Annotated in this window: 47 protein-coding genes, 3 pseudogenes and 1 other annotated feature (1 of these 51 running past the window's edge); of the genes and pseudogenes, 15 read left to right on the top strand and 35 right to left on the bottom strand. The window is 35.1% G+C overall.

Features of this window, described 5'->3' with window-relative positions; genetic code table 11:
- Together ABE34_RS04595 and metK are read right to left on the bottom strand one after the other, a co-directional pair.
- Positions 1-1,266 carry the 5' portion of an aminotransferase class I/II-fold pyridoxal phosphate-dependent enzyme gene (locus ABE34_RS04595; protein WP_197140791.1) on the bottom strand. 231 nt of this gene lie to the left of the window's left edge, so only the first 1,266 of its 1,497 coding nucleotides appear in the window; it begins with the start codon at positions 1,264-1,266; the stop codon falls past the left edge of the window.
- Positions 1,266-2,441: a methionine adenosyltransferase gene (metK, locus tag ABE34_RS04590; RefSeq protein WP_197140790.1), complete on the bottom strand. Its 1,176-nt coding sequence runs from the start codon at positions 2,439-2,441 to the stop codon at positions 1,266-1,268. The genes ABE34_RS04595 and metK overlap by 1 nt, the downstream gene beginning before the upstream one ends.
- Positions 2,442-3,413: 972 nt before the next feature.
- Here metK and ABE34_RS04585 point away from each other — a divergent pair.
- Positions 3,414-4,097: a GntR family transcriptional regulator gene (locus ABE34_RS04585; protein WP_197140789.1), complete on the top strand. Its 684-nt coding sequence runs from the start codon at positions 3,414-3,416 to the stop codon at positions 4,095-4,097.
- A 21-nt stretch (positions 4,098-4,118) separates the two neighbouring features.
- Positions 4,119-4,736 (top strand): sterol desaturase family protein, encoded by a 618-nt coding sequence (locus tag ABE34_RS04580; protein WP_197140788.1) that lies wholly within the window; start codon positions 4,119-4,121, stop codon positions 4,734-4,736.
- A gap of 1,160 nt (positions 4,737-5,896) precedes the next feature.
- On the opposite strand, the gene ABE34_RS04575 is transcribed toward ABE34_RS04580, so the two are convergent.
- The 3 genes from ABE34_RS04575 to ABE34_RS04560 form a co-directional block, all read right to left on the bottom strand.
- Positions 5,897-6,478, bottom strand: coding sequence for a hypothetical protein (locus ABE34_RS04575; protein WP_241747005.1), 582 nt, complete (start codon positions 6,476-6,478; stop codon positions 5,897-5,899).
- 984 nt (positions 6,479-7,462) lie between these two features.
- Positions 7,463-7,660 carry a hypothetical protein gene (locus ABE34_RS04565; protein WP_197140785.1) on the bottom strand — a complete coding sequence of 66 codons (198 nt, stop codon included), beginning with the start codon at positions 7,658-7,660 and terminating at the stop codon, positions 7,463-7,465.
- A 130-nt stretch (positions 7,661-7,790) separates the two neighbouring features.
- Entirely contained in the window at positions 7,791-8,666 is an 876-nt protein-coding gene (locus tag ABE34_RS04560) for a tyrosine-type recombinase/integrase (RefSeq protein ID WP_197140784.1), read from the bottom strand.
- 368 nt (positions 8,667-9,034) lie between these two features.
- Here ABE34_RS04560 and ABE34_RS04555 point away from each other — a divergent pair, with 368 nt between their 5' ends.
- Positions 9,035-9,829, top strand: coding sequence for an enoyl-CoA hydratase/isomerase family protein (locus tag ABE34_RS04555; RefSeq protein WP_197140783.1), 795 nt, complete (start codon positions 9,035-9,037; stop codon positions 9,827-9,829).
- A gap of 45 nt (positions 9,830-9,874) precedes the next feature.
- Here ABE34_RS04555 and ABE34_RS04550 read toward each other — a convergent pair whose 3' ends face one another.
- Positions 9,875-10,690 carry a hypothetical protein gene (locus tag ABE34_RS04550; protein WP_197140781.1) on the bottom strand — a complete coding sequence of 272 codons (816 nt, stop codon included), beginning with the start codon at positions 10,688-10,690 and terminating at the stop codon, positions 9,875-9,877.
- Positions 10,691-10,911: 221 nt separating this feature from the next.
- On the opposite strand from ABE34_RS04550, the gene ABE34_RS04545 reads away from it, so the two are divergent.
- The gene (locus ABE34_RS04545; protein ID WP_197140780.1) at positions 10,912-12,087 is read left to right on the top strand and encodes an aminotransferase class I/II-fold pyridoxal phosphate-dependent enzyme; all 1,176 of its coding nucleotides are present in this window, start codon (positions 10,912-10,914) and stop codon (positions 12,085-12,087) included.
- Between the two features lie 25 nt (positions 12,088-12,112).
- Here the strand turns inward: ABE34_RS04545 and ABE34_RS04540 are convergent.
- Positions 12,113-12,558, bottom strand: a pseudogene (locus ABE34_RS04540) (NUDIX hydrolase).
- A gap of 27 nt (positions 12,559-12,585) precedes the next feature.
- Positions 12,586-12,966, bottom strand: coding sequence for a hypothetical protein (locus ABE34_RS04535; RefSeq protein ID WP_197140779.1), 381 nt, complete (start codon positions 12,964-12,966; stop codon positions 12,586-12,588).
- 147 nt (positions 12,967-13,113) lie between these two features.
- Here ABE34_RS04535 and ABE34_RS04530 point away from each other — a divergent pair, with 147 nt between their 5' ends.
- Both ABE34_RS04530 and ABE34_RS04520 read left to right on the top strand, forming a co-directional pair.
- Positions 13,114-13,470, top strand: coding sequence for a hypothetical protein (locus ABE34_RS04530; protein ID WP_197140777.1), 357 nt, complete (start codon positions 13,114-13,116; stop codon positions 13,468-13,470).
- 469 nt (positions 13,471-13,939) lie between these two features.
- Entirely contained in the window at positions 13,940-14,416 is a 477-nt protein-coding gene (locus ABE34_RS04520) for a hypothetical protein (RefSeq protein ID WP_197140775.1), read from the top strand.
- Between the two features lie 615 nt (positions 14,417-15,031).
- On the opposite strand, the gene ABE34_RS04515 is transcribed toward ABE34_RS04520, so the two are convergent.
- From ABE34_RS04515 to ABE34_RS04500, 4 genes are all read right to left on the bottom strand, one after another.
- Positions 15,032-16,228 (bottom strand): MFS transporter, encoded by a 1,197-nt coding sequence (locus ABE34_RS04515; RefSeq protein WP_197140773.1) that lies wholly within the window; start codon positions 16,226-16,228, stop codon positions 15,032-15,034.
- 72 nt (positions 16,229-16,300) lie between these two features.
- Positions 16,301-16,828, bottom strand: coding sequence for a TetR/AcrR family transcriptional regulator (locus ABE34_RS04510; protein WP_197140772.1), 528 nt, complete (start codon positions 16,826-16,828; stop codon positions 16,301-16,303).
- Between the two features lie 288 nt (positions 16,829-17,116).
- Entirely contained in the window at positions 17,117-18,316 is a 1,200-nt protein-coding gene (locus ABE34_RS04505; protein ID WP_197140771.1) for an AI-2E family transporter, read from the bottom strand.
- Positions 18,317-18,380: 64 nt separating this feature from the next.
- The gene (locus ABE34_RS04500; protein ID WP_197140769.1) at positions 18,381-19,331 is read right to left on the bottom strand and encodes an LCP family protein; all 951 of its coding nucleotides are present in this window, start codon (positions 19,329-19,331) and stop codon (positions 18,381-18,383) included.
- Between the two features lie 175 nt (positions 19,332-19,506).
- On the opposite strand from ABE34_RS04500, the gene msrA reads away from it, so the two are divergent.
- Positions 19,507-20,028, top strand: coding sequence for a peptide-methionine (S)-S-oxide reductase MsrA (gene msrA, locus ABE34_RS04495; protein ID WP_197140768.1), 522 nt, complete (start codon positions 19,507-19,509; stop codon positions 20,026-20,028).
- Positions 20,029-20,976: 948 nt separating this feature from the next.
- Positions 20,977-21,324 carry a VOC family protein gene (locus ABE34_RS04490; RefSeq protein WP_197140766.1) on the top strand — a complete coding sequence of 116 codons (348 nt, stop codon included), beginning with the start codon at positions 20,977-20,979 and terminating at the stop codon, positions 21,322-21,324.
- 72 nt (positions 21,325-21,396) lie between these two features.
- Here ABE34_RS04490 and recQ read toward each other — a convergent pair whose 3' ends face one another.
- From recQ to ABE34_RS04430, 12 genes and pseudogenes are all read right to left on the bottom strand, one after another.
- Positions 21,397-23,166 carry a DNA helicase RecQ gene (gene recQ, locus ABE34_RS04485; protein ID WP_197140765.1) on the bottom strand — a complete coding sequence of 590 codons (1,770 nt, stop codon included), beginning with the start codon at positions 23,164-23,166 and terminating at the stop codon, positions 21,397-21,399.
- 8 nt (positions 23,167-23,174) lie between these two features.
- Positions 23,175-24,302, bottom strand: a complete 1,128-nt coding sequence (locus ABE34_RS04480) for a TcaA NTF2-like domain-containing protein (protein ID WP_241747004.1) — start codon at positions 24,300-24,302, stop codon at positions 23,175-23,177.
- Positions 24,303-24,854: 552 nt separating this feature from the next.
- Entirely contained in the window at positions 24,855-25,421 is a 567-nt protein-coding gene (locus ABE34_RS04475) for a DUF6434 domain-containing protein (RefSeq protein ID WP_197140762.1), read from the bottom strand.
- 116 nt (positions 25,422-25,537) lie between these two features.
- Positions 25,538-26,710, bottom strand: a complete 1,173-nt coding sequence (locus ABE34_RS04470) for a CynX/NimT family MFS transporter (protein WP_197140761.1) — start codon at positions 26,708-26,710, stop codon at positions 25,538-25,540.
- Positions 26,711-26,869: 159 nt separating this feature from the next.
- Positions 26,870-28,549 (bottom strand): annotated as a pseudogene (gene argS, locus ABE34_RS04465) (arginine--tRNA ligase).
- A 112-nt stretch (positions 28,550-28,661) separates the two neighbouring features.
- Positions 28,662-28,880, bottom strand: a binding site (T-box leader).
- A gap of 156 nt (positions 28,881-29,036) precedes the next feature.
- Positions 29,037-30,920 (bottom strand): FAD-dependent oxidoreductase, encoded by a 1,884-nt coding sequence (locus tag ABE34_RS04460; protein WP_197140759.1) that lies wholly within the window; start codon positions 30,918-30,920, stop codon positions 29,037-29,039.
- Positions 30,921-31,620: 700 nt separating this feature from the next.
- Positions 31,621-32,574, bottom strand: coding sequence for a DUF2971 domain-containing protein (locus ABE34_RS04455; RefSeq protein ID WP_197140758.1), 954 nt, complete (start codon positions 32,572-32,574; stop codon positions 31,621-31,623).
- 32 nt (positions 32,575-32,606) lie between these two features.
- Entirely contained in the window at positions 32,607-32,747 is a 141-nt protein-coding gene (locus ABE34_RS04450; RefSeq protein ID WP_197140757.1) for a hypothetical protein, read from the bottom strand.
- A 36-nt stretch (positions 32,748-32,783) separates the two neighbouring features.
- Complete coding sequence (locus ABE34_RS04445) at positions 32,784-33,488, bottom strand: DUF5677 domain-containing protein (RefSeq protein ID WP_197140755.1); 705 nt, start codon at positions 33,486-33,488, stop codon at positions 32,784-32,786.
- 188 nt (positions 33,489-33,676) lie between these two features.
- Positions 33,677-34,030, bottom strand: coding sequence for a hypothetical protein (locus tag ABE34_RS04440; RefSeq protein WP_197140754.1), 354 nt, complete (start codon positions 34,028-34,030; stop codon positions 33,677-33,679).
- Between the two features lie 800 nt (positions 34,031-34,830).
- A complete protein-coding gene (locus tag ABE34_RS04435) occupies positions 34,831-35,586 on the bottom strand; it encodes a tyrosine-type recombinase/integrase (RefSeq protein WP_197140753.1) in 756 nt (251 codons plus the stop codon).
- Positions 35,531-35,821, bottom strand: coding sequence for a hypothetical protein (locus ABE34_RS04430; RefSeq protein ID WP_197140751.1), 291 nt, complete (start codon positions 35,819-35,821; stop codon positions 35,531-35,533). The genes ABE34_RS04435 and ABE34_RS04430 overlap by 56 nt, the downstream gene beginning before the upstream one ends.
- A gap of 263 nt (positions 35,822-36,084) precedes the next feature.
- Between ABE34_RS04430 and ABE34_RS04425 the strand changes: the two genes are divergently transcribed.
- The gene (locus ABE34_RS04425; protein ID WP_197140750.1) at positions 36,085-37,689 is read left to right on the top strand and encodes an ABC-F family ATP-binding cassette domain-containing protein; all 1,605 of its coding nucleotides are present in this window, start codon (positions 36,085-36,087) and stop codon (positions 37,687-37,689) included.
- A gap of 92 nt (positions 37,690-37,781) precedes the next feature.
- Here the strand turns inward: ABE34_RS04425 and ABE34_RS04420 are convergent, their stop codons facing one another.
- Together ABE34_RS04420 and ABE34_RS04415 are read right to left on the bottom strand one after the other, a co-directional pair.
- A complete protein-coding gene (locus ABE34_RS04420) occupies positions 37,782-39,125 on the bottom strand; it encodes an MFS transporter (RefSeq protein WP_197140749.1) in 1,344 nt (447 codons plus the stop codon).
- A 42-nt stretch (positions 39,126-39,167) separates the two neighbouring features.
- Positions 39,168-40,727 carry an AMP-binding protein gene (locus ABE34_RS04415; protein ID WP_197140747.1) on the bottom strand — a complete coding sequence of 520 codons (1,560 nt, stop codon included), beginning with the start codon at positions 40,725-40,727 and terminating at the stop codon, positions 39,168-39,170.
- A 169-nt stretch (positions 40,728-40,896) separates the two neighbouring features.
- On the opposite strand from ABE34_RS04415, the gene ABE34_RS04410 reads away from it, so the two are divergent.
- Positions 40,897-41,502 carry a TetR/AcrR family transcriptional regulator gene (locus ABE34_RS04410; protein ID WP_197140746.1) on the top strand — a complete coding sequence of 202 codons (606 nt, stop codon included), beginning with the start codon at positions 40,897-40,899 and terminating at the stop codon, positions 41,500-41,502.
- A gap of 157 nt (positions 41,503-41,659) precedes the next feature.
- On the opposite strand, the gene ABE34_RS04405 is transcribed toward ABE34_RS04410, so the two are convergent.
- A complete protein-coding gene (locus ABE34_RS04405) occupies positions 41,660-42,133 on the bottom strand; it encodes a DinB family protein (RefSeq protein WP_197140745.1) in 474 nt (157 codons plus the stop codon).
- A 451-nt stretch (positions 42,134-42,584) separates the two neighbouring features.
- On the opposite strand from ABE34_RS04405, the gene ABE34_RS04400 reads away from it, so the two are divergent.
- Positions 42,585-43,391 (top strand): S1C family serine protease, encoded by an 807-nt coding sequence (locus ABE34_RS04400; protein ID WP_197140743.1) that lies wholly within the window; start codon positions 42,585-42,587, stop codon positions 43,389-43,391.
- Between the two features lie 120 nt (positions 43,392-43,511).
- On the opposite strand, the pseudogene ABE34_RS04395 reads toward ABE34_RS04400, so the two are convergent.
- The 4 genes and pseudogenes from ABE34_RS04395 to aepX form a co-directional block, all read right to left on the bottom strand.
- A pseudogene (locus ABE34_RS04395) lies at positions 43,512-43,888 on the bottom strand (SDR family NAD(P)-dependent oxidoreductase); the annotation flags it as partial.
- A gap of 45 nt (positions 43,889-43,933) precedes the next feature.
- Positions 43,934-45,037 carry a 2-aminoethylphosphonate aminotransferase gene (locus tag ABE34_RS04390; protein WP_197140742.1) on the bottom strand — a complete coding sequence of 368 codons (1,104 nt, stop codon included), beginning with the start codon at positions 45,035-45,037 and terminating at the stop codon, positions 43,934-43,936.
- A 108-nt stretch (positions 45,038-45,145) separates the two neighbouring features.
- Positions 45,146-46,273, bottom strand: coding sequence for a phosphonopyruvate decarboxylase (gene aepY, locus ABE34_RS04385; RefSeq protein WP_197140740.1), 1,128 nt, complete (start codon positions 46,271-46,273; stop codon positions 45,146-45,148).
- A gap of 4 nt (positions 46,274-46,277) precedes the next feature.
- Positions 46,278-47,180 (bottom strand): phosphoenolpyruvate mutase, encoded by a 903-nt coding sequence (aepX, locus tag ABE34_RS04380; protein WP_197140739.1) that lies wholly within the window; start codon positions 47,178-47,180, stop codon positions 46,278-46,280.
- A 316-nt stretch (positions 47,181-47,496) separates the two neighbouring features.
- Between aepX and ABE34_RS04375 the strand changes: the two genes are divergently transcribed.
- Complete coding sequence (locus tag ABE34_RS04375) at positions 47,497-48,261, top strand: YheC/YheD family protein (protein WP_197140738.1); 765 nt, start codon at positions 47,497-47,499, stop codon at positions 48,259-48,261.
- Between the two features lie 1,264 nt (positions 48,262-49,525).
- Here the strand turns inward: ABE34_RS04375 and ABE34_RS04370 are convergent.
- Both ABE34_RS04370 and ABE34_RS04365 read right to left on the bottom strand, forming a co-directional pair.
- Entirely contained in the window at positions 49,526-49,726 is a 201-nt protein-coding gene (locus tag ABE34_RS04370) for a cold-shock protein (protein WP_049665398.1), read from the bottom strand.
- A gap of 224 nt (positions 49,727-49,950) precedes the next feature.
- Positions 49,951-50,232, bottom strand: a complete 282-nt coding sequence (locus tag ABE34_RS04365) for a DUF1033 family protein (protein WP_197140736.1) — start codon at positions 50,230-50,232, stop codon at positions 49,951-49,953.
- A 127-nt stretch (positions 50,233-50,359) separates the two neighbouring features.
- Here ABE34_RS04365 and ABE34_RS04360 point away from each other — a divergent pair, with 127 nt between their 5' ends.
- The 3 genes from ABE34_RS04360 (at position 50,360) to ABE34_RS04350 (ending at position 53,584) form a co-directional block, all read left to right on the top strand.
- Positions 50,360-52,087: a globin-coupled sensor protein gene (locus ABE34_RS04360; protein WP_197140735.1), complete on the top strand. Its 1,728-nt coding sequence runs from the start codon at positions 50,360-50,362 to the stop codon at positions 52,085-52,087.
- A 41-nt stretch (positions 52,088-52,128) separates the two neighbouring features.
- Positions 52,129-52,410 carry an acylphosphatase gene (locus tag ABE34_RS04355; protein WP_197140733.1) on the top strand — a complete coding sequence of 94 codons (282 nt, stop codon included), beginning with the start codon at positions 52,129-52,131 and terminating at the stop codon, positions 52,408-52,410.
- 460 nt (positions 52,411-52,870) lie between these two features.
- Positions 52,871-53,584 carry a hypothetical protein gene (locus ABE34_RS04350; protein WP_197140732.1) on the top strand — a complete coding sequence of 238 codons (714 nt, stop codon included), beginning with the start codon at positions 52,871-52,873 and terminating at the stop codon, positions 53,582-53,584.
- A gap of 482 nt (positions 53,585-54,066) precedes the next feature.
- Here the strand turns inward: ABE34_RS04350 and ABE34_RS04345 are convergent, their stop codons facing one another.
- Positions 54,067-54,366, bottom strand: coding sequence for a hypothetical protein (locus ABE34_RS04345; protein ID WP_197140730.1), 300 nt, complete (start codon positions 54,364-54,366; stop codon positions 54,067-54,069).
- Positions 54,367-55,103: 737 nt separating this feature from the next.
- Positions 55,104-56,876: a group II intron reverse transcriptase/maturase gene (gene ltrA / locus ABE34_RS04340; protein WP_197139928.1), complete on the bottom strand. Its 1,773-nt coding sequence runs from the start codon at positions 56,874-56,876 to the stop codon at positions 55,104-55,106.
- Positions 56,877-57,671 lie beyond the last annotated feature (795 nt).

Genomic DNA, 57,671 nt, shown 5'->3' with positions numbered 1-57,671 from the left:
TTGCGGTGTCATTGCTAATTTATTAATTTGATTCGCTGTCACATAAGCTGACTGAATCGCATCTTTTTTTGCGTGATTACGTTCAATATCTTTTAACGCATGTACTAATTTACCGATTGTTTCATTCGTATCAACATGACTAATAACTGCCATAATGACATATCCTTCAGCAAGTTCTAATTGAATGCCATACTGTTGTTTCAATATTGTGTAAACTTCGAAACCAGTTAAACCGAGATCGTTCACACGAATTACAAGTTTCGTCCAATCATAGGATTGATTGAAATTTTGTTGTACATATTCAGCTTTTAGCACTTCATAGCGTGAATTATGTTCAATTTCTTTAATTGCAGCATCAACAATTGACTTTAATTGGCTATAACGTTGTTGTCCAAACAAAGCTAATTCCCTTCGTGCTACATCTAAAGAACTCATTAATAAATAATTTGCACTCGTCGTTTGAAGCATATTTAGTACTTTTTGCAAATGCTTCGAATCGATTCGTTTTTCTTGTAGCAATAGAAGCGAACTTTGTGTTAATGAACCCCCAGTTTTATGCATACTGACTGTTACTGCATCTGCCCCAGCACTAATCGCGTCGTTAGCATCAGGTAAAAATGTTAAATGCGCTCCGTGTGCACTATCAACAATAACTGTTACATTTTGTTCATGTGCGAGCTGACAAATTTCTTGCAGTTCATTCATCGAACCAAAATATGTTGGATACGTTACTAGTAAAGCTTTCGCTTGTGGATTTTCTGCAAGTGCCGCTTTTACATTTTCAACTGAAATTCCGTGTGCAATACCAAAATGTTGATCAACTTCAGGTTGAATAAATACTGGTTTTGCTCCGCTTAATATAATGCCGTTCATAACTGATTTATGGCAGTTACGAGGTACGATCAATGTATCGCCCTGTTTACATGTCGCTAAAATCATCGCCAAAATACCTACAGTAGTTCCATTTACTAAAAAGTAAGTGTAGTCTACATTAAATGCTTGTGCAGCTAATTGTTGAGCTTCTTTAATAACCGATTCCGGGTGACTTAATAAATCAAGCTCCTTCATCGAGTTTACGTCCATTCTTAATGTCATTTCTCCAAGCGTCCATTTTAATGGGTTTTCATGTAGCCCCATTTTATGACCAGGTACATCAAACGGCGTAACATCTTGTTTAGTATAATTGACTAAAGCTTCAAATAATGGCATGCGGTCTTGAGTGGCTAAAAATTCCTCAGTAGCCACTCGATTTTGCACGCATTGCATTATTGTCCCATAGCAACTGTTAAAAGTTGCTCTAATTCTGAAACTTTGTCTGTTTTTTCCCAAGTTACATTTACATCACTACGTCCAAAGTGACCGTAAGCTGCAACTTGTTGATATTGTGGTTTACGTAGATTAAGCATGTTAATAATGCCATTTGGTGTTAAGTCGAATAATTGACGAATCGCTTTTAAAATTTCTTGTTTTGCTACTTTTTCTGTACCAAATGTTTCTAAAGCGATACTAATTGGTTCACTTACACCAATTGCATATGATAATTGGATTTCACATTTATCTGCCAAGCCTGCTGCAACAATATTTTTTGCAACGTATCGCGCTGCGTAAGCCGCTGAACGGTCAACTTTTGTACAGTCTTTACCAGAGAATGCGCCACCACCATGACGAGCTGCGCCGCCATAAGTATCAACAATAATCTTACGTCCTGTTAAACCTGCATCTCCGTGTGGTCCGCCTACTACGAAACGACCAGTAGGATTAATTAAAATGCGGAAGTCTTCATTCATACCAAATTGCTTCGCAACAGCTTTAATTACATTTTCTGTAACGTAATCAATGAATGCTACTTGGTCAAAATCATCATCATGTTGTATTGACATTAAAACAGTATCAATTTTAGGTTGCATACTATCCGTATAGTCAATTGTTACTTGTGATTTCATATCAGGACGAGCCCATTTGAATTGACCATTTTTACGTAATTCAGTTGCACGTTTTACAAGCATATGTGCCATTTCAATTGCTAAAGGCATATAATTTTCAGTCTCATTCGTCGCAAAACCGAACATAATACCTTGGTCACCTGCACCCACTTCTTTTGTATCGCTTGAAGAATCAACACCCATTGCGATATCAGGAGATTGCGTGTGTACTAAAACTTGTACATTACAGTTGTGACCATCAATACCGAACTTATCATCTGTGTAACCAATGCCGATTAGGGTATTACGGGCAATTTTTTCGATATCTAGTTCTGCTTTTGTAGTGATCTCTCCACCAACAATTACTGTGTTTGTAGTTGTGAATACTTCACATGCCACACGTGATAGCGGATCTTGCGATAATGCTGCATCTAATACTGCATCTGAGATTTGGTCTGCAATTTTATCTGGATGTCCTTCCGATACAGACTCCGATGTGAATAATACTTTTTCTGACAATTTTAACTACCCCTAACAATTATAGATTTTTAGGGCATAAAAAAAAGCTCACCCAATTTTAAGGAAAGCTTCGAATACTATCAGCTGCTGTTCCTCTTATTGTTCACAAAAGTTAATTTTGTGCTCAGGTTCGGCCCACTGGATTCAATTCATGATGAACTAAATTGTTTGGCCACCGTATCTTCGACCCCTCGTCTCAACGGTTATTAATAAGAGCTATATTATTATGCTGAGACTCATATTAAGTCATAAACTTTTGAGTGTCAATTTATTTTTTAATATTTTTTTATAATTAATCGCTATGAAAATTATTTCATTTACCCTTTTAAACCAAAAAATACTAAGTGTAACATTTTGCAAACGATTAATATTTATTATAAAAAGTGAATAAAAATACATATAAAGGTTTTTTATATTAACAATAGAAGGAACTCCTATTAAATTTGTAAATAGATGTGTCAAATTAACATATTGTAAGCAATAATATTTTTAAATTACCAAAGAAAATATAGGTATTTTTAGCGTCTTTTATTTCATAGAAAACATTTAAATTTCTATAATTCAGACTATTATTTTCAGTCAGTTCTAAGAAGAACATGACGATTTTTTGGTTCAAACTTGGTATGTTGATTAACTAATTTTAACCATATCTATTAAAACTGCTAGGTTGATTTTGTCTACGGATACTTCTCACATATCTTTCCTTATCTTTAAAACCATTATGGACATTAAAGCTATGAAATGAGAGATTCATTTGTTTTAGCGAAGGCTTATTTAATGCTCTTTCCCCTTTGCTATTAATTATTTGATTCAAATAATTTAAATTTATAAATAAGTATTTTACTGGCTGGCTTTTTTTGATAATCGTATATATAAAAATTATCATTGACAGAAAATTCAGATTAAATATATAATTTTTGGTATTACCACTGTATTTAATTTGTATTACCACATAGCAAAGGGGACGAGGATTTGAAAGAAAAGGAACGCTCCTCAGATAAAATTGAGAATGAATTAATTAGATTAATACTGACTGGTGTTTATTCTGTAGGAAGTACTTTACCGCCTGAAAGAGAGCTTGCAAAAGAATTTGGTGTAGGTCGTCCAACTATTCGGGAAGTACTTCAACGTTTAGGAAGGGGTGGATGGATAACAGGGAGAAAAAGAATGCCTGCGATTGTTAATGATTATTGGCGCAATGGGAACTTAACGACACTTGTTAATATTGTTCAGAATCATCACGCCATAACAGATGAATTTATCATGTACTTATTAGAATTTAGAAGTTCTTTGGCTCCGACTTATATTCGTGATGCTATCACGTTCAATCAACCTAAAGTGGTTGCTCTCCTTGCCAATCTAGAGCAACTTGAAGATAGTGCAGAAAGCTATGCTGCATTTGATTGGGATTTGCAAAAAAGGTGTGCTGGCCTTGCAGTCAATCCGATCTTTCTACTCATTTTAAATAGCTTCGATTCTATTTATCTGGATATGGCAAAAAGATATTTTTCTGTAAAAGAACATCGTCTGTTGTCCATCGACTTTTACCATGGCTTATTAAAAGCTGCTTTAAAAGGAGATGCAATGGAAGCCGAAAGGTTATCTACGACAACAATGGCGAAAAGCTTAGCACTCTGGAAAGATAGAAAAAAATAAAGAATACTGGAGGCGTGATATATGAAATTGAAATATTTTAAAGAATATTTTTATTATCCTGATATATTAATCATGACCTGTCTATTCCTTATTAGTTTTGTATTTATGATTCTACATTTAACCTCTATCGGCATTTTGGGTGCTTTTATTTTGGGAATGATTATGTATTCCTTAGCTGAGTATGTTACACACCGGTTTCTTTTTCATCTGAAACCGCCAAAGAATGCATTTTTGTTAAAAATGCTTAAACGCTTACATTATGACCACCATACAAATCCGAATGAATTGCATTTATTATTTTTACCCTTATGGTATAGTGTGCCAAACATTGCAATTGCAGCAGCCATTTTTAATTTTTTTTCATCTAGCTTAGTAATGACAAACGCATTTATTGCAGGTATCATGCTCTTTTTATTATTTTATGAGTGGAAGCATTATATCGCCCATCGTCCCCTTCAGCCAATATCTCCATGGGGGCGTTGGATGAAAAAGGTTCATTTATGGCATCATTTCAAAAATGAAAATTACTGGTATGGCGTTACAAACCCAGCCTATGATTTTCTCATGGGTACTTTTAAAAACCAAAAGGATGTTGACCAAAGTAAAACTGTTAAAAATCTAGAGAAACGTGGCGACTAGAAAATAAAATTATAAAAAATATCCCTTGTAGGTTAAATATTCGGTCCTAATCTGTCAACATATTTATAGAGTTCAAATAAACATAAAAAAAGTCACAACCCATTTAGAGGTTTTTTAACCCCAGAAAGGAATAAATTTTTCTTAAGCTCTTTCTATGTAGTAATTTGCTTAGCTTATATTCTCGTTAAAATGTGAGCGCTACGTCATGATAAAGTTCTATGAAGATACATCCATCCTTATGGAGACCATGGATAGAATAAGGGCTGTCACAAAATTCACTTTTATGACACAGCCCTTTGTATATTTCTCATACACAATAAATAAAGTATTTGTTATTTAGAAACAACTTCTATGACTGTTGATTCAATTTTTCCCCAGCTTACATTTGATGTTTCTAGGGGCTCTTTTTATAATATTCCAATGTTTACATATTGAATGAAAAGCTGGAGTGAAGCTCAAGATCGTTCAAATTTATAATTCTATTTACGTAAAACAGCACCATCCACATGGAATGGTGCTTTCTCTGTTTTTCAAAAAAACTTTATTTACTTTTGATACTTTTCTCCATAATGAGTCCAAATGGGATTTTTATTTTTGATTGGACCAAATTTGGTCCAACAACTACAACCCCCTGAATACAAGTAGTAGTGGTTAGCCAAGAGTTGCGATTAGTTAAAAATATTTAGTCAAACCGGTGGATAGTCCTTTTGGGATGTTAGGGAAAATAACTGTTCTTGATGACTTCTGTGAAAAAAAACGCACTTATTTATGAGGTTCACCGTAACGTAACTAAATGAGGTTTTCGATCAAATGTACTCATACATTATTCTGGCCCAACGCATGTCAGCTATTCGCTATTAGTCGCTGCTTTACAAGCATCTAAAAAGAGAGCTAGCACAGAACAGCAGTTACGTTTCCTATAGGTAAAAACTATAGAATATTCATTCTATGAAAAAGGCGAATAAATATTTGCTCCCATTCTTTCAATGGTTAACATTACTGCCGAGTCTAAAAAACTAGAAATATGATATGGCCCAGACGTTATCCATCTGATTAAATAAAAAACTGATTCTTAACTATCTATAAGCTATGGGATCAATTCTCTTTTAATTTACGAAGATAATTATATTTTACTCCTTTTTAACTTTTCCAATGAAATGTTACTTTTCCTCTTGATCACCATTCTCACCTTTATTTATTGCACGACCGTCTCCACCAACCGCATGCTGCTGCTTCGTATTAGAACTTCCTATGGCTGAATTAGTTCCTCCCGTACTATCTAAACCGCTTCCGCTTGCTACCTGAGTAGCTGACGACTGTTTTTGCCCCTTATTTATCTGATTATTGATGATGATAACAATTTCTTCGTCACCATCACAGTCTTTATGTTGTTCGTGGGGTTCAGTCTGCTTCCCCTTCATACCACTGTTTCTAGCTACCCCTTGTGCTCCCACACTTTGCTGTTGATCGGTATTCGAGGAATCTATTGCAGCATTACTACCAGCTGCACTATTTCTTCCTGCCCCACTTGCAATTTGCGTGGTATTAGGTGCACTAGTGAACTGATTATTTATAACAATTACAACCTTTAACTTATCCGATACAGGAGCATCAGTCCTAATTTCTTCTCCATCTTTTTTTACAATAATCCTTACTTTTTCATTTTTACTTTCCACACCGCTTTGTAATTCCTTGGAATTAGACCCATCATTACTATCTTTATGATTTCGTTGATTTGACATTATACCACCTTCTTTTCAATTTAGAATAATATATCTTATTCGGAGAAGAAATTTAGGTTTAGTCAAATACATTAATTTAGATAAAGTATTTTTTGTATAATATCTTTGCGTATAGCATTCTACAAAAATCTCCCCATGGCGAGGTGTATGTCTAACCGCATTATCCAATAAATTGTTCACGTATCGCTCCAATAAGTGCGAATCATCAATGACATTTTGACTGAATTCTTTGGTTTAAATCAATTTTTTAGAAGCTTACTTTCCAGAGGAACTTCTATTCTCTGCTTTACCACTATTCTGTTCTCATAGTTTATTCTTTTTATACGGCCAAACAATAAAAAAACACTTATTCTACTATTTGGGGAGGTGCTGTACTATTTTTCAAAAAAATTATGATACGGTTCGCCGAAACTAATATGAATTTGTATGACCTATTTTCGCTCGTACGCCTATCTCTTTTGTTAAACGATAAAACAGACGTTTTTCTTCAATTAACTTGCGCTGTTAGTAAAAGAGCGATTGCACTAATTAGACAATCGCCCTCCCTTACTTTAAGTACATTTATCATTATCTAGATTAAGGAATGGATGAAATCGCATTTTATTAATTATGCCTCGGCATTATTTCTTTCCCAAAATAAAATACCGCCGTCATCTGCAATAACAAAATAATTGCCACTAAATGAAAACCCATAGCAATACAAAAAACCTCTATAAATACGAACACAATTTTTATTGTGTCCTTCCACCAAACAGTCCTCAAACGCAGGTTGATAAATTATATCTTCACAAGGGTACAGAGGAGATACTCTTTGTAAACAATCCCCGAATTTATTACTGACTGGTAGTATGCTCCCACCATATTTGCCTGCCAATTTAATTGATTTATCTTTTAAAACGTCGAAGCCTTCACAAATTAACAATGTTTCATCTAAAACAAAGTTATCTGTATAATCTCGGGATATTTTTTCTGCTCTTGCTAAATCTAGTATTCCCTACCATTACTTGATACGACAAGTAATAAATCGGATGATTCATCAAACCCGAAATATTCAAAGCCTCCAATACTAACATTACCCTTAAAAGTCCATCCAAGCGGACTTTTAGCAGAAGGTATTTGTTCTAATATGCTATATGTATTTTTTCTATGTTCCTCAAATGCCTTACTTTTAAAGTAATCCATGATAACCTCCATTATTGAACTATAAGAATATACTAAAATATTATTAATTTTTTAGAAGCGTGCACAAATTTTCCATTGTTATTTATACACGCTTAATCATAATCCAATACAGACGAAAAACGATCCATCTTTATTCAAAACGGTCCTGTCTTTCAGTAAGTACCCATTTTCGTACATAGCCCATTTTTTCCTGAATATTTTCGATTGTTTTTTCACTTTGAAATGCCTTTTGCATGACGGTATAGCGCAAATCCGTGGCTCTCACATTTGTGCCGATTTCCTTTGATATTGTTTGGAAAATTCGCTCAATTGTTTTTGTAGAGATGGATTTAGATTGACTAGCCTCACTTACCCAAACCCATTCTCCTAGCTTTTCTGCATGTAATTCTTCGGTTGCTTCCATATAGTGCGCCAGCATGTTCATTAAAATAGAAGTCAGCTTTATTTCTCTACGCCCATTTTGATTAGCAATGTAAATAACCGATGAGTCAAACTGAATATGAGACCATTTCATACGTATAAGCTCTGCTGGTTTACAACCTGTTTCCATAAGTAGTTGGACAATGCAGCCATTACGTCTTGCTAACCAAGCATGCTCCATTGTTTTAGCGTATTGAAAATAAGTTGGCCAGACATTCGCAATTTGGATTAATTGCTTTTTTGTCAACAATGTCAAAGCTTCTTTTTGTCTCTTTTTAGGCTGTAAAATAACCTCATAGTCAAATGGATCCACCCATTCTCTTAAAAAGACAAAGTCTATAAAGCCCCGCAACGTTGCAATTTTATGATTAAACGTATTGACATTTGCGTAACTCTCTTTTAAATAATTACTATATATATATAACAATTCTTTTAAATGATGATCTACATTCAAGTAGTTGTTCTCATGAGCAAACGCTAAAAATTGCTGTCCATCTATATTGTATTGTTTTTTCGTAGCACTACTTTTTTTCAATGAGTTTAAAAGTAAAAAATAGCTGTTCCATGCTTCCACTAAAGTGACCATCTTACGACCTCCTTACTAACTGTGCGTGTTTTATTTAATTTTACTATATTTTTGGGGCGTCAGTTGATAATTCATTTATATAAAACATAATGTCGGATAATCTGTAGTATACATACACGATTCCGCTTCCAGTGTTCAAATGCTCCTTTCAAAATGAAGAAACAAATGATCCTATAGCAGTGTCCCACATCTTTTGTTTTCTTACAATAGTAATTTTCCACACTTTGTTGTAATACAATTTCTTTACTATGCCTCTATTCTTGTATAACTAGGCTAATTTACATGAAAATTCGTATAATTTAGCGTTTATGTCCGTTTGTGTTATATAATAAGAGCAACAACTATAACATGTAGGGGGCTTTTCAAGTATGCAAGTAAAAACAACTCGACTTGAAGCAGAAGACGCAAAAATTATTTATCAAGAAACAGCTGGGCTAGCAATTATTACGATCCATCGCCCACAGGCTAAAAACGCGCTTACAGCAAATATGTGGGATCAATTAGCTAAAATTGCCTTACAAGTATTAGATAATCCGAAAAATAAAGTATTGATTTTACGCGGCTCTGGTGAAAACTTTACAGCTGGCTCAGATATTAAAGAATTCAACGCCATTTCTCTTGAAAAAGCCGAAGAAGCGTTTGTACATATGGAAAAAACGATTTCCACAATTGAGCGTTTACCAATTCCAACAATTGGCGTCATTAATGGTCCCGCAATGGGTGCTGGTTTAGAGCTTGCATTAGCCTGTGATATCCGCATCGGCTCTGAAAAAGCAAAGCTCGGTATTCCTGTCGGTAAATTAGGGATCACGTTAAATAACAAATTTGCACAACGCTTAGTTCAATTAGTAGGCCCTTCTACAACAAAAGATTTAGTATTTACGGGTCGCATGTTTAAAGCTGAAGAAGCCTTTAAGCTTGGCATGCTTAACTATTTAGTAGCTGAAAAAGACTTAAATAAATACATGATTCGCATGGGTAAGCTTGTTGCAGGCATGTCACCTGAATCTTTACTAGCTGTGAAACAATCTGTTCAAGAATGTGTAGACAGTGTACCTTCATTATGGCAAGGCTCAACACCGTTTGTCGGAAAGGATTTTGCAGAAGGTTGCCGTGCCTTTGTAGAAAAACGTCAGCCGCAATTTACACGTCAATCGAAATAGAAAACAGGTACTCCGCTCGCCCTCTTGCGAATGGAGTACCTGTTTTTAGGATTTTCGTTTTTGTACTACCGACTTAATTTGAAGATGAATCGCATCTAATTCATACCCAAAATGCTGGTGAAATTCCGCCTGTATCGATTTTTGTAATGCATACAATCGATCTGGTATGGAATAAGTAATAGGTAACTTTAGCTGTAAAGTAATCGTCGCTTGTACTAAATCGCCTAACACGAATTGTACGTGCTCAACTTTGTGCACGATATCTTGCTTTACACAGCAATACGTAAGTAGCTGCACATAAACATGCTTACCAATTTCAATATACTCTTGTTGAAAATCAGGACGAACAATCGTCGTCTCCCCTATTTTTTCACGCTTTGTAGAGAAAATCTCTTTCCCTTTTTGAACGAGTCGTTTAAAAAAATTTTGCTCGACTTGTCGGTACGGGATTGGCATCACATGCTTCCCTTGCGTCTGTCGAATAAAGCGAGCTTTTGCAATTTCTTTTTGAGAACGTACATCCTCAACATAGTAATATGTATTAATAGGACCTAGCCCAAGTTGACGAGCGATCGTTTTAGTCATTTTATCGGACGTACCAATTAACAAAATCGACTGTACCTTATATGTATCAAGTGCTTTTTTTACTTCATTACGATGTGTATCATCTGTAAAAATCGCTCGACGAACGGCTGTAATCGTATTTTTTTCAAATTTCGCGGAAATTCCAGCTACTTTCACACCATTTACAATTAGAAGACCATCATCAATAAGAGCCTCTACCCCGATTTTATGGGCGAAAACTAATGCGCTTGTACTTTTCCCTGTTCCACTTGGACCACTCAAAGAATAAACATCCATGACTGACAGCTCCCTTCCATTTTATGATAGCAGAAACGGTACATTTTTTCCGTCAAAATTATTATTTCTAGTATAAGTTAATTTATTCCCGCTAGTCTATGCATGTATCTTCTCCATTATAGAAATATATTCTTTTTTCAGAATAACTTTCCCTTTATATGCTTTAGTATGATAAAATGTGAACTACTATTCTGTTATACAACTATAAGGAGTGTACTAGTTTGAAAATCGTACCATCTAAAAAAATGTCTTTATTTACACCAGCAATTTTTGGAGATTTAAAAAATCATGCTAAGCAACAGGAAGCAAAAGGCATGAAAATGATTGATTTAAGCTTAGGTAGTCCTGACCTTCCTCCTCATGCTAAAATTCGCGAGCATTTAGCGTATAGAGCCGGTTTAGCAGAATCCTACGGCTATACATTAACAGGCACGCAACGTTTTTATGAAGCCGTTAGTCGCTACTATAAACGTCGTAGTAATGTAGATTTAGATCCCGCTTCTGAAATCATTCAAACAATCGGCTCTCAAGAGGGATTAGTGCATTTACCAATCGCCTTTTGTGATCCAGGCGATATCGTACTATCTACAGACCCAGCTTACGTAGCCTATGATGCAGGAATTCATCTAGCAGGCGCAACACCTTACTATATGCCTCAAACAGCTGACAACGATTATTTACCAGACTTAGATGCTGTTCCTGAAGAGATTGCGCAAAAAGCAAAACTATTAATTTTAAACTTACCAGGTAATCCTGTACCTGCAATGCCTTCAATCGCTTATTTTGAAAAAGTCATTGCCTTTGCGAAAAAATACAACATTATCGTTCTACATGATGCGGCATACTCTGAGTTCTACTTTACTGGTGATGGCCCAATTAGCTTCCTAGACACTCCTGGCGCAAAAGAAGTTGGGATGGAAATTAACTCATTATCGAAAAGCTTTAGCCTTGCTGGTACACGTATCGCTTATATCGCGGGTAACGCTGAAATGATTTCGATTTTAAAACAATTAAAATCAAATTTAGATTTCGGTATTTTCGAACCAATTCAAGATGCTGCGGTCGTAGCACTTGATAATGCAGAGGAAATTACTGCAGACCTACGCGCAACTTTCTCGGAGCGCCATAAAACATTAATGAATGGCTTACATACTTTAGGATGGGATGCCGCTCCTTCTGAAGGTGGCATGTTCGTCTGGGCAAAGTATCCGTACGATATTGACTGTACTGACCTAGCCTTTAAACTAATTGAACAAGCCGGCATCGTGACAGTTCCTGGTACAGTATTTGGCTCGGCTGGACAAGGCTATTTACGTTTAGCGTTAGTACAACCGAAAGAAATGTTACAAGAAGCTGTTGATCGCTTAGCACAAGTGCAACTAGCACCTCAAAAATAATGATCTAAACAATATGAAAACCCTTCTAACTTTTATCGTTGGAAGGGTTTTTATAGATTATTATGTAATCCTCAAGTATTGGTCTATCAGGAGGACTAATATTTTTAGGTAAATCATCTAAAGAGAAAAACTGTAGCATTGTTGCCTCAGCTTGATCATGAATAAGTTGGCCATTATTATAAACTTCATCACCATGCGGATATTGATAATAAAAATCTTGTCCAGAATACGTATTGATTAATGTTAGATTTTTAGCTTTTAGTCCTGTTTCCTCCAATAATTCTCGTTGGGCTACTTGCTCTAATGTTTCACCTATCTCCATTGAACCCCCCAATTAATCCCCAACACTCATTATCTATACGAAGCTGTAATAAAACCTGTTGATGATTATTAATGATCCAATACACAAGCACCGCACATAATTAACGGTTTAGTTCCAACTACTTTGCGCAAATCTTTTATATATCCCATAAAGCACTCCTTTATTTTAAAACGCTCTTATTCGTTAAAATCGGCAGGAATATCCACTAACACATAGTCTCCAGTCCACATTTGTGTCGTCACAATCAAACTTTTGCCATGTCTTTCAAAGAAGAGTCCACTACCATCCTTTTCTTTGAAAATCCAACCGTTTTGATTAAGCATTACTTTGATCATTTCATCAGCGGCGGATATATTTCCTTCCTTTATTACATACCATTCTTTGCCGTTTTCGTTTGGCAATTTAACCATTCGTGTTTCGGAATCATTTATTTTCTCTATAACTGTTTTTTTACTTATATTTTCTATTGGGAGTGGAGGAAGATAGAGTTTATTGTAAAATACGAACGTTCCAACGAGTAAAATAATGAGCCCGATTGATACTATCACCTTTTGCATAAAACACTCTCTCCTTTTAATATAATATATTACTAATTTTCAATTTTGATTTCCATATATTATAACACTAATGCCTAAAGGGAGGTAATTTACTTAGTTAATCAGACGTCTAAGTTAGCCAACGAAATAATGAAGGGATGAGATTTTTTGAAGTATACTATTTTTGGGTGTCTAGTGGCTGTAATAATAGTCTTGAGTGGCTGTTCAACAATTCTAGAAAATGATATTTCAGATATAGAACAAGAACAATCGTATGTACCTATGGTAAATTTAAATGGAACAATTTATGCCTCTTATGACTTAACAAAATATGAGAAATATTCAACGGGAGAAGTATTTGGTGAAATTAAGAAAAGGGTACCATCCTCTGATATCGAAAAGGAGAATTTAACTTCCAATTATTACGATGAAGGAACAGTCATTTACAATGTCAAAGAGGATAACAAAATATTTCTAATCGAAGAGTCACCAGATATTTATTCCATTCTAGAAAAATTAGAGTAATGTTTATATCATAGAAGTCCTTATAATTAAAATCATACGTTACGAAATAAGTACCCTATATGACAGACACTTAAAAAAGTCGCTCATATAGGGTACTTTTATTCATAATGAGCCTAACAATTAGATGGAGCTTATATTACTATATCCCAAGCATTGGAAGATGCTTTCGAGTCATTTATTTTTTGTATAACTGTTTTTTTACTAATATTTTCTATCGGGAGTGGAGATAGAGTTTGTTGTAAAATACGAGCGCTCCAACGAGTAAAATTATGAACCCGTTCGATACTATCACCTTTTTCATAAAACACTCTCCCTTCAATATAATACATTACCAATTTTTCACTTAGTTTTACATTGTATTTTCGGAAAGCATACTCTACTTACTAAATGGCGTTTATCCAACAAGGATTTATGCTTTTTTTGTTGAATTTTATTTACTAAAGGGACAGGTTTGTTTAGGAGGAGTAGTATGAGTTTTCTTTTTTTGCTAAGTGTTGTTATCTCGGGAATTGTAAGTATTGTCAGTTTTACACTCACTGCTATGACTACTACTTCATTCGACCCCACAGGTGAGAATTTTGTTGGAGGAAACGGAAACCCGGGCTTAATGTTTGTGATGTTTCCAATGTTAATTATTCTTTATTTTTTCTTTGCAATGATGTTTGTTTTTGAAAAGTTACATGAACGTTTTCCAGTGAAACGAAAACTATTTAAAGCCAGCTATTCAGGGGGGTTTGTGCTGATTTTTGGAATGTCGATTTACCGGATCGTTTCTTTTCGAAATGAAATCAACCCATATTTTGAATACGAAATATCCTTTTTAAATCCTTTTTCTAATCATTTATTTTTTAACTTCTGGACGTTTATAGCTTGCCTTTGTGTTTCAGGTTTTTGCTCATTTTATTTAGGATGTGGTAAATTCAAAAAAGCTGATTTACAACGATAAAAATAGACTAATGCTACTCAAAGGTTGCGACAATTGACTTTAAAAAAATGCATAAATTATGTGTATAGAAAAGCCACAAAACATTGAATTAACAACTTTTTTGGCTTTTCGGTAAGTTCCATAGCTTTCATTTCAGAACGTTATTAGGTTGCCTATTGTATATGAAATCTTTGAGACATTCAAACACTAGTTACTTTACTAACTAATTAATGTTTTATTTCTAATGCTTCTCATTTACTACTCATTATCTTGAATAGGTTTTATATTTGGAGGTAATAAACTACACACTTTTTCAAATGTCGAGAAATTTATATCCTCCGAAAAAATTCTCAATATAGTTCCTGCGCATGGTAGGTAATATACAGTAATGCCATCTTCAAGATTTACGAGTCCGGGAATGTCCGAAAACCAACCTTTTTGCTTCATAGTATCACCAATTAAAAAACAATTCTTTTTCGTTGACCATAACAACACTATATCATCCATACCACTAATTACTTGTAACAATGGAAATATGCCTGAAAATTCTTTGCTGTTTTGAACTTCTAAAATTTCTCATCTACGCCCCATTTTTATTGTGTATCATCATCTTTTCAACTATCAAACACCCGTAGTTCAATTACTTTTCTCTGTCGCATAATAAATCATCGCAATGGTCGGTAAAGCTATTCCAATCAATAATGCTGCTTTCCAGCCAAACATGGCGTATGCCCATCCTCCTGTCGCAGAACCTATTGCACCGCCACCAAAAAAAATGGCCATGTATAAACCATTAAGTCGGCTTCGAAACTCTGCTCCCAATGAGAAAATAGCGCGTTGACCAAGGACTAGATTAGCAGAAACCCCCATGTCTAAAAGAATGGCCGAAACTACCAATATTACTAAGGCTAATGTCGAGCCGCTTTGGATCATAAGGGGTAGAATGACAGAAATGATAACTAAAGCTAAAGCTAAACCTGTTGCTGGTCGAACCCAACCTTTATCAGCAAGACGGCCTGCCACAGGTGCTGCAACCGCGCCAGATACTCCTACCAATGCGAACAACGCAACTTCTTTTTGCGAAAAATTGAAAATCGGACTAGTTAATAACATAGGAACAGTTGTCCAGAACAAACTAAAAGTTCCGAACACACAAAAGTGATACATTGCTCTACGTTGTAGGACTGGTGTCGATTTGAGTAAATGCAACATAGATCTCAGCAGTGTTGGATATTGTGTTGTTGTCAATGGCTGCCTTGTAGGAAGTAACTTTATTAATACAAAAGCCAGAACAAAAATTATTACAGCGGAAAAGACGAATATAGCGCGCCAACCCATATACTCCGCCACAATACTTGATATGGGACGAGCGAGCATGATACCAAGTAACAAACCACTCATAACATTACCCACATTGCGACCGCGTGTGGCATCGGGTGAAAGATGAGCTGCATACGGTACTAGTACTTGAGCTGCTACTGAGCCTACCCCGATAAACAGTGAAGTTGCAAGAAATAGCGTAGCACTTTTAACAACCGCAGCAATCGCCAACACGACTGCAGTGAAGAGCAATAAAGTAACAACTAGTTTTCTATTTTCCAGTATATCTCCCAAAGGAACGATAAATAACAATCCGATTCCGTAACCAATTTGAGTCAGCGTGACGATGAGGCCAGCTGCCCCGGAAGATAATTCTAGTGTAGAACTGATAGGTCCTACTAAGGGTTGCGCATAATAGAGATTAGCAACAATCACGCCACAAGCTATGGCCAGAATGAGTATAATCCACGATGAAACAGGTTTCTCCATTTTTTGTTTTGCGATTAAACTCATCGAAAACTCTCCCTCACATTATAAAGTCATATTTATCGGAATGATCATTCCAGTAATATTAAAAAAAATTGTCTATAGCATCTCAATTACAGTATTCATCATGTCATAAATAATTTTTTTGTTGTTTTTCACCTTGGATACTACTTTGATACTGTGATTAAGGTTAAGCAGTAAATGTGATAAAGCCTTAATATCTTTCTGAGCGTCGATTTCTCCCGTCTGTTGACCTTTGCTTAATAGTTCATAGAAAGACTGTTCTAATTCCTCAAAACTGTCTCGTATTAATTTACTTAGTTGTTCATCCGGTGAATCCAAACCAATGCTTGCCTTTGTAATCAAACATCCTTTGGGCAAATCATCATCAAATGCAGAAGAAATATGCTGATCAAAATACTGCCGTATTCCAACTTTCGCTGACGGTGCATTTACCAAGAGATTGCGTTTATTCTGATTGAATTTTTTGTATTGCTGTATAGCCTCAATATAAAGTGTCTGTTTGTCCGTAAAGGTTTCGTATAAACTTGATCTGCTTAATGCCATAGCTTCTAACAAATCCGGTATACTCGTTGCATCGTATCCTTTTTCCCAAAATACTAACATTGCCTTATGTAGAACGTGCTCCTTATCAAACTCTTTTGAACGTCCGATGGTAAATTCCTCCTTTCAATAACAATAATATAATATTTCCGGAACGAATAGTCCAGTAATTTTTATTACAGGCAATATTTATTTTGCCACTTGCCTTACCGACAAATATATAGCGGGTCTCTAGCCTTAGTTCCAGCATTATTCGAAATTGTCGCTGCTCGTTTTGTTCTGTCGTGCTCATACGTATATATCTAGCCTTATAAAAAACAGCTACTGCAGATTCGCAGTAGCTGTCTATTCTTACACATCATATTTTTGATGCATATCATCCGTATAACGATTATAACGCTGTTTATATAGTTTAAATAAATGTGTTACTAGCACTTTTAAAATGGCATAGCCCGGAATCCCTAAAATGACACCTGGCACGCCAAATAGAGAACCAGCCGTTAATAACACGAAAATAATTGTAATTGGATGGATACTCAGTGATTTACCCATAATTTGAGGAGAAATAAATTTCCCTTCAATGAGCTGTACAACCGTCCATACAATGGCTAGTTTAATAAGCATGAATGGCGATGTAACAAGAGCGATAATGACCGCTGGCGTAATGGCGATGACAGGCCCTAAGTATGGAACCACGCTCGTAATCATAGCAAGGAAGCCAAGCAATAAGGCATATTTCATACCAATAATTAAAAATCCGATAGTCACCATTGCACCTATGCACATGGACACTAAAATTTGTCCTTGAATGTAGGAACTAATTTGCTTGTCCATGTCTTGTAAGATTTCTGTTACTTCTTTACGCATACGTGGCGGACAAATTTTTATGATAAAACTAGGTAGTTTTTTACCATCTTTAAGTAAGTAAAATAATATAAATGGAACCGTCACTAATGATAGAACAATTCCAGTTAACGCTGATACGAAGCCAGTAATTCCAGATGCTACACCTTGCGCTAAATTCGCAGCCGTATCTTTTACCGTGTCCACCATATCTGTAGTAAAATTCTCTATCATTGAATCATAATTTAAATTAACTTTATCTAAGTACTCGTTGAGTCGTGCATTATTGAGAAACTCAGCGATATTTTGTGTAAATGCCATAAAATATCCCGGGAATTCCTGTGCTAAATTAGTAAACTGGTCTCGTAAAAACGGATAGACAAGTACTACTAATAACGTAATGATGCCGATCAATATGATATATAGTAGAAAGATACCCCAAACCCTTGGGATCCGCCATCTTTCGAAAAGCCCCAATATCGGACGAAGTAAATAATACCCAATAATGGCTAATACCCCTGGTAGAATAACTACCTCAAATAAAACTTTTAACGGGGTAAATATAAAGGAAACTTTTTGGAACATAAAAATTACGCATGCTAATAATAATAAAACAATCAGTGTAAAAAATAAGTTTTTACCACCGATAAAGCGAATAAACTTCGTTGAAAAGAAATTTGAACGCTCATCTGATCTGTCTTTTTCCATCTAATCACCCCAATACCAATCCTATATCCTTATTTTACAAGATGATGTTGGATTTTGCGAAAAATCACTCTAAAGGAATTCCTAAAAATTTACGTAAAAATTCTTTATTTTTCTCCACATCCATAACAATTGAATCCCCGACACCTCTAAAGCTTTGGAAATTATAACTACCTTCAATTGGAACTGTTGCTTTTTCTATACTGACTTTACCTTTCGACACCATTTTCAGCACTTGTTGAACCTCTTCTGCTGATGAATAGTCCGTCGTTATATAACCTTGCGCTGCCCCAACGAATTTTGGTAAGTTCATCATATTTTGAGGTGATAAAACTTCATTTTTTAAGGCTTCGATCACCTTTTGCTGACGTGCTACTCGACCAAAATCCCCTTCAGCATCGTGACGGAATCGAGCAAATCCAAGTAATTCTTGACCGTTTAAGTTATGAACACCTTGTTTTAATGAAACCCCAATATTTTCGGACATATCTTTATCTACATCGATTTCAACACCATTTGGCGCTAAAATATCTACAAGTGATTCGAAATTTTTAAAATCTATAATGGCATAATGATGAATCGGTAGGCCAAACATATTGGTAATCGTATCTTTTAATAATTGAACACCGTCTAAATAGTACGCCGTGTTAAGCTTATAGGATTTATAACCAGGAATATCTGCATAAATATCTCGCATGAGTGACACGAGCTTCATATCATTTGTTTTCTTATTCCACGATAATACCATCATTGTATCTGTACGTGATTTTTCTTCACCACGAGTATCGACCCCTAATAGTAAATAGTTTTCCACATCGCCATTTACTGTATCGCCCTTGAAATCCTCTTGGGCTACCTTTGTATCACTTGCCAACTTCAGTCCACTTCTATATTGCATAACAGAATAACCTGCAATCACGATGACAAAAAGTAATAACAATGTGAAGATTGCTCGCCCTTTACGCAAACGCCGTTTTTGGGGACGCTGCGAGCGTCTTGAATAATCTTGCTCTTCCATAACTGTTAACTCCTCTAATTTTTATAGTAATGTAACGATTCCATCTAGAGAAAGGTTCATTTTATAGTATGTTGCGAATCCTTTCAATAACTATTTAAAGGTTATTTTACACCCTTTTTGCCAGGAATGAACCAAAAAATGCTATAATATTTTCACGACAGAAAGGATGATGAACATGATCGAGAAAGCTACGTTTGCTGGCGGTTGTTTTTGGTGCATGGTAAAGCCATTTGTTGAATGGGATGGTATACATAAGGTCACTTCTGGCTACATGGGTGGCCATATAGACAATCCTACTTATGAGGATGTCAAAAAAGGTACTTCTGGCCATTTAGAAGTTGTCGAAATTGAATTTGACTCTAGCGTTTTTAGTTATGAGCAACTCCTTGATATTTACTGGATGCAAATCGACCCTACAGATGCTTTTGGTCAATTCCATGACCGTGGCGAATCATATACGACAGCTATCTTTACTTATTCAGATGAACAAAAGCGCATTGCTGAAGCTTCCAAGGAAAAGCTAGCGAACAGTGGTCGCTTTGATAAACCTATTGTAACCACAATTCGAGATGCTAAGCACTTCTACCCTGCAGAAGATTATCATCAGGACTTTTATAAAAAAGAGTCGGAGCATTATCAGAAAGACCGAGCGCTTTCTGGCCGAGATCAGTTCATCACTGAGCATTGGGATAAATAACTTTATGAAATTCCATTTTGATAGACAAATTCCCTATTTAACTCAAGGTTTAGCCGTTTTAGAAATGGATTTTTCTTTTTTGTTTACGTGTATAAAAAATAATGAACGGTCTATACTATTAAAGATTTCACTTTCAAATCCAATGACAAGGAGGGTTAACCCGATGAGTGGGGCTGACCGGTAACTCAGAAGGACCATCAAAGCTGAATGAAGCTAAAGCACATAATGCGGAAGCGAGGCAGTGTGTCATGGAGCACTATAAGTAAGTGAACATCAAGCCCGGAATATTTATATTCCGGGTTATTTTTTGTTTTATCCCCTCTTTAGTTATTCTTCCTACGATAACAGCCTAACTGACAACATGTTGTTGCTGTCGCTTCGCTTTCGCACAGACAAAAACATGTTGTTGCTGTCGCTTCGCTTTCGCACAGACAAAACATGTTGTTGCTGTCGCTTTTCTTTCGCGCAAAAAACATCTACGGGCCTAAGGCGATTCAGGACGGAAAAGTATTGCCTTTAAATTTTTTCCTTTTAAAAACGTGTATAGAAAATGATGAACGGTCTATACTATTTAAGATTTCACTTTCAAATCCAATGACAAGGAGGGTTAACCCGATGAGTGGGATTGACCGGTAACTCAGAAGGACCATCAAAGCTGAATGAAGCTAAAGCACAGTTGTCTTAAGAATATTAAGATCAATGCGGAAGCGAGGCAGTGTGTCATGGAGCACTATAAGTAAGTGAGAATCAAGCCCGGAATATTAATATTCCGGGTTTTTTGTTTTTGTGAACGAGTTTGATTCTAATTGCCAAAAGCAAATGGATATTTATGCTAAAATTGATACTATGAAAAATTGTACTTAAACTATTCAAGCGGTATAGTTGAAGAAAGAACTAAACCTAATTCGAAAAACGAAAAAATTGAAAGTCAGACAGGAGTTAGATACGATGATAAAAGGTTTCGGGGGAATATTTTGGAGAACTAACAATCTTGATGTTATCAAAAAGTGGTACAGTGCAGTGTTGAAGTTGGAAATAGACAATTGGAATGGAACTGTGATTAAACCCGAAGTAGGAAATGAGACAATCTTTTCATTCTTTAACGAAAATGACAGTTATTTTCCAATAGAACAACAAGTAATGTTAAATTTCCAAGTGCATGATATAGATGAAACTATTAAGCATCTCGAACATATTGGTGTTCCTCTTGAGAAGGAAAAAGAAATAAGTGAATTTGGAAAGTTTATTTGGATTAAAGATCCGGAAGGTCGACTGATCGAGCTTTGGGAGAAATAGCGGATTGTAATACTTTGCGAATATAAAGGAAGTGCCTAATTCTGTTGAATTAAGCACTTCCCTTTTCTCTATTTAAACTGTTTTCAAAAAAGACTGCAGAGCCTCGAAGAAACGCTCGCCATATTTTTCGAATTTTACTTCACCAATCCCACTAACATGTCGTAAATCTTCTAGCTTATTCGGTTTTTTGTCACATAAATCACGTAATGTTTTATCAGAGAACACAACAAATGGTGGTACCTTTTCCTCATCTGCAATCTCTTTACGTAATAATCGTAAATGCTCAAATAACGGATCATTGTCTACAAGCTTTCGCACAGTAACAGCTTCTTTTCTCATGACTTGTTGATTTCCGAGTAAGACTTCTTTACCTTCCTCTGAAACATAAATGGTTGGAAACGTGCCATGTTTAACGGCAAGAACGCCCTCAGCAATTAAAAACTCAATAAAGGTTGAGACATCCTTAGAGGAATATTGTCCTTTTAATATGCCATAGGTAGACAGCCTTGCAAAGCCAAATTCAGTGACCTTTTGATTTTTGGAGCCTATTAACACTTGGGCTACCATCGTCTTACCGAATTTTTGCCCCATCCTTACGACGCAGGCTAACACCTTTTGTGCATCTACCGTCACATCTTTCACTTCTCGTCCATCATTACAGTTACTACAACGACTACAAGGCGTCCCTGGTACTTCGCCGAAATACGTTAAGATGGCATTTTGTAAACAGCCTTCTGTATGGCAATAATCAACCATCGTTTGCAGCTTTCCTAATTCCTGTGCAATCCGTGTTTCGTCCTGCGTCTGTTCAATTAAAAAACGTTGTGTTTGAACATCACCTGATGCATACAGTAAAATACAAGCACTTGGTAAGCCGTCACGCCCTGCACGTCCCGCCTCCTGATAATAACTCTCCATATTGCGTGGCATTTGATAATGAATGACAAAGCGTACATTACTCTTATCAATACCCATTCCAAATGCATTGGTAGCTACCATTATGCGTGCCTCATCTTTTAAAAAGCGCTCTTGCTCTGACATACGCATGTCCTCAGATAGTCCCGCATGGTATTTTGCAACAGCTTCGCCCGAACGGCTTAACTGCTCATAAATCGCGTCTACAGCCTTTCGTGTAGCCGCATAAATAATGCCCGCTTCATTTTTATTTTTTAGTAAATAATTTTTAATGTAGCGCTCTTTGTTTTCTCCGATTAATACAGAGAATGCTAAATTGTCGCGTGAAAAACCTGTAATGACAGTTGATTGCTCGTCAATGTCTAATAATTGTCTAATATCATCACAAACAGCTGGTGTAGCTGTGGCAGTAAGTGCTAAGACAGTTGGCTTTTGCGGCCACAATGTAAATAATTTTTGGATTGCTCGGTAGCTTGGTCTAAAATCATGGCCCCACTGAGATATACAGTGTGCTTCATCCACAGCAATCAAAGGTACAGATAAATTCAATAATACTTGTAAAAAACTTGCACTTTCTAATCGCTCTGGTGCTATATAAAGAAGCTTTAAATAACCCGCACTAGCAAGCTGGATCGTTTCATTCACTTCTTGCACGGTTAATGTACTATTAATATACGCCGCTGGAATATTTGCAGCACGTAATGCTTCTACCTGATCTTGCATCAAAGAAATCAAAGGTGATATGACGACTGTAAGGCCATCTAGCATGAGCGCCGGAATTTGATAGCAAATTGATTTACCTCCGCCAGTTGGCATCACACAAAGACTTGATTGACCTCGTAATGTTTGTTCAATAATTGGTTCTTGTCCATTGCGAAATGAATCATAGCCAAAATGATGTTGTAGCATTTGTCTTGCTTGCTCCATCCAACTTTTCACTCCTCAGTTGTTAGACGAATAAGCTTATACTCGCCCTGTTCATTTTTATTTATTACATATACCATCATAGAGTTTGCAAGTGCCTCTTGACCAGCAGAATTTGTTAGGACATATTCAGTTTTGGCACGAACAATAATATTTTGTCCTTCCATGCTGATATTTTTAATCGTCGTATCTGAAAAATAAATTTGCGCTTTTTTGGAAGCGTAATAGGCAACCATATTATCCAGGGTGCTTTGTGTATCGTTTGACCCTAAGAAAGATTTCAAGACACTAGCATCTTGAACCTCAACAGCAGCTCTTAATTGCTTATGAAATGTATCTAAAAATAGCTTTATTTCATCGGTATGAAAAGCAAAAATGTTCTTTCCATATTGATCAATTGCTTGCTGGACGGCTTCCTTATCACCTTGTTCTATATACGGATACAAGTTTTTGGCTTGAGTTAGTCGATTACTTGGCTTCATGCCACTTTCACACCATTCATCCAATAACATTACAATATCTTTAATTGGCAATATAAACGGCTGTGATACACCGTTTTCCTTGCGTTTAAAATAGATGCCCACAAGTTCACCATTTTCCGCTTCTAGAACAGGACTCCCTATACGGGTATTTTGTTTTGCATCTATGTAATAAGCTGCTACACTGTCACTATATTTTTGAATAGTGTGTGGTAAGCTATCGACATAAACAGCTAACTGATTTAATTCCCCATTATAAACGGTCGGTACCTTTACCGATACGTTATAGGAAACTTCTAAAATGGCTATATTATAAGCTGTCGATAAATAGTGAACTTCGGCTTCCATCAGTTTATCATTATTAAATTGTACAAGCGCAGTTGGCTTTGAAGCCACGAGCGCCCCATTTGTCACAATATAAAGTTTACCGTCCTCTTTTTTAACAATAATCCCTGCACCGATTCCGTTCTCCCCAACTACTTTTACTTCGGGCACAATTTTTTCTTGCTGCTTCGTCACAGCCTTTTCCGATGTCACATCGGTCTTTTTACTTTGAACTACCTCTGCTAATGTTTCATTGCCGCAGCCCGTTAAAAGTAAAGTTGTCGCTCCAAGAATGAGCATCTTTTTCCACATACGTTCACCAAAACTTTCTATCATTCAATTATGCCTTGGCATAATTGCGTTGGAAACTTTAACTTCTTTCAGTGGACGTGCTGAAAATTAACTTCAACCCGTATCCATCTCATTACCTATAGAGGTAGCAAGTTTCATAACTGAAAGTCAGTTAAACATCTTTCTATTCTATCATAAACAAGGTTATGCTACGTTTCAAGTTTACATAATAATATTATCTTTCTGTATGTATTATTAAAATATTGCTCTCGTCTTATGTTCATTTCGTTCTACCTATAAAAAAAGACTCTTTATTATCTTTGATATGGAAAATAACTTATCGTTTGCGGTTGAAATGATAAAAAAAAGATGCCTTCCCGCTTCAATTACTGAGCTTGGTAGACATGTTGAGTTATCAGCAGTTAAAAATGAAATTTATTAAAAATAAATCCGAGAAGTTAATTACTATTGAGGAATTTGTCTTGATAACCCGCTATTATTTTATTTGCACGGTGTTCCCAGTCCCCATCTAGATGTTAGAACATCCTACCTTGTTTACTGATGCATTTACACCACTATAATAATGATCATCGTAAGCTAATTATTAGAGTTATATTTATTGTTTCCAGGTAGTTTCTTGATTGTATTCCATGCTTCAATCGCTTCTTCACGACTTTTCCCTTGGTTTTTCGGGTCAGAAAAAAAGTCTCGGATGAATTGATTATATTCAAATTGGGGTGCAATGTTTTTCTTGTATGAAGGGTCTTTCTTCCGTTCTTCCTCATTATTCCAAGCGTCTACCACATCACGATAAGTTTTTCCGACATTGTTTTTAAAATAGTTTTGGATATAGGTTGAAAAATGAAATTTAGGAAGTACTGTCTTAAAAAACGCCCTTACATTTTGACTACAACGATGACTTTCGGTAATGACTGTATCAAGACTTAAGTCTACTTGCTGTTCTATTTTTTTCGCTTTTGATTTTCTGACAGGCTTCTTAATCTCCCCTGTCTGCAGAAATGTTTCAATCCTATTGGAAATCTCTATTTTAGAACCAGAAGCACTTATTCCGTTTTTTCTACAAAAAGACTGCAATTCTTCCTTTAACCAATAGAAATCGTTAAAACTATCTACACTTATATCTTTCGTTAGTTTAGGTCTCATAAATTATACCTCCCTAATACTCATTCCACATTATAGAACAATAGTTTCTACTTGGCAAAATCAATTACGAAAACAGCATAAAAAAACATGCGCGTACATTCGCGCATGTTTCCACATTATTTTTTCTTAAGAAAAATGATAGTAGCTATAATGCCTAGCATTAATGTGATAAAAATTGCATAGGTAAATGTATGGTTACCCGTCACATCATAGCAATAACCAATCAGTATTGGGATAATGGCGCTTATCATGAAACCGCCTGAAAGCACCATAGATGACCAGCTATTTGCTTCCTCGTCATTTCTTGCTTCATCCAATGGTAGCAATAAACCGATTGGAAATAAGCCGCTTAAGACAATACCTATAATGAATACCGCAATCCATAATAGAGTCCCTGAGCCTACCCATAGCAATACAAAGCCAATAATGCCAAAGACCCCTAAGGAGAAGAGCCAGCCGATTCGACTCGACCATTTTTCCATTAATACAGGGACCAAAATATTCCCAATCATTTGTACAATCGACATAAATGTTAGCATAGAGCTTGCAGCGCCAAGGGAAAAGCCCTTATCCTGTAACATCGGTACTAACCAGGACATCATAGAGAAGAACAACGATGTTTGTAAGCCAAAGTAAATTAAAATGGTCCAAGCACGGACATTTTTCCACGGATTTCGTGCACCTTTTTCTGTAAATACTGCTGTCTCTGGTAGCTCTTGATTTTGTATTGTCAGGATCCATATACAAAGAGCAATAATAGCAAGTATTGCCCAAGAGCCAAGCGCCATCGTCCAGCTCTCATGAAAATGATTATAAAATGGTAATGTTAGTGCCGCACTCAATGTTGCCCCTGTTCCTATTCCAAATGAATAAATACCAACCACCGTAGTAAAACGGCTCGGGAATTTTTTCTTAATATAGGCATTTAATATAGGTCCTATCAGTGCAATGGCAAATCCTGCCGCAAAGCTTGTGACTACAAGTAATACATAACTTTCTTTTATAAAGCGTAGACCATTTGCTATTGTTAAGATGATTATTAAGAGTGTAATAGCTGTTTTTGTTCCAAGTTTTCTTTGTAATGGGACTGCGAATGGTGCAAAGAGTCCCATACAAAACACCGGAATAGATGTTAAAAAGCTCATTTGCGTATTTGATATATGGAGTGATTCTAAAAGTACATTAAATAGTGGTCCTATTCCTGTGACTGCTGGGCGCATATTGAGCGCAACAAAGAAAATACAAACAACCACAAGTACCATGGAAACACGCCTTTGCTTTTTCTCCATACTTTCTAAAAACCTTCTCTCTAATTATGCGGTTAAAAATTCAACGAAATTTGATAAGACCTTTGAATTCTCACTATACCCTTTTACCATTTTTTCTAGGTATGGTCAATTTCCATTGCTATTCCTTGTTGCAGGATATAGTAGAAACACTAATCGTTTTTACATATTTTTAGGTGCGGCAATGCCTAATAGTGCTAACGACTCCTTTAACACAATGGATACACATAGACAAAATGCTAATCTTGATTTTATTTGGCTGTCATTGACCAATACTTTATTTTGCGCATAATATTTATTAAATTGGCGCGCTAATTGTAAAGCGTATTTAGCAATTTGTGATGGGTCTACTTGTTCAAAGGCGTTAACAATTACTTTCGGAAACTGTTCGAGCAATAAAATAACAGGCCATGCTTGCTCACCTAATGCTTCGAACGATACTTCATAACTTTGTGCATCTGCTTTTGCCAAAAGAGATGCGATACGTGCATACGTATATTGAATATATGGCCCTGTTTCACCTTCAAAATTCATCATGTGCTCAATAGAAAACTCAATATCATGAAGACGATCATTTTTTAAATCATTAAAAATGACCGCTCCTACACCAACCTGTTGTGCGATACTCTCTTTATGAGTTAGATTTGGATTTTTTTCCTCGATATTTCGCTTCGCTGTAGCAATTGCTTCTGTTAGTACATCTGTTAATAGAACGATCTTTCCTTTACGCGTCGACATTTTTTTACCCTCTTTTAAAATCATCCCAAAAGGTACATGCTGCAAGTCTTTTGCCCAATCATACCCCATCTTCTCAATGACCTTAAATAATTGACTAAAATGAAGTGATTGTTCATGCCCTACGACATAAAATGATTTTTTAGGGTCATATTGTTGTTTACGTTAAAAAGCAGCTGCTAAATCACGGGTAGCGTAAAGCGTAGCACCATCAGTTTTAGTTATTAAGCATGGAGGCATATTGTCTATTTCAACGACATGAGCACCCTCAGATTTCACAAGCAGTTCTTTTTCTTCCAGCTCATTAACAATAGCAGCCATTTTGTCATTATAGAACGCTTCCCCAGCGAATGAATCAAAGTCGATTCCAAGCAATTCGTAAATGTTTTTGAATTCTTCGAGTGATGCATCTCTGAACCATTGCCAAAGAGCTAACGTCTTTTCATCCCCATCTTCTAATGCTTTAAATGCGGTACGTGCCTGTTCATTCAGTGAATCATCCTGCTCGGCTTCTTCATGGAACTTTACATAAATTTTTAGCAGTTCCTCTATCGGGGCAGCTTCAATCGTCTTTTGATCCCCCCATTTTTGATAAGCGACGATCAATTTACCAAATTGCGTTCCCCAGTCACCCAAATGATTAATGCGAATTGCTTTGTAGCCGTTTTTCTCGGCGATATTGGCCAAAGCATTACCGATTACTGTTGAACGTAAATGCCCCATAGAAAAAGGCTTCGCTATATTTGGTGAAGAAAAATCGAGCACTATATTCCCTTTGGACACTTGTTGACTCCCGTATAAATTTTTCTCTTTTACAATTTGGCTAAGAACCTTTTGAGTAATCGTTGGCTGATGATAAAAAATATTGACATAACCACCCACTACTTGAACTTCTTGTATGCAATCGCAGCTTATATTATTTTTAATGTCGGACGCTATAATGTGAGGGGATTTTCTTAATTTTTTGGCTAGCGTAAAGCACGGAAATGCTAAATCCCCTAAGTCCATTTTTTTCGGTTTCTCCAGTAAATTTTGAATTTCAATAACGGACAGCTCATTATTTAATGCCTCAGCAATACTTTTTGCAATTTGTGTATTCATATTTATTCTCCTCTCTATACAGAAATCCATTATCTTGTAAACAAACAAATCGTTCGAATTTTGAATTGTGCACGGACGATTCATACTAAATGAAGATAAAAAAAGCCCTCGTCTCTAAAATAGAGACGAGAGCATATTTATCCCGTGGTACCACTCTAGTTGCCATATAATATGACCACTTCCATTTTTAACGAGGTGACTCCCCGATATTCTCTACTACTAATTCGAGAACCTTCTCCAAAGTGCGTTTCATTTATGGCTCCTGCATTAGGCTCACACCATCCCTAATTCGCTTTCCAGTTGCTCCATAAACTACTCTCTTCATCTCAGAATGTAACTATAATTTCAAATTATTTTACAGTAGTTCCTTTTTCTAGTCAACAAGATCTTGATTTTTAAATAATTGAATCGATTCCAATGGAGCACTTTTTGGATTGACCATATTACGAGTACATAAGGCCGTAATATAAGGAAAAGGAACATTCCCCACTTATTAGTGGGAATGTTCCTTTTCTGCATAATGGATAACATCAGCCATTATGGCATACAACTCTTTTAATTTTAGTTCCTTGTTTTCAGTTAATCTTTTAGCTAATTTTTCACTGATAATCCCTTTTTCAATCAATACATTCCAGTTGTTATCACTTGACTTGCCTACTAATACTTCCGCCAAGAATTGTGCAACTTCATCTCTTTTAATTGGGCTTTTTTCTTTTTTAGCTACTTTATAGATAACGACATCCAGCTTATCCTTTAGCTCGTTCATTTTCTCTGGACTAACACGTTGAACGCCCTCTTTTAGCATTTTCGCAAACTTAATCTTTGTTGCTGTATCTTCAACATTTAAGTCATTCGAATAACCACCAACAACGAGACCGTAATTAATTAAAGTTTGAATAGATTTATCATACCATTCATCTTTATAAGGATAATCCATCTCAAAAGGATCTACAAAGGCTCCTTGTTTCTTCAAATCTTCTCGTAAAGTATTGATGAGTTTTTTGTCCTTACTCATTGCTCTAAAGGTTACGTCTTCTTTAGTTGCTAATGCTGCTGCTGCTCCCGCTGCTTCACCTGTCACCATACCCGTTGGAACGACACGTGCACTACCCGCTGCAAGTGATGAATAACCTGCAGAACGACCTACAACAAGCAAGCCATCGATTTCTTTCGGCACTAACGAACGGAAAGGAATGGCATATTGATTTGGAGCTGAAATAACATATCCATAATCATGAGGCGTTTGCGCTTGAACATCAACTGGATACGCAGCTACGCCAATGCTATCCCAATGATCACTATTCTTCCAAACATCAGACATCGGTAATTGGTATTCTGCCCAAATATGTCTTGTTTCACGGACGTATAGTTCCTCCGGATAACTCACAACTTCTACATTTTCAAAGCCAGGAAACTTCTCATGTAAATATTTTAAAATATGTTCAGTCTCTTTCTTTCCTTTTTCAATTGCTTCCTGTTTGGAAAGTTCATTCAAACCATCAATTCCGAAAATTTGTAAAGCATTAATATAATATTCATCATCTACTTTTGCTAAATTCAAGCCTCGTAATCTTGTACCTTCTTGTACTGGCTTATAGTCATCATGAAGCTTTGTAAAGCCCCACATAACTGAATCATTTAGGTGTGCACCACCAAAAGTATTTGAGTTTGCTTCTTTTTTCACCTTATCCCAATCAACATTTTTTAAATGTAGCATCAAGGTAACAGCCATTCTCTTATCCTTAATGCCAATATCTTCTCCACCCATGAAAAATGGAACTTTTGACATTGTAGCAAAATCAGCATCTTGTGTAGCATCAATGAATGTCTTGCCTTTTACAGTATACGTACCATATTTATTTTTTAATTCTACTGATGCTAGCTGATTAGAATCAAGGTTGGCATTAACAACTTCTGTTTGTACAGAAAGCGTTAAATTTGGTTCTTCATCGACAAGCTTTTTAAAGGCAGCCTTCGCATCTATAATTCCAAATGCATCTTTCCCTCTAACTAGGTCGTGCCATTCTTTAAAAATACCCATACTAACTGGTCGCTTAGCGTCATTTCGAGGTATATCAAGGAAATTGAGCATTCCATACGTAAATAACCCACCTAACTCCTCACGCTTTTCTACTAAAAGTGTTTTTGCACCATTACGAGCTGCTGATACTGCAGCAGCAACCCCTTCTGGCTCTCCACCAATGACAATTACATCATAATCTTCATTTATTGTTTTTTCTGGAATTGGCTTTTCATAGTTTTTCACAAGTTTCTTATGTGCCATTTCACTTCTAATATCTGTTATAAAATAATAACTTCCTATACCTAGTACAATTACTACTATTAATATGGCTGATCTTATCAAGCCCTTACCCATAACGTACCTCCAATAGATAAAATTTCCATCTGCATCTCTTGTTTATAATCATGATCACCTTTTGAAAAAGTTGACATGACATATTTATATAGTTATTAACTGTTTTACATTTCAACGTGAGTTCGTAGCAAACCTAATAGGTCTTTACAGTCTAGGTACTTTTCAAAATAGTTTTTCATATAGGAGATAAAATTGATCCACCTAAAATAACATCCTTGGTGAGTTCAAGGGTTTTCATTTCCTATAACAAGTGGTACCATTTTTGGACGGTACGGCATGAAAATATGATGAAATAATAGTCTTCTACTGACAGTTACCTATACTGATATTCGTAGTGGTAAATCTTTGGGGGTTGGAATAGCAGCAGAATATCAACTTTAAGAACTAACCAAATGCATTTAAAGCATTAGAAACAATAAATATGTATGTATAACCTAAAACAAAAAAAGATACATAATCATTCTAGCGATATTGTAGCAATGAAGCAACTAGAACCTATTAATTTGTTATAGGTCTTTATGATTGTTTTTTCATTTTCCGCCAGAAATCCCCGTTTCTAGGAGTATAAAGGGCGTAAGGACATGAAAACTTTCGATTATGAAGTTGTACTTTGGAATCTCCCCCTTCTAAGAGAAGCGAAATTGGGGTAGTTCAATAAATTATGATTTTATATTCTATATAATAATCTTTCTATTTCAAATTAATAATCATCATCGATAATATACAATTTTCTATTAAGCTTATCTTCTTTAACTTGTTTAACTGCAATACCTTTGTCTTTAGCTATATCTAGTACAAGTTTTTTATCACTATCTCTAATCCTAGAACCCATTATTATGCTTACTGGCTTAGTTACCTCATAAGGAAATCCCAAATCTTTATTATCTGAATAGTCGACTGCGATTCTCCATTCCTTTTCATATTCCCAATCTTTAGATTTATTCAGCGAAGCCAACAGTGCCTTTCTGATATGCGTTGTATTTTCATACAAGGTTAAATCTATTATGCTATCTGTATATCTCACAGGATGGATATCATAAGTAAGATAACTAGGTAATTCTAAATTACTGAAGTTATACTCTAAACAAATACCTTTGTTATTGTCAGCATAGTGACTCCACATTAATATAGATAGAGGTTCTTCACTGAAACATGAAGCATATACACTTTTTTGAAATAATTCATTCATTTTTTCTAAATGATTATCAAAAAGGTCTATAGTTCCATCTAATGTTGATTGTACCCATTCATGCATCTTTTCTATAAAACTTGTGGGAATTTCTATTCCTACATCTTTCAACATATCGATTAAACGTTGTTGAGTTCTATCTAAATTAAGAGATTTAGTAATATGTAACATATCCTGATAATCTAATTTAAACGATGCGCAAAACTCTCTTATGAGAAGGTTTTTTGTTTGCTCGTGATGCACCGAAATATTTTTAGTCACTCCACTGTCAAAAGGATCGTTAAATGTATCTGCTCTACTGCACCATACCAAATCATCTTTCAAATTAGACAATGTATACTCATTAACAGCTCTATATTTATATAACGGTGGTATATTCTCAGATTTTAAAATCATTGCCTTGGCAAAATTACAGTCTTCTTTATTTTTTGAAAATAATAAGTTATAGTATTGTTCTTTCCACAAGCGAGGTGTCTCTCCTTTATAAAAGTTATTTATTATTCTTCTATTTTCTCAACGTCTGCAAATTCACATGATGGACAAACAATTGATATCCCATAGAATTCAAAACCGCATTCATCACACTTCCATTTAGGCATTTTTGTTTCAGTTTCTTTCTGTTGATTAGTATTAGACATTTAAATTTCTCCTTTCAACAATAACTTCATTTCATCTTATAATTTTACTGTATATTCTTCATAAATATTAGAATAAGTAACTATCTCTTTGAGATTATAGTGGGCAATTAGTGATTTTAAAATATCACAAAAAGCCTCTAACGCAATGTACACAACCTCTGAATTATCATATTGTTCTTTGTCGTCATTTAGTTTAAAAGTATCTATAAATTTTGTGATCGAATCATTACCGTGTGTTTCACCACTATACTTCATGTAATAATATCCATACTTATCTTCTTTAAAATATTTAAATAACCTTGAAATTGAATTAGTACCACTAGCACAATACCACTTATATTTATCTTTAGAAGAAATGAATGGCTTTTTACATTCATTTAATTTGTTTTTATCAATATGTGGCACTTGTTCTGGATACATCTTTTTAGTTTTTTCGTATATCTCGATCCAAGATTTTAAATTTGATAATTGAAAGTCTTCAGCTCTGTTCATTGAATCTTTTTCTAAAATGTATCTCATATAAATAAATTTCTCTAATATGCTCCTGCATAAACTATAAGTGCCATGATAAGCTTTATTTTCGACCAATAATACCAATGATTTCAATTCCAAAAAAGCATTGCTAGATAGGAACATTAGAGATTGGTCTAAGGCATTTATATCCTGTTTATTTTCTACCGAATGCTCATAAATTCTATAATGAGCTTCTCTTAATTCATTTATGATATTGTTTAAATCCATCTTCACTACTCCTATAAAATCACTGTTTTAGATAAAAAGCTATAACTTATCGTCTGTAATATCAATAGGAAAATCTTCATTAATGTAATCCTTTTTCTTTCTTTTAAAAATATCCCAAAAGCTTCTTTGTCTTTGTATTTCTTCATTTTCAAGATAACAAGAACGACACAAACACTCTCCGTTATCTCCTAATCTATTAAAATGAAGTTTTGGTAATTTATTTTTCTTTGCAAGCATGAACGATGTTGTCCGTCTGAAAATGTCATATGTCCACATGAATTTCGATGGGCAGAAATTCCAGTACGTTCAGTTGCTGAAATAGTATCCCCTTCTCGCATCTTCTCCAAAAGTTCACGAAAATAACCTACACGTGCTTCATAGTGATATGAAGAATTACAATTGGCTTTCTCTTGCTCATATTCTTCATCGGTTAATTCAAATGTACATCTGCCTGTAGCAAGTTTATAACAATCGTGTTTAATAAATGTAAAACAATACGATTCTTTTCTTGGGTCAATTATTACGTCAAGTTGATCAGTCATAATTTACCTCCTAAAAAACTTCTATTATTGAAGTTAATATATTGACATTATCTATTTCAAAATAATCTAGTGTATCTCTCTCAAATATTATACTATAAGAAATATTTCCAATTAAAACATATTTTATAACAACAATTATAGAATTGGTTAAATTAAATTGTTCATTAATTAAATTAATACACTCTTATCTTGACAACTGTTTACGCCTCCCCCCATCATGAAGTCAGAATTGAGGAAAACGGCTTGGCGCAAAAATGACTGCCTACGTTTCAGAAACTAACTTAATAGAATCAAAAACATAGACAGTCATTGCAAATTTACATGAATCCGTCATTTGAGGTATCCGTATTGTATGCCCTTGTTAATGTGAGATTTCTCTCAATACATCTACTAATCTACTTCTGCCCCGATAGCTACACTGGATTATAGTTTGCTATAAAATTGTGTTATGTGATGTATTCTGCATGACCGTAGCCACACAGATCTTCCACTCCTGACCGATTATATGCGTCAACCACATTCAGATACCCAAGCCAACAAGGAAGCTTGTAGTGGTCTCCTAGACTTATTTAATGCGTCGGCTAAGTCATAACTTTTCCAGTTTAGTTTCGATTGGTGTTATTGGGCAACCACCAAAGAGCTACTACAATAGTAAACTAGACCTTTGCATTTTCACTTTTTTTCAAGTAAAATGAAGGCTATATTCGCTCATATTTAGTTGTATTGGTGTACTGCTAATTGAGTGTTGAGAGTCGGCTACCGCAAAATAGCTAACTCTCTTTTTTATTGTTGTTAATTCATCATAAATATTTACGTAAAGTATTAGCCACTTCATCTACGTCCATTTCGATATAATTCCTTGTTACCTCATACGAAGAATGACCAAGCGCCTTTGAAATAATTGCCAAAGGTACTTTTTTACGTACCAAGTTAGTCGCATATAACCTACGTATTTTGTGCGGTGATATTGAAAGCCCATATTTTTTTGAGTAAGCGTTTATACGCTTTGATATAACATTATTATGGGAATAGTCATTCAAAGTTGGCTTTCCACTCTTCGTAATGAAAACATAATCATTTTTCTCTTTATAACGTTTCCTAACCTCATGATTTTGCCTAATTAAATGTTCTAGCAACATTAATAATTCATCTTCCAAAGGAATCTTCAATACCTGCCCATTCTTCATAATGTCGCCTGAAAGAACCAGCATTTTTTCATCAAAATCTATATGTTCATCTTTTAAGCTTGTTAAGGTGTGGATTCGTATGCCTGTCCTATATAGTAGAAGTAAAACTGTTACGTCTCGCCAACCAAGCCATGTGGTAGTGTCGATCACCGATAGTAATATTTCTAATTCTCTTTCGTTTTCCGCCTTTTTTACTTTTTTATCTACTTTAATTTTAACGTCCTTCCAAAATTTATTACCTTTAATCCAACCATTCTCATAAAATCTCGTTAATATAGCTGATACAAAACCAAATCTGTTAGCTTGAGTTGTCTTATCTAAATGATTGAGTGATTCTAACCGGCATAAATCCTTCTTTATTAACATCATCCACCTTCTCAATATTTAAAAACTCTACAAATTTTTGCATCGTCTGGTTATAAGTCAACAAAGTCTTATGTCTTAGTCCTTGTAATTGCATTTGTCGGTTTACTATTTCAAGTGCTTGATTGATTAGGATTGAATCGGATTTACGTTTGGTGGTATTATCTCCCGATTGCTTAGGTTGTAAGCTAGGCTTAAATACAACATCATTCATTCTCAATTCTTTTACTTTTCTTGACATTTTGCATCTTCCTTTCAATGAAATATTAAAAGGTAATAAATTAGGGATAAATCAATTTCATTTACTTACCTGTTCATTTCCCTAAAAACGTTCAAAAACCTTACTTATTTTCCGAATTTGCAAATCCACACTCCATTATCCCCACTCTTATCTCGTTCAAATATTTGACAATACATAACCAAACGTTGATTTAATAATGTTTATAGACTATGGTACATATTTCATGATATACTAGTGCCATTGTGAAAAAAGGAGGAACTTGCATGATTCAAGTAAGTAATGTAGGTCTTCGCTATGGCGATCGTAAACTATTTGAAGACGTAAATATAAAATTCACACCAGGGAACTGCTACGGTTTAATCGGTGCAAACGGTGCTGGTAAATCAACATTTTTAAAAATTCTTTCTGGTGAAATTGAAGCGCAAGAAGGACATGTATCAATGGGTAAGGACGAACGTTTATCAGTTCTTAAACAAAACCACTTTGAATACGATGAATTCAATGTTTTAGATACAGTTGTTATGGGGAACAAACGTCTTTGGGAAGTAAAATCTGAAAAAGACGCTATCTACGCAAAAGAAGACTTTTCTGATGAGGATGGCATGCGTGCTGCTGAATTAGAAGGTGAATTCGCTGACCTAAATGGTTGGGAAGCTGACTCAGAAGCAGCAACATTATTAAACGGGTTAGGAATTGGCGACGAGCTTCACTATATGCTAATGGCTGACCTAGAAGGTTCTGACAAAGTCAAAGTATTATTAGCACAAGCTCTATTTGGTAAACCAGACGTTCTATTACTAGATGAGCCTACCAACCACCTTGACTTAAAAGCAATTCAATGGTTAGAAGAATTCTTAATTAACTTTGAAAATACTGTTATTGTCGTATCCCATGACCGTCACTTCTTAAATAAAGTGTGTACGCATATCGCGGATTTAGACTTCTCAAAAATCCAATTATATGTTGGTAACTATGACTTCTGGTATGAGTCTAGCCAATTAGCACAAAAAATGATGGCAGACCAAAACAAGAAGAAAGAAGAAAAAATTAAAGAGCTACAAGCATTCGTTGCTCGTTTCTCTGCAAACGCTTCGAAATCAAGCCAAGCGACTTCTCGTAAGAAAATGTTGGATAAAATCGAGCTTGACGACATTAAACCTTCTAGCCGTAAATATCCATTCATCAACTTCCAAACTGGACGTGAAATCGGTAACGATGTTTTAACAGTGGAAGGTCTTACAGCAAGCAATGAAGGCGAAACACTATTTAAAGATATTCGCTTTTCAATGAACAAAGAAGATAAAATCATTTTACTTGGTAATCCAATGGCAAAAACAGCTCTACTTGATATTCTAATGGACGAAAGAAAAGCAGATGCTGGTACGTTCAAATGGGGCGTAACAACTTCTCAAAGTTACTTTGAAAATGATCACGATAAATACTTCGAAGGTTCAGAAAAATCATTAGTTGAATGGTTACGCCAATATTCTCCTGATGATGAAACAGAAAGCTTCTTACGCGGCTTCTTAGGTCGTATGTTATTCTCTGGTGAGGAAGTAAAAAAATCACCTTCTGTACTTTCAGGGGGAGAAAAAGTACGTTGTATGCTATCTAAAATGATGCTTGCTACAGCAAACGTTGTATTACTAGATGAACCAACGAACCACCTTGACCTTGAATCTATTCAAGCACTAAATGAAGGACTTATGCGCTTCAAAGGTGCTATGCTGTTCACATCTCATGACCATCAGTTCATCCAAACAATTGCGAACCGTGTCATCGAAATCCGTGAAGACGGCACAATTTTAGATAAACTATTAACGTATGATGAATTCCTTGAGTGGAAAGATAGCCAAGGCTTAAGCTAATATCAAACAGGGTTCCCCTATTCAAAAGGAGAACCCTGTTTTTTAATGCTATAAAGCGCATATTTCTTTCCTTGTAAAAATAATGGACACGACTACTTTGTCGAGGTTGTCATCGCCACTTCCACTTGAGTATCTAAAAGCTGTTCATTTTCTTGTACTTTTTCGACAGTTTCTTCATATTGAGTGATGATCCGCGTATCAGGCGAAAATACTGCAAGTAGCAGTGATATTAGAAGCCCAGCTATCATCAATCCTCCAAATAAATACGGTGAAGCCCCATACTCTGTTGCTAAAGAAGTCCATAACATCGGTCCAAAACCGACGATTGCCGCAGCGATTTGATAGCCAAACGATAGCCCCGTATAGCGAACATTCGCTGGGAATAATTCAGAAAAGAACGTACCTTGCGTCGCGAAAATGGCTGCCCAAACAATACCGAGTAGAATGACTTGCAACGTAAAGAAATAAGTTGAACTGATTGGAATCATAACAAAATAAGGAATAGCTAGCAATAACATTGTGATAAGGCCACCGATATAAATTTTCTTACGTCCTATAAAATCTGAAAAATAACCAACTAGTGGAATTGTTACAATCATTGTTGCACAGCTTATTGTTAAAGCAAATAATGCGACATCCCTTGTGTAGCCAATATACGTCGTTGCATACACTAAAATAAATGACATTAAAAATACATTAAAGAATCCGTCCCCTATTTTTAATCCAATAATGCGGAAAATGTCTTTTTTATTGTATTTAAATACTTGGACAATTGGTATTTTAGCTAATTCACCATTGTCTTTTTTGCGTTTAAATTCAGGTGTTTCTTCAATCCCGCTTCGAATCCATATCGCTAATACGATTAAAACTGCACTAAATAGAAATGGTAAACGCCATCCCCAGGCCATAAATTGTGCTTCTGTCGTTAATGAAGATATAAGTGTAAAACTAAATGTCCCTAAAACTAAGCCGATTGGAACACCAAGCTGCGGAATAGAACCAAAAAAGCCACGCACACCTTTTGTAGCCGATTCGGTAGCTAGTAACACAGCACCTCCCCATTCACCCCCAAGTGCAATCCCTTGAATAAGTCGCAAAATGACTAATAGCGTTGGCGCGAGTAACCCCACTTGCGCATAGGTAGGTAATAAACCGATCAAAAAAGAACTACCACCCATTCCAATTAACGTAAGCATAAGCGAGGCTTTTCTTCCAACACGATCACCCATATGACCAAAAATTAAACTTCCAATTGGTCGTGCCGCATAGCCAGCTCCAAACGTAGCAAATGCAATTAAAATCGAAATTGCTGGATTAGTCGAAGGGAAAAAGAGCGTTGTAAAAACTAACCCTGTTGCCGTACCATACAAATAAAAATCGTACCATTCAATAATTGAGCCTGCTAAACTTGCTAATAATATTTTCACATTTTTCATATAGCCCCTTCTCTCTACAGTCAAATTTTCAAATCATTCGCTTTATCTATAAATAGCGTTACGTAAAACATGCTTTTGAATTTTGCCGACTGGTGTGCGAGGGAAATCTGGCACAAATTCAATACGATCTGGCACTTTAAATTTTGCGAGACGTTCTCGACAATGTGCAATCAATGCCTCTTCACTAATTGCAGCGCCAGTCTGTAAAATAACATAAACTTTAATAGCTTCATCACGCATATCATCTGGTACACCGATAACTGCTGCTTCAAATACTAATGGATGCTCTGTTAATACACGCTCCACTTCATTGGCTGCCACATTTTCACCTGAACGTTTAATCATATCCTTTATACGATCAACAAAATAAAAATAGCCATCTTCATCTATTCTGGCGTTATCCCCAGTCAGTAGCCAGTTATCTTTAAAAGTGTCGTTTGTCGCTTGTTCGTTTTTAAAGTAACCTTTCATTATTGTTCTTCCTCGTATCCCTTTCACAGCAATTTGACCAATCTCCCCTTGATTCACGGGGTTCCCATATTCATCGACAAGTTGAACCTCATAACCAATGCTTGGTCTTCCAATACTCATATTTTTCCGTATGCCAAACAGAGGGTTTATCAATGGAATGCCAACTGTCTCGGTCAAACCATACAGTTGCAATAACTTCACATCAAACTGTTCTTCAAACTGTATTAATTGGTGTTCTGCTACTGACTGTGCAAAAAGGATAAGGCGTAGCGGATTATCCTGTGCCTCTTTTTCATAATCTTTCGCTAAAATCATACGAATAGGTGCGGCAAATAAAGAGCCAACTGTTCCACCTAATGCCTTTGCTTGTTTAAAATAACGTGAAGCACTAAATTTCTCCGTAACTGCGATGCCTGCTCCTACCATAATCGCAGACATCGTGGAATAATATTGCGCATTTCCATGGAAAAGCGGTAGGACAATAAATGTTCGATCTTCAGGTGTTAAAGCGATTGAACGTGCCATTAACTCCCCTGTGTAAATATAATTAGCATGTGTCACTTGTACACCTTTTGGTTTGGATGTAGTCCCAGATGTATAAAGTAATGCCACAATATCTTCTGCGGAAACTTTTGGGAAATGCACATTGTTATCACTCTCATCTTTAATGAGATTAGAGAAATATAAGACACCGTCAACGTTATCTAGTTGTCTCGTAACTATAATGTTTTGTATAGTTGGTGTTTCAGACTGTATACTGACAAACTTTTCAATATAGTCCTCTTCCGTAATAATAAGAACAGCTTCAGAATGTGCAATAATATAAGCCATCTCATCCGCCGGAGATAAAATATTAGTAGGCACCATGATGCCACCAATTTCTGCAAGAGCGAACCATGCTGTAAAAAACTCCATATTGTTCGGTAAATGCAACACAACATGATCCCCTCGTTTAATGCCCAGCTTAAGAAGTGCATTACTGAAGCGCATAACTTCCTGATAAAAATCCCCATAACTTTTTTCAAAATAAATTCCGTTACGATCCTCAAACCGAATAAAACTTTTTTCAGGCTGCTGCGCAACTCTCTCCCTTAAAACAGAACACAATGTTCTATTTCCAATTAGATCCATGTTCTACACCCCTTTTGAAATAGATTCATAGACTATAGTCTGTATATTAATCGTCAAGGCAAATATTTGTCAATATTTTTTCTAATAATTCTGAAAATAAGTTAATGACATAAGCGAGTATTATGCTACAGTTAAATAGCAAATCTAGTGGGAATTAGGTGATGTAGATATGAAAATGACAAGAAAACAGCAGGCTCAAGAAACGAAGAAACATATATATTTAACAGCGCTTACATTGTTCCAAACGAAAGGCTTTGATCAAGTAACGGTTGATGAAATTGTTCAGCAAAGCAACAGCTCAAAAGGAGCATTTTATGGTCATTTCTCTTCAAAGTACGATATTTTCCTAGAAAAATTTAAAGAAATTGATCATTTTTATGAAGAATTTACAACTACACTGCCCGTAAATCTTTCCTTCAAGGAAAAGGTAATCTCATTAATTGATGCACAAATGACATATTTAAAAGATGATTTAGGAATGGATTTAATGCGGTCTGTTTATAAAAGTGGCTTAATTGAAAACGAAAGAAATTTCTTTTCTAATTCTGAACGCAAATTGTATAAAATCTTGCATTCATTTATACAAAAAGCAATTAAGGATGGCGAATTATCTGTACGAATAAATGTGCAAGAAACTGTGATTTACATTACTCGTTGTATGCGAGGTTCTTTATATGACTGGTTAGTTTTTGGAAAAGATTTTGATTTGTTACAAGAAAGTACAGGCTTTATTGCAATATTTTTAGATGGTTTGCTATTAAATAAGGATCGTTAATAATTGGAAGCTTATAACCAATTCTACTTTAAACAAAAATAGGCACTTCCTATTTACTGATAAATTAGGATTGCCTATTTTCTCGTAAATTGTAATTGTTTTTCATTTTCACAAAAAAAATAAAAAAGACAGATACATGGAGTATCTGCCTAAAAGTCTACTTTTGCATTTCTTTCGTTGGTCCCATTACGCCTGGTACTGGTAAGCTTGCTTGACGTAGTAGCACCGTCATTTGTCCACGATGATGCGTTTGATGATCGATTAGTGTACGCAATAATGCACCTCTAGCTATTGGGCCCGTAAAGCCTTTTACTTCTTCTAGCAAGTCTTCATCTGATAGCTTTGCCGCTTCCTCTTTCACACTGTTTGCTAGGTTTTCGTAAGTGGCTACAATTTCAGCAGCTGTAGATGGGATAGGATCTTCTTGACGAATCATTGGCACTTTTAAACCTGCTAAATAACTGAAATAACCAGCAGCACCAACTAAATGCCAGCCTAACCAACCTAATGTGCTGTGACCTTCTACGATGCTTTGCTCTAACTTTTCATCTGTTACAGCTTTTAATACTTGAATAGTGCCTTGTGCTGATGCTGACCACTCATTTAAAAAATCATCTACTTGTCGATACATCTATACGCCCCCCATTTCGTAAATTCATCTCTATCATATTAAATTAGAAACTCTCTTACAAGTTTCTAGCATTAAGTTTACATAATATTATTATTTTATATAAAAATGCTTTTGAGCATTATTTTTTATGATCGGCTCAATGCGACTATCAAATAGCTTGCTCTTGTAATCTAGATTTCATAATATTCGTATAACCAACAGACTTCACGTATAATGAAAGAAAAGAACTGAAGAGTCTCTAAGTAAAATAGCAAATAACTACCCTGACTTCCTTTAGATTACACGCTCTAAAGGGTACATTGACCACAACGACATATTCCATATAGAAGACATGATGTTGACACTAATATGGAACCGTGTGGCATTAAACCTACCCTACAAAAAATTGAATAAGAATTACTTCACAGACGTCCTGCTTGGGCGCTTTTCATTTTGAGTAAGGAGGGCTTTTATGAGTGACATACATAGAACAACAGATGAAGATTTGTCCGAAGAAGAATTGATTGAGCTTGTCCTCGCTGAACAGCAAAAAGCGTTAGCACAAGAACAAGAAGAACGCCTCCAAGGTGAAAAGCCCAAAAAACAAAGACCAATTGTCAAATGGATTGTCTGGAGTATGGCATTTGTGTTATTTTTGAATACATTTGCACTTATCTTTCAAATTTACTCCATTCCAGCGATTGAATTTTTGAAAGTATCTGCTCGGTTATCGACGCAAGAAGATATAAAAACATATAAAAAGGCTGTTGTAGAGATCTCTACAGATTCTAGTAAAGGTACTGGTTTTGTGATTTCTTCAGATGGACTTATCGTAACGAATGCACACGTTGTAGAAGATGCACAATCAATACTCGTTGTTTTCCCTGAGGAAGGAATAATGGGTGCCAAGATAGTGGAAAGTTACCCCGAAGTAGATTTAGCATTATTGCAAGTATCCGGGGATGATCTACCTTCCCTTTCACTTGCTAATAATCCGAGTTATAGCAAAAATGAACATGTGTATTTCATTGGAAATCCACTAGCCTTTACCGGCATCGCAAATGAAGGAACATTACTGGAATCAACATACCTTGAGGATTGGCAGGAACCTGTTATGATGATGGATGCCCCTGTTTATCGAGGAAATAGTGGGAGTCCTGTCATAAATGCTGATGGCGAGGTTATCGGGATTGTCTTTGCAACGGCGAAAAAAGATCCATATGGTCGTGTTGGCTTGTTTATTCCAGTTGAGGTGCTACAGCATATTTTAAGTAAATAATACCTATAGCTACAATTCGGTTGAAAACATAATTGTTTAATTCTTCAGAAGTAAAGCCGTCTAGTCCTTTTGTATAAAAATGACCTTCTAAATATAATGAAGGTCATTTTTTGATTAATTTTAATTTCCTGTTTGAGAACTTTCACTAATAATATGACTAAGAACTTCGTTTATCGGTGTAGCATGGCGACCAAGTAATCTTTCTAAATCGTTACTTTCAATTTCTAAACACCTTCTCGAATACCTTTTTGCGTGTTTACGAGCATAGGAAGGTATGCTTCTGGTACACCTGCGCCTTTCATAATATCGGCATAAGTAGCATCATCGACTTGTTGTACATGAACTTCTTTCCCTAATACATCTCCAAGAGCAGATACTAATTCCTCTTGCGTCATTAGCTTCCCAGAAAGCTCATAAATTGTATTCTCGTGTCCTATCCCTATCAATACATTGGCTGCTGCCTCCGCTAAATCTTGTCGAAGTACCCAGCCTACTTGCAAAAGCCCCTGTTAGTTGGACAAAGGTTTTCCACTGTTCCCTGACTATTTCAGGGATTGAAGATATTTTTCTAATAAAGATAAAAAGAGGTCTATATCATCTTTACTAAGATCACCAATATTGGCCACCCTAAAAGAATTTAATTGATAAACTTTCCCAGGATATATCGTTATTCCATTAGCATAAAAATAATCATGCATTTCTTTAAAATTATACTTTTCATTTTCGGGTTCTACTATTGCTGTAATAATTTTTGAATGGTGCTCAACAGGGACGAGATAATTTAAACCAAGTCTAGAGAGGCCTTCTACTATAGTTTCCCAACATTTAGAATATCGTTCATATCTTTCTTTTATTCCTTCTGCTTTTAATTCTACAATTGCCTGTTTTAGCGCATAGATAGTTTGTACAGGCGGAGTAAAACGCATCTGACCTGTCTCGATGAAATGGTGATATTGAGAATAAAGATTTAAGTAGTAATTTGTCGGCTTTTTTGTTTTTCCTTTTTCTAGTTCGCTTTTTTTAGCTATAACAAAAGAGACTCCTGCCATTCCTTGAAGGTTTTTATTGGAGCTAGCCGCCAAATAACTTATTTTCATTTTACTCATATTCATAGGAATTGCCGCAAACGAACTCATTGCATCTACCATCATATTAATCTCATTTTCTGCACAAATGGAGCCAATCGATTCTATATCGTTTAATAATCCCGTTGTTGTTTCATTATGCACAACAGCTAGATAAGATACTTTTCGCGGAATTTTTTGAATGAATGACTGTAACTGATCTAATTTAATAGGTTGATCGGGTGGACTTAAAAACTCAATCCAATCCAGCTGATAAGCTTCTGCAATTTCACACATTCTTTTTCCATAGGCTCCGTTATTAATGATTACTAAAACCCCATCAGTCATTACTGAACTCAAGATTGATTCTACAGCAGCAGTACCTGAACCACCGAATAACACGGTTGTATATTGATTCTCTTCTGAAACTAAACTAGTAATTTCAGAAGTAACAAATTGCAATAATTGGCTGAAGTCATCTTCACGAGGGCAAATATCAGGTACCACTTGTGCGTATTTAACCGTATCTGTTGTAGTAGCAGGTCCGGGGTTCAGTAATATATTTCTTTTAATTTTTTTCACGGTACTCCTCCCTTTAATTTTATTACACTTTTATACGCGGTTCGAATTATCTCTGTAGAGAAGTTCTTATAGGTAAGATCGACCTGCTAATATTTGTTTTCAGAACGATTATTTAAGAAATCTCTGTAAACGAGTTTTAACTTCACTTGGAGTAACTTTTGGACGTCCTAGATTTTGTTTAGATCCCTTTGAGATTTTTAAATAAATAAAAGTCAGCCCTTTTGTCATTTTCCATTCTTGAATACATTTTTCAAGTTCATGTAAACTATGGATATAGCATGACTTTTCATAACCGCAAGCTGCAGCAATATTGACAAAATCAACATTGTGAGAAACGGTATTTTGCCCTCCAGTTGAATCATGAACTTGATTATCTAGAAGAATGTGGAGCATATTTTCAGGTTGATAGTAGCCATTTGTAGATAAGCTTCCCATTCGCATAAGGAGGGAACCATCTCCATCAATAACAATTACATCTATATCTTTTCGCGTATAGGCTAAGCCTAAACCTAAAGAACCGACACAACCCATGGAACCAACCATATATAGATTATTATTAGAATCCTCGACCTCATATAGTTCCCTTCCTGTTTTACCAGTTGTGGCCATTAGTACTGTTTTCATATCTTTGAGTCCATTTATCACTTTTAAAGTGTCAAAACGGCTTGGCAGTGCATCTAAGTCAGTTTGTTCACTTTTTTCCTTATTTTTATGATTAAGACGTTGCTCTATCTTCAATTTCTCACTTTTAAAAGTTTCCTTTCTCACTACAAAAAAGAATGGTTGATTTGCTTCAATCCACTTGTTAGCTTCTTCAAGCTGTCTCTTTGCCTCACTCTCATCAAAAGATAAGAATTGCCAGTTTATTTGCATGAGATCTAATAGTTGTGTCGTAATTTGTCCCATTAATTCATGTTGCGGTTCATCATTCAATCCGGGTTCTCCACGTAGACTAACAAACCCAAGTATAGGTATTTGGAAGGGGTAGTTTAAGGAAGTCAAAGGAGAAATACAATTGGTTAGACCGGAGTTTTGCATTAAAACAACTGATTTCCTTCCCCCAAGGTATGCTCCTGAAGCAATGGCTACTGCATCACCTTCGTTGGCTGCAGCAATATATTCACACTCATTTATGGAATAGTTAATAAGATTCTTTAAAAATGAACATGGGACCCCACTATAAAAGTTAAAACCAAGTTTTTTAAGCTCATTTCCAAATTCACTTGTATTTAACATACCATCACTCCGTTTCCGGTTTTGATTGATTATTAGTTGATGGCAAATATTTCTTCTCCGCTTTTTGAAGCTCCTCAACATTTTGGAGTCTAAAAATCTCTTGTACACTTACAATCGATTTCTCTACTTGAATGAGACTCTCATCTTTTAGGATTTGTTTTGAGATGTTCTGCATAGCAGTGATCGATGCTCTTAAGTTATGGTTAGCCCAGATTGCAGTGCTTATTCCTACTTTTCTGAATTCATTTGTTGGGGTTGTATAATACTTTGTAGGTACAATAACCACTGGATGCCTTCTACCCCATTCCTTCATGAATGCTTCAATTTCTTTAAAATCTGATCTTTTACTATGCATAAGAATTGCATCGGCGCCTTCCTTTCTGTAGGCTTCCGCACGTTTAAGGGCTTCATCCAATCCCAAGCCTGCAATAAAAGCCTCGACTCTAGCTACAACCATAAAGTCTTCATCCTCTTGCGTATCTTTCATTGCTTTTATTTTCCCGCAAAATTCTTCAATCGATGCGAGAAGCTGTAATTCTCCATTAATAAATGAGTTCGTTTTCGGAAAAATTTTATCCTCGATACATACTCCAGCAATATTCAATTGTTCTAGTTTTCTAACTAACCGCCGAGCATTATTAAAATTTCCATATCCTGTATCTCCATCTAATAGGATGGGAATTGTTGTCGTATCACTCATAAATTCAAGTATATCTAATACTTGCGTCCATGAAGCTTCATTATTATCTCTTACACCCAATGATCCTGAAATCGATAGACCACTCGCCCAAATCCCTTTAAAACCGGCCTCCTCTACAACTTTTGCGGAAATACCGTTATGGGCTTCCATTAAAAATTCGAGTTTATCTGAATATATTAATTCTTTTAATTTCTTTGTCTTTTTCAATATCTTCCATCTCCTTACTCGACATATCGTATTATCATATGACTAAAAGTAAAGATTAGCAGGGCAGATACATTAGAAACTAACGATTTTAAAATCAAAAAATGGAAGTATAGAGAACAATCATAATGCTATTTTCTGTGTAGTAATTTTATTTTGGGACACTAACAGAAAAATGGGAGAGATTAATTGCGTTACTAAGTCACACCCACCCATGGAAGACAAATCTATTTACATACAATACAGTACCTTCATAAGAGGAGAGAACTACACTCTTAATACAAAAAAATAAAATATCTTACTAAATGAGGTGCGTTTATTGAAAAATGTACTTGGGAAATGGGAACAATTCCTACTATTAAATCAAAATCCTTTAACAACTAACTGCATTCCCGAATCAACACTTTACAGTCTAGAAAACCTCATCTATTTATTAGATAGGTATGAGTATGTTTATGTGAAACATACTAGCACCGGGCAAGGAAGAGCAATTTATAAAGTCTACAAAAGAAAAGATGGACACTATTGTTTTAATGGATTTACCATGCAAGGTAAAGAAATAAATAAGTGTGTGGCAGCAATTGAGGATTTCCATAAAATTCTACACCCCTATGAGAAACACGAGAGATTAAGCGGAAATTATATAATACAGGAGGGTATCAAGAGTCTAACCCCTAATGAGGATGCTATTTCTATTCGCGTTCATGTTCAAAATCTAAAAGGAAAATGGATAATCGGTGGTATTTACGGAAGGATTGCTTATGAAGATCATGGGATTGTGAATTCAAATCGTGGTTCTCAAGTAATACCGATTGATGAATTATTATCAGATTATATGATGATGGATAATACAAAGAAAAATAAAACAATAGCATCTCTAAAAAAAATTTCAATTTTAGCATCTGAAGTAATAGCATCCCACTTTCCTTGTAGAGAATATGGCATTGATTTTGGAATAAATCCAAAGGGAAAACCAATATTATTTGAAGTAAATACAACGCCAAGCATAAGTAGTTTTGCCAAAATTGATAAGAAGATCTGGAAGAAAATTGTTGAGATTAGGAAGAAGCAAAATGAAGGCTAAGTTTGAAATGTAGTTATCATATTAGTCCCCAGCATATTTCTATTCCACATCGATAAATTACTTTCCCTATTATAATTATTGGAAAGAAGAAACTTAATTGCATTCATTACTTGTGAACGTTTGGAATTTACCTTTAAGAAGACGTCGTATCAGTCGCATGATGAAGCAACTCAGGATTCTATCAAATTACTCAGTTTCCTATTACAAACCTCAAAAAAGCGTAGTAATGAAGCCATTGTCACCAATGTTTTATATCAATAAGTCCAACAAGGAAAAGAATTATCTGTTTAAGTCAGTGATTTAACATATGTCCATGTCGGAAAAAATGGCACTATTTATGTTTATTTGACGATCTTTTCAACCGCGAATTGATTGGTGCAAGTTCGGGCCCAAACAAAGACGCAGTGCTTATGTAGATAGCATTAAGTAGTATTAAAGATAACTTTACCAATGTCCAATTAATTTATACAGACCTTGGTTCCGAACTTGATAATCAATTATTGTGGGATTTAAATAAAATTTTATATTAAATAGTCTACGAAGCTCGTTTACAATACGCCCTTTGTAATTGACGAACCTGAAGATAAGCTTGATTAAAGACTTTGATATCTAGCATAAAAAAGCAAAAAATCAAAGACAAGTCATTGAAGTGGCATAATTCAACAATTGTTTCTAATGCAGATGCAGAGTAAATTATTTTATTAGAGTCAAATGGTGAAAATGGAACGATAAAAAATGCGATATAGAGCTATTTGGCTTCCGGTCACGTAAAATCTTTATAGCAATAATTTAAATGTGAATGTAGTATATCAGCATAAGCATACAATAAATTCTAATAACTTTGGATTTTTAGGTAACACTTTTACGGCATTTATCCGTAAAATAACCTCTTCGGGATAATTTACACGAAGAGGTTATTTTTCGTCAAACTTTCGCTTCGCTCCTGATGCTACGTCGCAAAACACGCTAATGCTCCATGTTGTATCTCCTGCCTTTGCTTCCTGCAAGTTCTATACTTATTACCATTAAAATCACAACATTTTCTTTGACAATCATATATTGAGACAGCCCCTCCTCTTTTCTCTCAATTATAAAATGTTCTTTAGTTTACATAATAAAATTATAATATTTTTTAAAGAAAAACGACGACCTAGCTCTATGTGTATTTTTACTCATTGGCTAAATCTATTTGAATACAAAAAAAAGACATCCTATATCAATAGGATGCCTTAAGTTTAACGGAAGTAATTTTAATTTCTGAGAATTAAAGTTTAGTTACGTTAGCAGCTTGTGGTCCGCGGTTGCCATCTACAACTTCGAATTCCACTTTTTGACCTTCGTCAAGAGTTTTGAAACCTTCGCCTCCGATAGCTGAGAAGTGTACGAATACGTCGTTTTCGCCTTCTACTTCGATGAATCCAAAACCTTTTTCTGAGTTAAACCATTTTACTGTACCTTGTTTCATTTAAGAAAACCTCCAAAAAATAAAAGTGAACAATATGTAATTTCTTCAACGAATAAAAAAATTCACATATTACAAAGAGTACCGTACTAACGCGATCACTTTTTGTAATATGTGAATTCATGTTTCCGGTGAAGCAATTAAATTGTTAACTTAAGTATAACCATCATTCATAATTTTGTCAAATAAAGAAAAATGTTTTTTTTAAAATGTCAAAATTTTTATTTCTATGACTCAGATTTCAAAGCGATAATACCGTGATAAATTTGTACATCATCATCACAAGCTTCGCAAAAAGCACTTTCATCCTCTGACCAAAAAGCCCAAAATCCCCCTTCTTTCTTTACTTCATTGTCATATGTTGATCGGAAGTGTTGCAGTTTTCTTTGTAAAGCTGACTCAAATTGCTCTTCTGTTTCAAAGGTTTCATTTGATTGTATAAAAGCCTCCCAGCCCTCAAACTTCCACCAAGGCTCATAATCAGCTTTCATGTAAATGATTGTATACATATTTGCCACATTCCCTGCTGTAATAAGATATTTTCATTTTAACAAAGACATTTGAAATGTCTATTAATACACACTTTAATATGCTATTATTACCTTATTATTCATAATTTTTGGAGGTATTTTTTTTATGTTTTCAAGTATTCGACCTAAGGCCGAACTCGATGAATTATTAAAGCGTGGTACAAATTTAAATGCTACGGGCCGTTTTAATAAAACACTAGCATTTAACCATTTCAACTCTCAAGATGAAGAGAATTTAAAAACTCTTTATAAAAAATTAAACGATATCACGCCTTCAATGAACGCTATTTTTAATAATTATTTAAGTGAAATCTCTCTCTCCTCTGAGCTAACGATTAGTGAAGAATATATTGATCGATACTTAACTCAATTTTTCTTAGCTACTCGTGATGATGAATATGTAGATGAAACCGTTAAATTTTTCAATTTATTCAGAAAAAATCAATATGAGCCTGGTAAGTTAATCGTCGTCTTCAATCAATTTGCATTTTATATTACTACATACATACTACATAATTTTGGTTTAAAACCTAATAAGGCATTTGAATACATGAAATCCTTCCAATCTGCTGTCAATGTTGATCAGGAATTGCTCGTTGAAGTATTAACAGAACGTACAATTGAAAATGTAGTTGCTGAAATTTCTTCATTAATGGATGTTAACGCAAAAATCATGTATATGAAAGATTTAGTATTTAGCTTAGATAAACAAAATGAGGAAATTCAATCCTCTACTGCAGCAACTGAAGAAATTGCCGCTTCTATTAATGAGGTTGCACGAATGTCTTCACGTATTTCAGAAAAAACAACTGAATCTGTTGATCACGCCGTACAAGGAAAAAATGCCATTGAGCATGCCCTTTCTGAAATCTTTAAAACTGAAGAGACATTTACAACGATTGTTGAGTCCTTTTCAGAATTGCAAAAGCGGGTAAATGATATTGAAAATGTTGTAACGTTGATCAACCAAATTGCCGATCAGACGAATCTACTTGCTTTGAACGCTTCTATTGAGGCGGCAAGAGCAGGTGAACATGGTAAAGGCTTCGCCGTAGTTGCACAGGAAGTTCGTAAGCTCGCTGAGGGCACTGTTTCCGCGCTTAGTGAAGTATCTACAAATGTACATCATTTAAAGAGCTATTCAAATGATGTGTCAGTCTCAATTACGGAAACGACAGAGATTATAAAAGAAGCAACCGTTGAAGCTAAAGAATCGTTACCATTATTAAATGCGATTGTTAGTGCCATTGAAGGTATTAATCTGGATGTTACAAATACAGCGGCGATATCAGAGGAACAAGCAGCAGCTATTGATGAAGTATCCGCAAGAATGATTGAAATTTCTAGTCTTCAAGATGATATTCGTGATTATAGCCATAACACATCTAGAGATATTCACGCATTAGGGAAAGAAATTAATCGATTCCGAAATGACATTATTGCGAATAATAATGTTCAGTTATCGTCCATAGCACTATTACAATTATCAAAAGCCGACCATATTTTATGGAAATGGCGAATTTATAATATGTTCCTCGGTCTTGAAAACGTCCAACCAAGTGATGTTTCATCGCATACAGATTGTCGTCTTGGAAATTGGTATACATCTGCTCGCTCAGTCGAACGTTTTGGACACTTGCAGGATTATCGTGATTTAGACGCATATCATTTACATGTCCATGAATCAGCGAAGTTAGCAGCGGAAGCTTATAAGGTTGGAAATATCGAACAAGCTGAAGTTCATTTAAAAGAAGTAGATCAAGCTTCTAAGCAGGTTCTCTATTATATCAATAACTTAATTGCCTATTTAGAACAAGAACGTGTTATGCACTAAGCACTAAGGGGGTACTTCCCCCTTCACTAGGAGGTGTAAGCTTGAATAAGCGAGCGCTAATTAAATTTTTCGGAGACGTTTATGGGACAGGCTACCGCTTTTTCATTAAACAAAAAGCGATTGAGCTAGGATTAAAAGGTTACTGTAAACTTAATGATCAAGAACAAATTGAGGTTGAAGTAGAAGGATCAAAAAAAGCGATAGATGAATTTTTAGTCTTTGTTCAAAAGGGTGTTAGCCCTCAAGCAGATTCCAATTCATTTGCACTAGAGCTTTTTGATGATTTAAAAGGCTATGCACGCATGGACTCAGACATTGTTTAATCTGGCTACTCCTTTTTTGTAGCGTTAATATAGCCAATGAATGAGTTCGATGACGTTGCTGGGGCCAAATTTAAATTTTATTAATTAGGATTGGGAATAATACCCCAGTCCTTTTTATTTTTCCCATCCATAAAAACCGCTGTTGATCCATTGATTACCCCCCTATTTCGATTCCTCTTACTTTTTTATACCTAATTTCAAATCATAGTTTTGACTTCTTTTGATATATCTTTTAATAACGGAAAGCATGTACTATTAAACAATAATATCTATAGTGGGTGCATACGCGACTTCCCTGTTCTGCTGCCGTAATGTATTGGAACTCGAACTCGTTTTTAGCTGTACTTTATGATTTTTCATAAATTCCCTTGATTCATCATAAAATAGAAAACATTTGAACAAGAGAGAGAAAATTCAAAACAGATTCATGGATAATAACAGAAAGAACGGGGTGATTTACATGAAATTTATAAAAAAATTAAGTGTGATCGGACTGTCAATATGTATATTGAGTATCGTTTATTCATCCACCAGCATGGCAACAAAAATCAGTACAGATGAGCACCTGAATTCAGTAAATGAGAAAAACAAAATTGGAATTCATAATTACAAAAACGACTCCGCTAAAATATTAGCACAAGAAACCAAAACTGTGCTCATCAAAACAACAAGAGAAGATAAATCATTATTAGAGAAAAAAACAAAAGAATTTGAAGAAAAAATGAAAATGGAACAAATAGCCTTAATAGAAGAAGGATTGAAAAAAGCAACAACGCTGCAAGATGTAGAAAAAGTAAAAAGTGAAGCAGCTAACTTATTAAAAAAAGAAAAAGAAATGTTTAAAGAAGAAAGTAAAAACTATGTAAAAAAAGTGACTGATACGGAAAAAGTGAACTTAGCAATGATTTCAAGTTCATATAAAACGATTAATGATGACTTTTTCACCTTTAACAAACACAGATTCTATTACTATGATGTAGATAAAAATGAACTGCTTCCTAATGATAAAGTAAATACTACAGAAGAAGTAAGAGCATTTGAAAAAAAACATAAAGAAGATACAATTGTAAAAGATAATCCAATCAACACTTTAATTCTGTTCATTCTCCTTGGATCGTTATGTATCATTCCACTTATCATAAGCAATCGACAAAAGAGGCTGGGACATAACTAATTTGTACTTTATGAAAAACGTATAATTTTTAAATTAGCAATGAATATAAACTGAAAACCCGAACAATTACGAAACACAGGCTGAGCGTTTCGTGATATAGTTCGGGTTTTTCATTGGCTAAAATCCTTGTGTCCCAGCCTCTTTTTTTCGTAATAGCAATTCATTTTCTAGAAAATTTGCTGAGTATCCTACTAACACACCATCGTGAATAGATATTGTCATTCACTTCCTCCTCAAAACTGTTGCGTTGTTTGAAAATGAAATTAGAATTACCTAGGGCAATCCCATGATACTTTAACTAAAGCACCTGTTTCTTTAAGTGTAATATTTCAAAATCCTTCCTAAAAAAATATCGGACTATCTTTTTAGATTGAAACATAAAAACTAAACTTTGTACTACAACTAAAATTTAAAATACTGTGTTACTAAATAGAGGTGTTATAGCTATAAAAATCTTCTTACCTACTTTATTACATCAATTACTAGGGGAATGGAACTACGGTATACTTAAGCCATCCGGTACGTTTTAATGTTCTTATATCTCTAAATTCTCCATCTTTTCCGACTACAAAAAGAATATTGTTTTCAGGATAATCTTCACCTAAATAAGTCACTGAATTTTGTTTGTAAGATACCACCTGTATATTTAAAAAATACTTCCCTTCACACAACACTTTACTTTCTTTAAAATCGTTTAAAATAACACTGGCTTTCGGGATTGTATTGTTATTTTCGTAAACATTAAATATATAATGGAAATTAATAACTGACTCATTGTTCAAAGGATACAACGATTCATTTTCATCGCTTGTTAGTGATGGTAATAATGAATTGGTGTCATTTTTTCTTTCTTTCTAAGGTCATCAATTAGCTTTTTTTTTGATCTTTTTCAATATTAAAATCAAGATAATAATTTTTTGAAGGTCTATCCATTAAATGGTATTTTTCGATAATCTGATTGGACGCCTTGATAAGTTCAGGATGTTGTTGAATATATGCTTCTTTAAATAGTTGTAAATAAACATCGTCACTTTCGTCAGGAATAAATTGATTTGTTCCTCGATTAAAGGCTAATGTGAGATTTACATGATAAGGTTTATAGATTTCTACATAACCATACTTACTTTCACCACGCTCACCATCATTTTTAGCACTTATATGTTGTAGTTCTTTATTCCGTAGTTTTCCAAATGATTTTTAACATTCTCTTCTACATATTTTTTGGGGATTTCGCCGCCCATTAACAAAAGGAGCAAAAAAGCAATTATAATAGCAAGATTTTTTTTGAACAATTTAAAATACATAACCAAAACCTCTCATCAATTTTGATATTATTTCCTGTTAAATTCTCCATTTTATATAGTAAAACCTTCTTGATACAGATAGGTAAGCCTTTGAAGTTATCGCTGGCTTTTCCCCCTGTTCACACCGTACGTGCGACTTTCACCGCATACGGCGTTCCAACTAATCCAATTTATTCTTTCTATGTTTTAAGCAGCCGAGTGAAGATTTTCCAAAGTTAGATTATTTCATTGTTACATTTCAGTCGTAAGTTATTTACTTTTTCTAATTGCTTATTTGTAAGCTTTACAGCTTTTAGGAACTTTTCAATTTTTACTTTGTCTTTCAAATGTATAAGTTGATGTATAGCCTTATTCAAAACTATTAAATTTGAGTAGCTATCATCTTTTGAAATGTGAAAAGGATTAATATGATGACAATGCCAGTCGATAATACCTAATTCTTCACCTAAAATTGCACATTTGCCATACTGGGCAATAAACTTACTTATTCTGTTGTCGTTATATTCAATAGATCTGTTTGGAATGTAGTTTCTCATGACGTAAGAAAGCGTATTTTTATTGATAGCCTTTAGGCTATTGTGAATTTTTGCTCTGCCTTCGGCAGTATAGTTACATATCACTTGGGAGAAACCAAGTGTTTTTCTCCATCGTTGCGCATGGATGGGGACAAAGACCATATTTTGTATTTTAAATAGTTTGGACTTATATCCTTTGTATCGCTTCTGTAATGTCTTTGACATCTCATGAAAACTTGCCTCTGTTCGAATATTCTTTAGTTGATTGTATAACGTCTTGCGTAGATATAGATTTAACTCATTCAAGTTAATTGTAATTTGAGTTGCAGCTGAGTAATAGTTTTGGATACCCATTACAACGGTATTAAAATTCCAAACGGTCTGAATGCAGGGTTTTCTCTTGATTACTTTTATCGCTTCTTTAATCTTTTGAAAGGCATTTGCTTTAGCCTTTTTTGACATATCAGACTTTGCTACGAAACCAAATCTGGTCTTACCTTTTCTTATGGCTTTTATTGTAAATCCTAGAAACTCTGAAGAGTTTTTCTTTAAGTTCACGACCTTTGATTTTTCTTCACTCGTCTCCAAGTGTAATCTCTTTTTCAAGAATTCTTTTAATGCATAATTTATTTTAATTGCCTGTGACCTTGTTCGGCACATCACCTTAAAATCATCCGCATAACGGACAATAAAACACTCTTTCAAACTCGATTTCTTTAATTGCTGATACTTACTACCATTAGTCGAATACGTATAATTGCTTTCAAATGTTTCCCATTGGTCACTAACCCACCAATCCAATTCATTTAACACAATGTTAGATAATAAAGGTGAAAGAATACCACCTTGCGGTGTTCCTTTTGTAGGAATACCTTCTCCTACAATCTCTGCTTTTAATAACCTAGATATAATAGAAAGAAGGGATTTATCCCTAATGCCTATTGACCACATTTGTTTTAAAAGTTTGCTATGATTTACATTATCGAAGAAACCTTTAATATCTACGTCAACACAATAATGTAGTCCAGATTGGTTAATGAGAAATTCAAGTCTAGCTTTGGCATGATGAGTGTTGCGATTTGGTCTAAAACCATAACTATGTTTATGGAATTTAGCTTCACAGATTGGCTCTAAAATTTGCAGTACACATTGTTGAAAAATTCTATCCCATATCGTCGGTATCCCTAAAGGTCTAGTTTTATCTACTCCTTTTGGAATGAAAACCCGTCTAACTGGTTGTGGTTCATACCATTTGAACATACCTTGAACTTTAGCTATTACATCTACAACTGGTAAATGCAGAATATCATTAATTGTTAATTTATCGATTCCCGCAGTTTTGCTACCTGTATTTCTTTTGATGTTTCGGTAGGCAAGACGTATATTATCCTTAGAACTCATTAATTCTGTTAAGTTATAGAAATGATGACCACAAACACTTTGAGCGTAGAGTGTATCAAAACAATCTTGCATACTATAATACTCATTGTGTCTCAGTTTCTTCCGTTTCAATAAGTCGGTGACTCCTTTTGGAGTTAAACCTCTATTAGTCTCACAAGAACCTTATTAATCGATAAAGAACTGCCTTACTTGGTTGAATAAATCTTTATTAGTCTAGTGGCTATCCCTCCATGTGGATTAGACACTTCATTGGTACTGTGCCACCACTTTCACTGATATAAAGGCAAGTTATACAGTAACTAGTATCATTATTGCTTTCCTTGTCAACGTTTCTTAGGGGAGTAAGCCCTCCACGTTATCAGCTTAAAACGTTGAATTATATCTATTATAGAATGAACTTAGGTGCTTCCTCTAAGCCTGTTAGATACATACGCCTGTAACGTATCATGGATTTTCATATTAGTTAGTCTTACTCACCCACATCTAACCTCACAATTTGGTGATATACACATTTCTATGTATCGCAGTTCTAGACCCGTACATTCAGAAGTTCGTCAGCTTAACCATTTCTTTTCGGTTTATTTGCATTCTCACCATATTCATTCAACTCAAGCATCATGAATTACACCACTCCCTCGAGTAGGCTTTCGTCAGCGGACCTGGTACGGTAATTTCTCACGCCTTTTCACCGAGCTTATAACACAATCATTCTTACTAAATCCAGTGCTATTCGACTAAGAGAGAACCCTTCCGAGCGTTACCTCATCATTTGATTCTTCGATATAACCCTTCAGTTCCGAAAGGAACTGTCTAGCCTTTACCTGAGTAATGTGACCATTCTCAATTTAAACTAGAAACATTTCGCAC

Origin of the sequence: Lysinibacillus sphaericus (genome assembly GCF_015844675.1) — a bacterium.
Taxonomy (GTDB): domain Bacteria; phylum Bacillota; class Bacilli; order Bacillales_A; family Planococcaceae; genus Lysinibacillus; species Lysinibacillus sphaericus_E.
Note: the sequence above shows the minus strand (reverse complement) of the source record. Positions and strands in the feature narration are given on the sequence as shown.

What these genes read in the sequence shown, in the direction of transcription:
- ABE34_RS04580 (WP_197140788.1), top strand. Translation starts at nt 4,119, where the DNA reads ATGAAATTGAAATATTTTAAAGAATATTTTTATTATCCTGATATATTA.
- ABE34_RS04575 (WP_241747005.1), bottom strand. Translation starts at nt 6,478, where the DNA reads ATGTCAAATCAACGAAATCATAAAGATAGTAATGATGGGTCTAATTCC.
- ABE34_RS04565 (WP_197140785.1), bottom strand. Translation starts at nt 7,660, where the DNA reads ATGGATTACTTTAAAAGTAAGGCATTTGAGGAACATAGAAAAAATACA.
- ABE34_RS04560 (WP_197140784.1), bottom strand. Translation starts at nt 8,666, where the DNA reads ATGGTCACTTTAGTGGAAGCATGGAACAGCTATTTTTTACTTTTAAAC.
- ABE34_RS04555 (WP_197140783.1), top strand. Translation starts at nt 9,035, where the DNA reads ATGCAAGTAAAAACAACTCGACTTGAAGCAGAAGACGCAAAAATTATT.
- ABE34_RS04550 (WP_197140781.1), bottom strand. Translation starts at nt 10,690, where the DNA reads ATGGATGTTTATTCTTTGAGTGGTCCAAGTGGAACAGGGAAAAGTACA.
- ABE34_RS04535 (WP_197140779.1), bottom strand. Translation starts at nt 12,966, where the DNA reads ATGCAAAAGGTGATAGTATCAATCGGGCTCATTATTTTACTCGTTGGA.
- ABE34_RS04520 (WP_197140775.1), top strand. Translation starts at nt 13,940, where the DNA reads ATGAGTTTTCTTTTTTTGCTAAGTGTTGTTATCTCGGGAATTGTAAGT.
- ABE34_RS04515 (WP_197140773.1), bottom strand. Translation starts at nt 16,228, where the DNA reads ATGAGTTTAATCGCAAAACAAAAAATGGAGAAACCTGTTTCATCGTGG.
- ABE34_RS04510 (WP_197140772.1), bottom strand. Translation starts at nt 16,828, where the DNA reads ATGTTAGTATTTTGGGAAAAAGGATACGATGCAACGAGTATACCGGAT.
- ABE34_RS04505 (WP_197140771.1), bottom strand. Translation starts at nt 18,316, where the DNA reads ATGGAAAAAGACAGATCAGATGAGCGTTCAAATTTCTTTTCAACGAAG.
- ABE34_RS04500 (WP_197140769.1), bottom strand. Translation starts at nt 19,331, where the DNA reads ATGGAAGAGCAAGATTATTCAAGACGCTCGCAGCGTCCCCAAAAACGG.
- msrA (WP_197140768.1), top strand. Translation starts at nt 19,507, where the DNA reads ATGATCGAGAAAGCTACGTTTGCTGGCGGTTGTTTTTGGTGCATGGTA.
- ABE34_RS04490 (WP_197140766.1), top strand. Translation starts at nt 20,977, where the DNA reads ATGATAAAAGGTTTCGGGGGAATATTTTGGAGAACTAACAATCTTGAT.
- recQ (WP_197140765.1), bottom strand. Translation starts at nt 23,166, where the DNA reads ATGGAGCAAGCAAGACAAATGCTACAACATCATTTTGGCTATGATTCA.
- ABE34_RS04480 (WP_241747004.1), bottom strand. Translation starts at nt 24,302, where the DNA reads ATGATAGAAAGTTTTGGTGAACGTATGTGGAAAAAGATGCTCATTCTT.
- ABE34_RS04475 (WP_197140762.1), bottom strand. Translation starts at nt 25,421, where the DNA reads ATGAGACCTAAACTAACGAAAGATATAAGTGTAGATAGTTTTAACGAT.
- ABE34_RS04470 (WP_197140761.1), bottom strand. Translation starts at nt 26,710, where the DNA reads ATGGAGAAAAAGCAAAGGCGTGTTTCCATGGTACTTGTGGTTGTTTGT.
- ABE34_RS04460 (WP_197140759.1), bottom strand. Translation starts at nt 30,920, where the DNA reads ATGGGTAAGGGCTTGATAAGATCAGCCATATTAATAGTAGTAATTGTA.
- ABE34_RS04450 (WP_197140757.1), bottom strand. Translation starts at nt 32,747, where the DNA reads ATGTCTAATACTAATCAACAGAAAGAAACTGAAACAAAAATGCCTAAA.
- ABE34_RS04445 (WP_197140755.1), bottom strand. Translation starts at nt 33,488, where the DNA reads ATGGATTTAAACAATATCATAAATGAATTAAGAGAAGCTCATTATAGA.
- ABE34_RS04440 (WP_197140754.1), bottom strand. Translation starts at nt 34,030, where the DNA reads ATGACTGATCAACTTGACGTAATAATTGACCCAAGAAAAGAATCGTAT.
- ABE34_RS04435 (WP_197140753.1), bottom strand. Translation starts at nt 35,586, where the DNA reads ATGATGTTAATAAAGAAGGATTTATGCCGGTTAGAATCACTCAATCAT.
- ABE34_RS04430 (WP_197140751.1), bottom strand. Translation starts at nt 35,821, where the DNA reads ATGTCAAGAAAAGTAAAAGAATTGAGAATGAATGATGTTGTATTTAAG.
- ABE34_RS04425 (WP_197140750.1), top strand. Translation starts at nt 36,085, where the DNA reads ATGATTCAAGTAAGTAATGTAGGTCTTCGCTATGGCGATCGTAAACTA.
- ABE34_RS04420 (WP_197140749.1), bottom strand. Translation starts at nt 39,125, where the DNA reads ATGAAAAATGTGAAAATATTATTAGCAAGTTTAGCAGGCTCAATTATT.
- ABE34_RS04415 (WP_197140747.1), bottom strand. Translation starts at nt 40,727, where the DNA reads ATGGATCTAATTGGAAATAGAACATTGTGTTCTGTTTTAAGGGAGAGA.
- ABE34_RS04410 (WP_197140746.1), top strand. Translation starts at nt 40,897, where the DNA reads ATGAAAATGACAAGAAAACAGCAGGCTCAAGAAACGAAGAAACATATA.
- ABE34_RS04405 (WP_197140745.1), bottom strand. Translation starts at nt 42,133, where the DNA reads ATGTATCGACAAGTAGATGATTTTTTAAATGAGTGGTCAGCATCAGCA.
- ABE34_RS04400 (WP_197140743.1), top strand. Translation starts at nt 42,585, where the DNA reads ATGAGTGACATACATAGAACAACAGATGAAGATTTGTCCGAAGAAGAA.
- aepY (WP_197140740.1), bottom strand. Translation starts at nt 46,273, where the DNA reads ATGTTAAATACAAGTGAATTTGGAAATGAGCTTAAAAAACTTGGTTTT.
- ABE34_RS04370 (WP_049665398.1), bottom strand. Translation starts at nt 49,726, where the DNA reads ATGAAACAAGGTACAGTAAAATGGTTTAACTCAGAAAAAGGTTTTGGA.
- ABE34_RS04365 (WP_197140736.1), bottom strand. Translation starts at nt 50,232, where the DNA reads ATGTATACAATCATTTACATGAAAGCTGATTATGAGCCTTGGTGGAAG.
- ABE34_RS04360 (WP_197140735.1), top strand. Translation starts at nt 50,360, where the DNA reads ATGTTTTCAAGTATTCGACCTAAGGCCGAACTCGATGAATTATTAAAG.
- ABE34_RS04350 (WP_197140732.1), top strand. Translation starts at nt 52,871, where the DNA reads ATGAAATTTATAAAAAAATTAAGTGTGATCGGACTGTCAATATGTATA.
- ltrA (WP_197139928.1), bottom strand. Translation starts at nt 56,876, where the DNA reads ATGCAAGATTGTTTTGATACACTCTACGCTCAAAGTGTTTGTGGTCAT.